This window comes from Nonomuraea sp. NPDC050227 (genome assembly GCF_044459705.1).
Taxonomy (GTDB): domain Bacteria; phylum Actinomycetota; class Actinomycetes; order Streptosporangiales; family Streptosporangiaceae; genus Nonomuraea.
Genome location: NZ_JBITJF010000021.1, coordinates 1 through 57,671, shown reverse-complemented (window position 1 = coordinate 57,671; position 57,671 = coordinate 1). Strand labels below are relative to the sequence as shown.

37 protein-coding genes (1 of these 37 running past the window's edge) are annotated in these 57,671 nt (G+C 73.9%); 21 read left to right on the top strand and 16 right to left on the bottom strand.

Annotated elements, in window-relative coordinates; all coding sequences use genetic code 11:
* Positions 1–72: the 5' portion of an ATP-grasp domain-containing protein gene (locus ACIBK9_RS50870; protein ID WP_397166585.1), read on the bottom strand. Its footprint begins 1,131 nt before the window's first position; only the first 72 of its 1,203 coding nucleotides appear in the window; the start codon lies at positions 70–72; its stop codon lies beyond the left edge, outside the window.
* Complete coding sequence (locus ACIBK9_RS50865) at positions 69–1,010, bottom strand: glycosyltransferase family 2 protein (protein WP_397166583.1); 942 nt, start codon at positions 1,008–1,010, stop codon at positions 69–71. Before ACIBK9_RS50865 ends, ACIBK9_RS50870 begins: the two co-directional genes overlap by 4 nt.
* Before the next feature lie 198 nt (positions 1,011–1,208).
* Between ACIBK9_RS50865 and ACIBK9_RS50860 the strand changes: the two genes are divergently transcribed.
* The 3 genes from ACIBK9_RS50860 to glf are packed head-to-tail and all read left to right on the top strand — an operon-like array spanning position 1,209 to position 4,785.
* On the top strand, positions 1,209–3,005 hold the full coding sequence (locus tag ACIBK9_RS50860) for a carbamoyltransferase (RefSeq protein WP_387665423.1): 1,797 nt from the start codon (positions 1,209–1,211) through the stop codon (positions 3,003–3,005).
* Positions 3,002–3,640 carry a hypothetical protein gene (locus ACIBK9_RS50855; protein ID WP_387665420.1) on the top strand — a complete coding sequence of 213 codons (639 nt, stop codon included), beginning with the start codon at positions 3,002–3,004 and terminating at the stop codon, positions 3,638–3,640. The genes ACIBK9_RS50860 and ACIBK9_RS50855 overlap by 4 nt, the downstream gene beginning before the upstream one ends.
* Positions 3,637–4,785, top strand: a complete 1,149-nt coding sequence (gene glf / locus ACIBK9_RS50850; RefSeq protein WP_397166581.1) for a UDP-galactopyranose mutase — start codon at positions 3,637–3,639, stop codon at positions 4,783–4,785. Before ACIBK9_RS50855 ends, glf begins: the two co-directional genes overlap by 4 nt.
* Positions 4,786–4,971: 186 nt before the next feature.
* On the opposite strand, the gene ACIBK9_RS50845 is transcribed toward glf, so the two are convergent.
* From ACIBK9_RS50845 to ACIBK9_RS50825, 5 genes are read right to left on the bottom strand one after another with little or no spacing between them, the layout of a single operon-like run.
* Positions 4,972–7,038, bottom strand: a complete 2,067-nt coding sequence (locus tag ACIBK9_RS50845; RefSeq protein WP_397166580.1) for a hypothetical protein — start codon at positions 7,036–7,038, stop codon at positions 4,972–4,974.
* Entirely contained in the window at positions 7,035–10,706 is a 3,672-nt protein-coding gene (locus tag ACIBK9_RS50840) for a DUF5682 family protein (RefSeq protein ID WP_397166578.1), read from the bottom strand. Before ACIBK9_RS50840 ends, ACIBK9_RS50845 begins: the two co-directional genes overlap by 4 nt.
* The gene (locus ACIBK9_RS50835; RefSeq protein WP_397166577.1) at positions 10,703–11,854 is read right to left on the bottom strand and encodes an AAA family ATPase; all 1,152 of its coding nucleotides are present in this window, start codon (positions 11,852–11,854) and stop codon (positions 10,703–10,705) included. Before ACIBK9_RS50835 ends, ACIBK9_RS50840 begins: the two co-directional genes overlap by 4 nt.
* Positions 11,855–11,888: 34 nt before the next feature.
* Positions 11,889–16,745 carry a DNA-binding protein gene (locus tag ACIBK9_RS50830; RefSeq protein ID WP_397166576.1) on the bottom strand — a complete coding sequence of 1,619 codons (4,857 nt, stop codon included), beginning with the start codon at positions 16,743–16,745 and terminating at the stop codon, positions 11,889–11,891.
* Complete coding sequence (locus ACIBK9_RS50825; RefSeq protein ID WP_397166574.1) at positions 16,742–17,608, bottom strand: DUF4132 domain-containing protein; 867 nt, start codon at positions 17,606–17,608, stop codon at positions 16,742–16,744. The genes ACIBK9_RS50830 and ACIBK9_RS50825 overlap by 4 nt, the downstream gene beginning before the upstream one ends.
* A 342-nt stretch (positions 17,609–17,950) precedes the next feature.
* On the opposite strand from ACIBK9_RS50825, the gene ACIBK9_RS50820 reads away from it, so the two are divergent.
* The 5 genes from ACIBK9_RS50820 (at position 17,951) to ACIBK9_RS50800 (ending at position 28,137) form a co-directional block, all read left to right on the top strand.
* Positions 17,951–19,546: an FAD-dependent oxidoreductase gene (locus ACIBK9_RS50820; RefSeq protein WP_397166572.1), complete on the top strand. Its 1,596-nt coding sequence runs from the start codon at positions 17,951–17,953 to the stop codon at positions 19,544–19,546.
* A gap of 33 nt (positions 19,547–19,579) precedes the next feature.
* Positions 19,580–20,791: a cytochrome P450 gene (locus tag ACIBK9_RS50815; RefSeq protein ID WP_358298301.1), complete on the top strand. Its 1,212-nt coding sequence runs from the start codon at positions 19,580–19,582 to the stop codon at positions 20,789–20,791.
* A gap of 137 nt (positions 20,792–20,928) precedes the next feature.
* Complete coding sequence (locus tag ACIBK9_RS50810; protein WP_397166570.1) at positions 20,929–23,757, top strand: ATP-binding protein; 2,829 nt, start codon at positions 20,929–20,931, stop codon at positions 23,755–23,757.
* A gap of 72 nt (positions 23,758–23,829) precedes the next feature.
* Positions 23,830–23,952 carry a hypothetical protein gene (locus tag ACIBK9_RS50805; protein WP_397166568.1) on the top strand — a complete coding sequence of 41 codons (123 nt, stop codon included), beginning with the start codon at positions 23,830–23,832 and terminating at the stop codon, positions 23,950–23,952.
* A gap of 135 nt (positions 23,953–24,087) precedes the next feature.
* Positions 24,088–28,137 carry a S8 family peptidase gene (locus ACIBK9_RS50800; protein ID WP_397166566.1) on the top strand — a complete coding sequence of 1,350 codons (4,050 nt, stop codon included), beginning with the start codon at positions 24,088–24,090 and terminating at the stop codon, positions 28,135–28,137.
* Between the two features lie 36 nt (positions 28,138–28,173).
* Here ACIBK9_RS50800 and ACIBK9_RS50795 read toward each other — a convergent pair whose 3' ends face one another.
* Positions 28,174–28,458, bottom strand: coding sequence for a hypothetical protein (locus tag ACIBK9_RS50795; protein ID WP_397166565.1), 285 nt, complete (start codon positions 28,456–28,458; stop codon positions 28,174–28,176).
* Here ACIBK9_RS50795 and ACIBK9_RS50790 point away from each other — a divergent pair.
* Together ACIBK9_RS50790 and kstD are read left to right on the top strand one after the other, a co-directional pair.
* Complete coding sequence (locus ACIBK9_RS50790; protein ID WP_397166563.1) at positions 28,457–29,347, top strand: YihY/virulence factor BrkB family protein; 891 nt, start codon at positions 28,457–28,459, stop codon at positions 29,345–29,347. The two genes, ACIBK9_RS50795 and ACIBK9_RS50790, sit on opposite strands and share 2 nt — an antisense overlap.
* Positions 29,348–29,421: 74 nt before the next feature.
* Entirely contained in the window at positions 29,422–31,179 is a 1,758-nt protein-coding gene (gene kstD, locus ACIBK9_RS50785; RefSeq protein WP_397166561.1) for a 3-oxosteroid 1-dehydrogenase, read from the top strand.
* A gap of 3 nt (positions 31,180–31,182) precedes the next feature.
* Here kstD and ACIBK9_RS50780 read toward each other — a convergent pair whose 3' ends face one another.
* Entirely contained in the window at positions 31,183–31,848 is a 666-nt protein-coding gene (locus ACIBK9_RS50780) for a hypothetical protein (protein WP_397166560.1), read from the bottom strand.
* 256 nt (positions 31,849–32,104) lie between these two features.
* On the opposite strand from ACIBK9_RS50780, the gene ACIBK9_RS50775 reads away from it, so the two are divergent.
* Both ACIBK9_RS50775 and ACIBK9_RS50770 read left to right on the top strand, forming a co-directional pair.
* Entirely contained in the window at positions 32,105–33,505 is a 1,401-nt protein-coding gene (locus ACIBK9_RS50775; protein WP_397166559.1) for an APC family permease, read from the top strand.
* Positions 33,506–33,597: 92 nt separating this feature from the next.
* A complete protein-coding gene (locus ACIBK9_RS50770; protein WP_397166557.1) occupies positions 33,598–34,161 on the top strand; it encodes a dihydrofolate reductase family protein in 564 nt (187 codons plus the stop codon).
* 164 nt (positions 34,162–34,325) lie between these two features.
* Here the strand turns inward: ACIBK9_RS50770 and ACIBK9_RS50765 are convergent, their stop codons facing one another.
* From ACIBK9_RS50765 to ACIBK9_RS50745, 5 genes are all read right to left on the bottom strand, one after another.
* Positions 34,326–36,278: an ABC transporter ATP-binding protein gene (locus tag ACIBK9_RS50765; protein WP_397166555.1), complete on the bottom strand. Its 1,953-nt coding sequence runs from the start codon at positions 36,276–36,278 to the stop codon at positions 34,326–34,328.
* The gene (locus ACIBK9_RS50760) at positions 36,275–38,011 is read right to left on the bottom strand and encodes an ABC transporter ATP-binding protein (protein WP_397166553.1); all 1,737 of its coding nucleotides are present in this window, start codon (positions 38,009–38,011) and stop codon (positions 36,275–36,277) included. Before ACIBK9_RS50760 ends, ACIBK9_RS50765 begins: the two co-directional genes overlap by 4 nt.
* On the bottom strand, positions 38,011–38,634 hold the full coding sequence (locus tag ACIBK9_RS50755) for a TetR/AcrR family transcriptional regulator (protein ID WP_397166552.1): 624 nt from the start codon (positions 38,632–38,634) through the stop codon (positions 38,011–38,013). Before ACIBK9_RS50755 ends, ACIBK9_RS50760 begins: the two co-directional genes overlap by 1 nt.
* 69 nt (positions 38,635–38,703) lie before the next feature.
* Positions 38,704–40,431 (bottom strand): MFS transporter, encoded by a 1,728-nt coding sequence (locus ACIBK9_RS50750; protein ID WP_397166550.1) that lies wholly within the window; start codon positions 40,429–40,431, stop codon positions 38,704–38,706.
* A 110-nt stretch (positions 40,432–40,541) separates the two neighbouring features.
* Complete coding sequence (locus tag ACIBK9_RS50745; RefSeq protein WP_358298325.1) at positions 40,542–40,844, bottom strand: 4a-hydroxytetrahydrobiopterin dehydratase; 303 nt, start codon at positions 40,842–40,844, stop codon at positions 40,542–40,544.
* A 488-nt stretch (positions 40,845–41,332) separates the two neighbouring features.
* On the opposite strand from ACIBK9_RS50745, the gene ACIBK9_RS50740 reads away from it, so the two are divergent.
* The 7 genes from ACIBK9_RS50740 to ACIBK9_RS50710 all read left to right on the top strand — a co-directional run bounded on the left by ACIBK9_RS50740 (position 41,333) and on the right by ACIBK9_RS50710 (position 51,187).
* Positions 41,333–42,463: an NAD(P)/FAD-dependent oxidoreductase gene (locus ACIBK9_RS50740; RefSeq protein WP_397166548.1), complete on the top strand. Its 1,131-nt coding sequence runs from the start codon at positions 41,333–41,335 to the stop codon at positions 42,461–42,463.
* A gap of 70 nt (positions 42,464–42,533) precedes the next feature.
* The gene (locus ACIBK9_RS50735) at positions 42,534–45,572 is read left to right on the top strand and encodes an amino acid adenylation domain-containing protein (protein ID WP_397166547.1); all 3,039 of its coding nucleotides are present in this window, start codon (positions 42,534–42,536) and stop codon (positions 45,570–45,572) included.
* Between the two features lie 16 nt (positions 45,573–45,588).
* On the top strand, positions 45,589–46,572 hold the full coding sequence (locus ACIBK9_RS50730) for an aldo/keto reductase (protein WP_397166545.1): 984 nt from the start codon (positions 45,589–45,591) through the stop codon (positions 46,570–46,572).
* Positions 46,569–47,291, top strand: a complete 723-nt coding sequence (locus ACIBK9_RS50725) for a sulfotransferase family protein (protein ID WP_358298333.1) — start codon at positions 46,569–46,571, stop codon at positions 47,289–47,291. Before ACIBK9_RS50730 ends, ACIBK9_RS50725 begins: the two co-directional genes overlap by 4 nt.
* A gap of 9 nt (positions 47,292–47,300) precedes the next feature.
* A complete protein-coding gene (locus tag ACIBK9_RS50720; RefSeq protein ID WP_358298335.1) occupies positions 47,301–48,140 on the top strand; it encodes a family 3 encapsulin nanocompartment shell protein in 840 nt (279 codons plus the stop codon).
* 37 nt (positions 48,141–48,177) lie between these two features.
* Positions 48,178–49,803 (top strand): AMP-binding protein, encoded by a 1,626-nt coding sequence (locus ACIBK9_RS50715; protein WP_397166543.1) that lies wholly within the window; start codon positions 48,178–48,180, stop codon positions 49,801–49,803.
* 1 nt (position 49,804) lies between these two features.
* On the top strand, positions 49,805–51,187 hold the full coding sequence (locus ACIBK9_RS50710) for a DHA2 family efflux MFS transporter permease subunit (protein ID WP_397166541.1): 1,383 nt from the start codon (positions 49,805–49,807) through the stop codon (positions 51,185–51,187).
* 34 nt (positions 51,188–51,221) lie between these two features.
* Here ACIBK9_RS50710 and ACIBK9_RS50705 read toward each other — a convergent pair whose 3' ends face one another.
* Positions 51,222–51,860 (bottom strand): GntR family transcriptional regulator, encoded by a 639-nt coding sequence (locus ACIBK9_RS50705; RefSeq protein ID WP_397166540.1) that lies wholly within the window; start codon positions 51,858–51,860, stop codon positions 51,222–51,224.
* A gap of 18 nt (positions 51,861–51,878) precedes the next feature.
* Here ACIBK9_RS50705 and aceE point away from each other — a divergent pair, with 18 nt between their 5' ends.
* Complete coding sequence (gene aceE / locus ACIBK9_RS50700) at positions 51,879–54,326, top strand: pyruvate dehydrogenase (acetyl-transferring), homodimeric type (RefSeq protein ID WP_397166538.1); 2,448 nt, start codon at positions 51,879–51,881, stop codon at positions 54,324–54,326.
* Positions 54,327–54,429: 103 nt separating this feature from the next.
* Positions 54,430–55,785: a sensor histidine kinase gene (locus ACIBK9_RS50695; RefSeq protein ID WP_397166536.1), complete on the top strand. Its 1,356-nt coding sequence runs from the start codon at positions 54,430–54,432 to the stop codon at positions 55,783–55,785.
* A gap of 73 nt (positions 55,786–55,858) precedes the next feature.
* Here the strand turns inward: ACIBK9_RS50695 and ACIBK9_RS50690 are convergent, their stop codons facing one another.
* Positions 55,859–57,457 carry a protein kinase gene (locus ACIBK9_RS50690; RefSeq protein WP_397166535.1) on the bottom strand — a complete coding sequence of 533 codons (1,599 nt, stop codon included), beginning with the start codon at positions 57,455–57,457 and terminating at the stop codon, positions 55,859–55,861.
* Positions 57,458–57,671: the final 214 nt, after the last annotated feature.

The following is a 57,671-nucleotide window of genomic DNA, read 5'->3' as shown; positions in this document are numbered from 1 at the left end:
CGCGGCGCGGATGGTGCTGATGGCGCCGTCCGCGCCGCCGAGGACCGCGATGGTGCGGCCGGCGCCGGTCACGTGAGCCTCCCGGCGAGCAGGTCAGCGGAATCGACCGGCACGTTGGCCTCCCGTACGAGGAACAGCGGCGGACGGGCCTGACCGCGAGAGATGTGCAGAAGCGTGCGGGCCATCATGCTCAGCCCGAACAGGGCGGCGGCCAGCGCCAGCCCGAACAGCAGCGCGCTGCCGGTGATCCCGGCCAGCAGCGCCACGGGCAGGCCGATCAGGCCCGCCCACACCGCGGCCGAGATGGGCCGCGACGAGAAGCCGAAGAACAGGTCCAGCGAGTGCCTGGCCAGCCCGCGCACGGTCACCTTGGACGAGCCGTGCACCCGCGGCCGGTGCGCGGTCGGCACGGTCGTCCAGGCGCGCGTCAGGCGCGGCAGCGTGGCCAGGAAGTACGGCGTGCCGAGCCGCAGGTCCACGATCCGGCGCGCGATCTCCGTGCGGACCAGGCGGAACGTCGTGGCGCGCGGCGGGATCTCGATGCCCAGCAGCCACCGCGCCAGCCAGTCGTGCACGATCGACGCGGTCCGCCGCGGCCAGGGATCCTTGCGGTCCACCCGGATGCCGAACACCGCGTCGTACCCGTCGGCCGCCCGCTCGATCAGCCGCTTGGCCTCGGTGGGCGGGAACTGCAGGTCGGCGTCCAGGTGCAGCACCCAAGGGTTCCGGGCGTACCGATAACCGGCCGAGAAGGCGGCCTCCACGCCGAAATTCTTGGACAACGATATGAACGACACACGATTGTCACTCTCGGCGATCGTGCGAATGCGCGCGAGCGTGTCGTCCGTACTGCCGTCGTCGACGAAGAGAATTTCGAGTTCGCCCTGGTCACCCAGCGCGTCTGCGATTTCGCGATAGGTGTCAGGGATGTTGTCGGCCTCGTTCAGGCACGGAACGACCACGGTGAGTGCCAGGCCGTCCGGCGGAACCGGAAGCGGATGCTCATTCATGGAACGGTCTTCACCACGTGTATCAACCCCGGTTCACCCTGTGACAGGGCCCGGGCATTCCCACCCGGCTCGACCCCGGTTGCGGAATATATCCATACGCGTCAGACAAAAGATAGGTATTGATTTCTTTCCGGACGGTTTGTTAGGAAGATCTCCGACGCGGGGCCGCTGGGTCATGCGCATTGTCAGGGGGCATTCATGTATGTGCTCGGCATCAGCCAGGTCCACGACTCGGCGGCGGCCCTGGTGGCCGACGGGAAGATCGTGGCCTTCGCCGAGGAGGAGCGGTTCACCAGGGTCAAGCACGACGGCCGGTTTCCCGCGCAGGCCGTGCGCTACTGCCTGGAGGAGGCCGGCATCACGCTGGCCGACGTCGACCACGTCGCCTACTACTGGCAGGCGCCCCGCGAGACGTTGCACGCGCTCGGCCACTTCGCCCGGCACCTGCCCCACACGCTGGCCGTCTTCCGCAACGACGCCGGCGACTACGGCGACAAGGCCAGCGGCCTGCTGGAGACGCTGTCCGACCAGAAGGGCCAGGCCCACCCGGACGACTACAACGTGGGCGGCGCGCTGCTGCTGCACCTGCGGCGCGGGTTCACGCTGGAGAAGATCCTGCGCGAGTCGCAGAACTTCCGGGGCCGGACGAAGTTCAAGGTCCACCTGATGGACCACCACCGCGCCCACGCCGCCAGCGCGTTCTTCATCTCGCCGTACCAGGAGTCGGCGATCATCACCTGGGACGGCATCGGCAGCGACGGCACCTCCACCTACCTCGGGCTGGGCAAGGGCGGCCGGATCCACGACATCCGCCGGGTCAAGTTCCCGCACTCGCTGGGCGCCATGTACGCCGGCGTCACCGGCTACCTCGGCTTCAACCCCACCCGGGACGAGGGCAAGGTCATGGGCCTGGCCGCGTACGGCACCGACCGCTACGTGGACGACTTCGCCGACCTGGTCCGCCTGGGCCCCGACGGCCACTTCGAGCTGGACCTGAGCTGGTTCCGGCACCACGCCACCGGCAAGCACCAGATGTCGGCCAAGTTCCTGGAGCGCTTCGGCCCGGCCAGGCCGCGCGAGCGCGCCATCCCCAACCAGCACTACGCCGACGTCGCGTACGCGCTGCAGGCCACGCTGGAGCGCACCGGCCTGCACGTGGCGCGCTGGCTGCAGGCCAAGACCGGGCAGACCCGCCTGGTCACCGCCGGCGGCGTCGCGCTGAACAGCGTCATGAACGGCCGCATCCTGCTGGAGACGCCGTTCGAGGACTTCTTCGCCCAGCCCGCCGCCGCCGACGACGGCTCGGCGCTGGGTGCGGCGCTGCTGCTGGGCGTGGAGAAGTACGGCATGCGCCGCCCGCGCGACGAGGAGTACATCTTCCTCGGCCCGCAGTTCGGCGAGGAGGAGATGGAGCGGGCGCTCCAGGACGCCGGCCTCGACTACCGGCGCACCGACGACATCAACGACACGACGGCGCAGGCGCTGGCCGACGGCAAGATCGTCGGCTGGTTCCAGGGCCGCATGGAGTGCGGGCCGCGCGCGCTCGGCAACCGCTCGATCCTGGCCGACCCGCGCCGCGCCGACGCCAAGGACCGGCTCAACGAGAAGGTCAAGCACCGCGAGCCGTTCCGCCCCTTCGCGCCCTCCTGCCTGGCCGAGCACGCCGGCGAGTACTTCGCCAGCGGCTACCCCTCACCCGTCATGCTGCTCGTGTTCGACGTGCTGGAGCACCAGCGGGACAAGGTGCCGGCGATCACGCACGAGGACGGCACCGCCCGCGTCCAGACGGTCTCGGCGGCCGACAACCCGCGCTACCACGCGATGATCTCCCGCTTCGCGGAGCTGACCGGCGTGCCCATGGTGGTCAACACCTCGTTCAACGACAACGAGGAGCCCATCGTGTGCACCCCCGAGGACGCCGTGCGCTGCTACCTCAAGACCGACATGGACGCCCTGGCCCTGGGACCGTTCTTCACCGAGAAGGTCGTTCATTGAGGCGTTGGTTGTGGCTGGCGCCCGCCGTTCTGGGCGCCGGGGCGGCCACCCTGATCATGGTGATCCTGCCGCCCGACCGTACTCTGGACAACCCGCTCGAAGCGCTGTGGAAGGTCAGCCCGCTGGTGTTCGCGGTGCTGGCCGTGGCCGGGTTCCCCCGGCGTCCGGGGCTGGGCATGGCGCTGATGTGCGCGCTGGTCGTCGGCTACATGGGCGTGCTCGACACGGTCAACGTGCTGCACATCTTCTCCTACGCCGAGTCCGCCGACCAGAAGGCCGCCTTCCCCGAGCTCTACCAGTTCATGCTCTTCATGAACTCCTTCACCGTGCTGGCCGTGCTGTTCGCCTACCGGCTGGGCGGGGCGCGCTCCGACCGCGTGCTGAAGGTCGGGCTCGCCAGTGTCCTGGTGGTGATCTCCGGGCTGAACGACCTGTCGATGTGGCTGCTCGGCGACTGGCCGCAGGGCCGGCCCGGCACGCTGACGTGGGCCTCGCACATCGCGGTGTTCGTCGGCGGGCCGCCGAGCGTCGCCGTGGCAGTGATCTTCTTCCTCGTCCACCTCGTCCTGGCCGGGGTCGTGCTGGCGCTGCCCGTGCGGCGGTGGCTGGACCGGCTCGTCCCCGCAGCCGCATGAACGCCGACTTAGTCGTCGTCGGCTCCGGTCTGTTCGGGCTGACCGTGGCCGAGCGGTGCGCGTCCGAGCTGGGGATGCGCGTGCTGGTGCTGGAGCGCAGGGACCACGTCGGCGGCAACTCCTACAGCGAACGCGAGCCGCAGACCGGCATCGAGGTCCACCGGTACGGGTCGCACCTGTTCCACACGTCCAACGCGCGCGTGTGGGAGTACGCCCAGAGGTTCACGTCGTTCACGCCGTACGAACACCGGGTCTATTCGGTGCACAAGGGGCAGGTCTACCCGATGCCCATCAACCTGGGCACGATCTGCGCCTTCTTCGGCCGCCACCTCAGCCCCGACGAGGCCCGCGACCTGGTCGCCCGGCAGGCCGCCGAGGTGACCAGCGCCGGCAACCTGGAGGAGAAGGCGATCTCGCTGATCGGCCGGCCGCTGTACGAGGCGTTCATCCGGGGCTACACCGCCAAGCAGTGGCAGACGGCCCCGGCCGAGCTGCCCGCCGAGATCATCGGCCGGCTGCCGGTGCGCTACACCTTCGACGGGCGCTACTTCGACGACCTCTACCAGGGCCTGCCCACGGACGGGTACGCCGCCTGGCTGGAACGCATGGCCGACCATCCCAACATCGAGATCCGGCTCGGCGCCGACTTCTTCGACCTGCGGGAGAGCCTGGCCGGCGCGGTGCCCGTCGTCTACACCGGGCCGCTGGACCGCTACTTCGGCTACGCCGAGGGCGAGCTGGGCTGGCGGACGCTCGACTTCGAGACGTCCGTGCTGCCGACCGGCGACTTCCAGGGCACGTCTGTGATCAACTACGCCGACGAGGACCTGCCGTGGACGCGCGTCCACGAGTTCCGCCACCTGCATCCCGAACGCACCTGGTACCCGTCCGACGCCACCGTGATCATGCGGGAGTACTCGCGCTTCGCCGGCCGGGCCGACGAGCCGTACTACCCGATCAACACGCCGCAGGACCGCGCCCGGCTGCGCCGGTACCGCGACCTGACCAAGGGCGAGCGGGACGTCTGGTTCGGCGGACGCCTGGGCACCTACCAGTACCTCGACATGCACATGGCCATCGCCGCCGCCCTCACCCTGTACGAAAACCGCCTCCGCCCCCGTTTCACCGCCCACACCTCCGAATAGGACGGCCCCTCCCACACCCGGCCTCGGGGCCGTCTCCCCCATGCCTTCTGGTAGGGCGGCCGGCTCTCGCGCGCGGGACCGTCGCCGCGCGCGGCTGCCCGTTCGCCCTCTTCACGCCCCCACCGCACGCTTTCGCCTCCCCCGGGAGCGGGCCGCCCGTGGGGCGGGCGGCCCGGTCGCCGGGTTTCAGGGAGTGGCCTGCCAGGAGGTGCGGACGAGGGCGCGTTCGGTGGCGGCCAGATGGGTCGCTGCCGCGAGCCAGGCCCGCGCGTACCCGTCCGGTTCGGCCTCGGCCAGCCTGCCGAACACGTCACGTTCACGCCGGTCGGCCTCGTCGGCGAGCGCGACGGCCAGGTCGGCGGCCGTGCGGAACCCGGCGCGGCGCAGGGACGCGGCCTGCCCGCGGGCGTCGCCGCCGCGCGCGGACTCGGCGACCGCCCTGCGTCCGCCGGAGACGGCCAGCTCGACCAGCCGGCGCACCCGCCACAGCGGCGCGCCGTCCAGCGGGTCCACCTCGGCGTACGCGTCCCGGCCGGGCGAGGGGTCGGCAGCGGGCGAGGGGCTGGCGTCGGCGGGTGGCAGGTGCGAGCCCTGGAGGCGGTCGTAGCCGAGGTCGGCCCGGCCCTGCCACTCGGGGGGCAGCCTGAGCGTCGCCTCCTCCCCCGCGACCGGCCCCACGGCAAGCGGGACGAGCGTCGCCGCCCGGCCGGGCTCGACCCTGGCCACCACGCGCACCCGCAGGCCGGGCCGCGAGGCGAGCCGCCGCAGGTTCTCGACGTACGCGAGATCGGGATGACGGTTCGCCGGAACCAGCCGGACCACCGGCCCCTCACCGCCGACCACCGCTCCCCCGGCTTCGGCCGGTTGTGGCGGGGCGGTGGGTGGGAGGTGGCGGGCCAGGACGTGGTCGCCCGCCGCGCCGACGATCACCAGGTCGCAGCCGACCGGCTCCCGTACCTGCTCGGCGGACTCCTCCTCGCTCCACGCCCCCGCCGACAGCCGGGCCCCCACCGCTTCGGACAGCGGCCGGGCGAACAGCGCGCCGAGCGGCCCGTCCGTCCAGGCCAGGCCGGCGACCGGGGTGGCCCGTACGCCCTTGCCCGCGCCGAGGCGGCCGTCCGGGGAGACGGTGGCCCCGGCGATCAGCAGTCCGCCGCGGGCCAGTTGCGCGTGGCTCATCATGGCCGCCCCGATGGCGACGGTCGCGGTCGCCGCGCCACGGGCACGGGCCGGGCCGCCGGGCTTGACGTCGGCCACCGAGAACCAGCGTCCGTCGTCGGTGACGAGGTGGGTGACCACCCCGCCGTAACCGGTGCTGCTGATCACGGGCTCGCGGAAGACGCCGTACACCTTCAGGCCGCCGTTCGGACGGTAGCCGCGCCGTACGGTGCCGACCAGCGCCGGGTCGGGATCGGACGCGGCCAGCCGGCCCACGGTGAGCAGCAGCTCCCGCAGGGCGGAGACCAGGTCGGCGAGGCGGTGGCTGTCGTAGCGGGCGCGGGCGGCGCGCAGCCCGCGCACCACCCGCAGCGTGGCGGCCTCGGCCCTGGGCAGCCCGGCCAGGCGGGCGGTGTGGGCGGCTCTGAGCAGCTCAGCCTGCGGCACCGCGCCCGCGCCCGGCACACCCGCCGACAGCACGGCGGCCGCCGCCCGCCACAACCCCGCGGCCGCCGCCACCTGCGCCGCCCCGGGCGCAGCCGGAACGACCGCCTCCCCCGAGCCCGACCCGGACGCGGCACCCACCTGCCCGGACCGTGGACCCGACGTGGAGTCGCCACCCGCCTGGCCGGCTTCTGGGCCGGGCCCCGGCTCGGCGCCCGCCTGGTCGGTGTCCGGTCGCCGGCCGGGTTCGGTGGCCGGCTCGGCGGGACGTCCGTCGGTGGAGGGCGTGTCCGGTTGCCCGGAAGGGGACGGGGATGTGTCCGTCTCCACGTCCAAGGGCAGGGTGTCGGCCGGGTCGGCCAGGGGGCAGGCGGTGAGGAGGGCGGCGCGGTGGAGGCAGCGGGGGGCGAGGAGGCAGGAGCAGCGGGCCTGCCCCTCCTCCGCGATCACCCCCGACGGCCCCGGCGACAGCGTGACCACCGCGTCCTCGCCGCACGTGACCACCACGTCGGCGCCGTCGGCCACCCGGTCGAGGGCGGCGTACTGGTCGACGGCCGCGTCCAGCTTCTTGCGCAACCTGCTGGTCAGGCCGTCGACGGCGGCGGCCACCACGTGCGGCGCGGCGGGCGGGAGCGTTGCAGAGGTGTTCACCGGACTTCTCCCCGGAGGCGGTCCCCCACCCAGCGGGCGAGGGCGAGCGGGCTGAGCGCGGCGACCGGCATGCCGGCCGCGACGAGCTGCTGGGCGATGGGCAGCGAGTAACGGGGCACGCCCTGGTCGTCGAGCGCCGCGCAGCCCATCAGGTGGACGCCGGACCCGGCCAGCGAGCGCACCTCCGCGAGCAGGCCGCCCACCGGGTAGCCCTCCTCGAAGTCGCTGACGACGACCACGAGCGTACGGCTCGGCACGGTGACCAGCGTCCGGGCGTGCGCGAGCCCGGCGGCGATGTGCGTGCCGCCGCCGACCCGCACTTCGAGCAGCAGGGACAGCGGGTCCTCCACCCGGTCGGTCAGGTCGATCACCTGGGTGGAGAACGCCAGGAAGTGCGTCGAGAGCGTCGGCACGCCCGCGAGGACGGCCGCCGTCAGCGCGGACCACACGACCGACGCCTCCATCGACCCCGACACGTCGACCACGAGGATCAGCCGCCAGTCGGCCTCCTTCCTGGCCCGCGTGCTGAACACCGGCCGTTCCGGCACCACCACGAGCCGCCCGTCGTCGAGGCGGCGGGTGTGGGCCAGGTTGGCGCGCAGGGTGCGCGGCAGGTCGAGCCGGCCGCCGGGCCTTCTGGTCGGACGCGGGTTGGCCAGGCCGGTCAGCGCGGGTCTCAGCCGGGTCGCCAGCTCGCGGGTCAGCTCGGCGACCAGGCGGCGGACGAGCGGCCTGAGCTTGGCGACCTGCTGCTCGGGCAGCCCGCCGGCCAGCGACAGCACGGACGTCAGCAGCTCGACGGACGGCCGCACGGCGGCGGGGTCCAGCTCGGCGAGCACGTCGTGCCGTCCGGCGTCGGCGGCCCTGGCCAGCACTTCCTCGCGTACGTCGCCGCCGAACAGGGACTCCAGCTCGTCGGCCCATTCGCGGGCCGTGGGGAACGGGTCGCCCTGGCCTCCGGTGTCGCCCTGCTGCCCGAAGTCGTCGGCGCCCTCGCCGCGGCCGGCGCCGTAGAGCTCGTCCAGGGCGCGGGCGTACGGGCGGGCGCCGGCGGGCAGCCGTTCGCGCTCCCGCCCGAGCAGCAACCGCCACCGGTCGGCGGGGCCGATCCGCGCCCCGCCCGCCACCCGCCGCCCGGAGACCGGCTCCCCGCCCTCCACCGGCGGGACCGGGCCGTCATACGACGCCGGGGCGTCCTGCGAGGCAGGGGCGTCGTGCGGGGTGAGGAGGCCGAGGGTGTGCAGGGCCGTCAGGCCGGCCAGGTCGGCGGCGGTCCAGGTGGCCAGCAGGCCGGGCGGCGCGTCCAGCGTCAGGTCCGGACGGTCCCCGAGCCGCTCGGACACCGCCGCCAGCAGCCGGCCGCGCGCCGCCGGGGCGAGCGTGTCGAACCCACCGCGCAGGGCGGGCAGCCGGTCGAGGAACTCCTTGTCCGCCAGCTCGTCCACCCGGTCCATCAGCGGGCCGAGCGCGGCGGGCGCCGCCTGGAGCAGCGGTCCGGCGGCCGTGAGCACGCCGGTCAGCAGCAGGCTCAGCCGGCGGCGGCCGTCCGGGGTGGTGGCGGTGTCGATCCAGCCGGCGGCCCGCGCGCCCAGGAGCTCGGGGCCGTCCAGGTCGAGCAGCACGCGGGCGGCCAGCGCGGCCCCCTGGACCAGCGGCGCCCCCGTGCTCGCGAGCGCGCCCAGCGCGTCGTCCAGCCGCAGGCCCAGCCGGTCCTCCCCGGCCCGCGTGGCGAGCGCGACCAGCGCGACCGCGTCCTCGGGCCGGTCGCTGCCGGCGAGTCCGGGCAGCGACCGGACCGCGGCCTCCAGCAGCGTGACGGCCAGCTCGCCCGCCTGCTCGCGTCCTTCCGGCGTGGTGCCGGGAAGGTGCTCGCGGCGCAGCGCCTCCAGCAGGTCGAGGGCGTCGAGCAGCTCGGGGAGGGTGGCCGTGGCGGGCAGCGTGCCGGCGGCGTCGGCCAGCCGCTGCCCGACCAGCTCCGGCAGGTCGCAGCGGGCGGCGGCGCGCAGCCCGTCGAGGATGGTGCGGCAGGTGGGGCCGCCGTCCGCGGACTCGCGCCGGTAGGTCTCCCGCAAGGTGCCCGCCGCGGCCTGCGCCGGGGTCACGCCCCGGACGCCGGCCAGGTCGAGCAGCGCCGGGGCGGCGGGCGTCCAGGACAGGCGCCATTTGGTGGTGAGCGCGCCGGCGTCGCCGGTGCCCGCGACCTGGATCGGCTCGCCGTAGCCGATGCCGCACACGTGCAGCCGGCGCAGCAGCACCTCCCGGCGCGCGTCCAGGTCGGAGCGGAGCGGGTCGAGGCGCACCTCGCGCGGGTCGGGGTCGTCCGGGCAGGGCAGCCTGAGCGCGGCCAGCTCCTCCTCGACGGCGGGGCCGAGCCCTGAGCGGGGGGTGCCGGGGGCGGTGCGGCCCCTGGCCGTCCCGACGAGCACCGTGTCGAGCGCCTTGGCCAGCGCGCGTCCGCGGCCCAGGGGTTCGCCCTGGCCGAGGACGGTCGTCACCGCCTCCAGCAGCTCGCCGCGGCCGGGGGCGGGCAGGCCGCGCAGGCGCGCGAGGTCGCACGCCAGGCGCAGCGTCTCGACGGCCTCGCCGGTGCCCGCCGTGTGCCCGGCGGCCCGCAGCTCCCTGCACAGGTCGGTGATCGCGCGGGCGGCGCCGTCCCTGACCCGGTCCGGTACGCCGTCCGCCTCGAACACCTCCTGCTGCCAGCGCGGGTCGCGGATCCCGGCCGGGTAGCCCGACCGGGAGTCGAGCAGATCGAAGGCGTACGGGACCAGCGAGGTGACGGCCCGCGCCCCGCCGGGCGCAGACCCGACGGGCGCAGACCCGGCGGGCGCAGACCCGGCGGAGGCGGCCCCGACGGAGGCGGTGGGAGCGGGGTCGGCGGGGGCGGGGGCGGGGGTCTCGTCGGTGGTGAGCAGGGCGGGGGCGTGGAAGGCGCCCACGACCGCGGCGACCCGGCGTCCACCGGCCGCGGCGGCGGACACCACGCGCCGCATGTACGCCTCCCGCGCCAGATCCCTGGCCTCGACGCCGCCGCCCGCAGCCGCGTCGCGCCGCAGCGCCCAGCCCACGCCGAGCGCGGCCCGGCGGACGGCCTCCGGCTCGCAGCCCGGCGCCAGGACCTCGACGGCCCGGTCCCACATGTCGTCGCCCGCCCGCCCGGTGCCCGCGGCGGCCAGCGCGTCGGCGAAGCGCGGCACGCCGGCGGCTTCAGCCTCAGGCCCGGCGGCCTGCCGGCCCTCGGCGGCCTCGGCTTCGGGTCCGGCGGCCTGCCGGCCCGGGTCCGACAGCGGGAGGTCGCAGCACAGCACCTCCACGCCGCGCTTGACCGCCCACCGGATCGCCACCAGCTCAGGGGAGAAGTCGGCGAACGGGTAGAAGCCGAGCCCGTCCGCGCCGTTCCCGGCCAGGGCGACCGGGGCGATGGTGGCCGGGTCGGCCAGGTGGGGCAGCCACTGCTGGAAGTCGGCGGGCAGCTCGACGCACACCGTCTCCGGGTCGGCCGCCTCCAGCAGCTCGGGCAGCACGACGGCCAGGGCCGGACTGTGGTGCCGCACCCCCACCAGGTACGGCCGGGTCGCGGCGGCCAGCCCGGCCACCACCACCCGCGGATCCGCCGGGTCGAGCGGCGCGGCCGGGGTGGCCGGGTCGGTCGGGGTGTGGGGGGTCAACGGAGGTTCTCCCGCAGGTCCCAGAGGCGGCGCCACATGGCCGAGCCGTCCTCGGCGCGCCGCCGCACCGGCCCGTCCCAGTAGCCGAGCAGCCGTCCATGATCGGCGGGGTCGTCCTTGCGCACGACGCCCAGCAGGTGGCCGGGCACCAGGTCGAGGACGTCGCCACCCGGCAGGTACGCGGCCGCGACGCCGAGCGAGGCCGCCACCTGCACCGCCTCGGCGGTCGACATCACGGTGCCCGGCCGCTCGACGTCCCAGCCCTCGCCGGACCGTCCGGTGCGCAGGTCGCGGAAGACCGTGACCAGCGCCTCCAGCACCGCGTCGTCCACGGCGAACCCGGCGCCGGCGCGCTGGACGACCGCCGTGGCCTGCCGCCGCACCAGGGACGTCTCGGCCGCGGCGTCGGAGATGGGATCGACGGTCTCGAAGTTGAAGCGCCGCTTGAGCGCGGCCGACATCTCCGACACGCCGCGGTCGCGGAGGTTGGCCGTGGCGATCACCGTGAACCCGGGGACGGCGGCCACCTGCGCGTCGTCGGTCCCGGCCAGCTCGGGGACGCTGACCCGCCGGTCGGACAGGATGGACACCAGCGCGTCCTGCACCTCGGGCAGGCAGCGGGTGATCTCCTCGACCCTGGCCACCCGCCCCGATCGCATTGCGGTCAGCACCGGGGAGTCCACCAGCGCGCCCCGGCTCGGCCCCTGGGCCAGCAGCAGCGCGTAGTTCCAGCCGTAGCGGAAGGCGTCCTCGGTGGTGCCGGCGGTGCCCTGGACGGTGAGCGCGCTGGTGCCGCAGACCGCCGCGGCCAGCAGCTCGGACAACATCGACTTGGCCGTGCCGGGCTCGCCGACCAGCAGCAGGCCGCGCTCGCCGGCCAGCGTCACGACGCAGCGCTCGACCAGCGCGCGTTCGCCGACGAACTTGGGCGCCACCTTGAGCTTGGACGGCAGGCCGTCCCGGGCGGGCAGGGAGAGGGTCTCCTCTCCGCTGCCGCAGATGAAGGTCACGACGGCGCGCGGCGTCAGCCGCCAGCCGGGCGGGCGGGGGCCGTCGTCGTGGGCGGCGAGGAAGGCCAGTTCGGTGGCGTACCGCTGCTCGGCGGAGACCACCTGCGTGGCGGGGGTCGCCTCGTCGGTGAGGGTCATGGGGTTTCGTGTCCTTCGTGTGGTGATGACAGGGTCAGCGGCGGCGGCCGCGTTTGACGGCGAGCTGCTCGAACCGGGGCACGTCGCCGTCCTGGACGCGCCGCCAGGCCCTGGCGTACAGGTCGGCCACGGGCTCGCCGGGCACGAGGAGGCCGCCGAGGCCCGCGTTCGGGCTGAACATCGGGAGCTTCCACTGCTCCAGCGGGAGCCGCGGCGTGCGCTCCTCCGACCAGCCGCCGGTCAGGAACAACGAGCGTCCGGCGCGGGCGCGCACGGCCTGGACGACCAGGTCGGTGCGGGCCAGCTCGGCCCGCGCGGCCTTGAGCCGGGCCGGCTTCCAGCCGGTCCACCGGGCGGTGTTGCGGTCGGTGGGGTCGGGCATGGCCAGCAGCATCAGGTAGACGGCGGCGGCGTCCTCGCCGAGGCCGTGCGCCTTGGCGACGTCCACCACCAGGTCGGGCACCGAGCGGGTGGGGTCCTGCGGCCACCAGGCGCCGTCGGCGTCCCGGTCGCCCTGGGCGGGGTCGCCGGGGTCGGCCAGCAGCGCCGCGAAGCGCGGGTCGAGGGCGGTGCGCAGCGCGGACACGGCGGGGAACGAGCCGTTGAGCCCGATCAGGGCCCGCAGGTAGGGGTCCTCGCCGGCCGGGTCGAGCAGGTGCGGGCGGAGCGCGGGCGAGGGCTGGCTGTCGTAGGTGGCCATGACGACCGCGCCGTACCGCTCGTAGCCGTCGCCGACCTCGGTCGGCGTGCCCGCGACCTTCTTGAACGCGGGCAGGCCCACGTACTCGTCGAGGTCGATCAGCAGCCCGGGGTGGGCGAGCCGGTCGCGGACCGCCGACAGGACGGCGGGCAGCCCGGCGCGCAGCGGATCCCCGGCCGGCAGCCGGTGGGCCAGCCAGGCGGCCGTGGCGACGGCCGTGACCAGCGACCGCCCGCCGAACCCGGTGTCCTTGCCGACGGGGTGGACGCGGTCGCCGCGCACCTCCCACTCCAGGTCCACGCTCAGCTCGGGAGCGGCGGCGGGGTCGAGCACCGCGCGCAGGGCGTGCGCCGGGTCGCCCTCGACGGTGCGCAGCGCGCGGGCGGCCTCGCCGAGCAGCCATTCGGGCAGGGCGAGCCGCTGCCCGACGCGCTCGTTCCACACCCGCGCGGCGGCGGCCGCGTCGGGGCCGTCGGTCCACAGGCGGGCCGGGTCGGCGGGCAGCAGCGCCGCTGTGACGGCCCGCCGCACGCCGGCGCCCAGGGCGCGCAGCTCGTCCTTGGCGACGGCGGCCTCGGCCACCTTCACGCCGATCGTCGCGCGGGCCTCCTTGTCGAGGAAGGTCCGCGCGTAGGTGTCCACCTGCGGGAACCCGGCCACGACCAGCCGCGCGGCGGTCCATGAGACCCCGGTGAGCCGGGCGAACTCCTCGGCGGCGGCGGCGTGCCAGGGGGCCGGGCCGCGCGCGGCCAGCTCGGTGAGGAACGCCGCGAGCCAACTCGCCTCCCGGTCCCCGCCGACGGGCGAGGAGTCGCGGACGGTGTAGGGCGCGGGCACCTCGAACACCCCGGCGGGGTCGTGGCACAGCGCCGTCCATTCGAGCCCGTCGACGTCCGTCTCGCGCAGGTCGAGGAAGGCGACGAACGCGCCGCCGCCCAGCGGCAGCACGCCCGAGAGCGAGCCGTCCGCCGGGGCGCCGTCCGCGCCGACCATGTGCTCGCGCCTGAGCGTGACCGTCATGCGGCGCCAGCGGGACGAGCCGGCCGCGACCGGCAGGCCGCCGTCGCGCAGCTCGCCGAGCAGCACGCCCAGCGCGTCCCGGTGCTCGGCCGGGGTGGTCGGCGCCGCGCACCGGTACGCCACGGCGGCGCAGTGGTCGAGCAGGCGCTCCCACCGCAGGCCGGAGGCCGGCATTCCGGGCAGGCGGAGGTGGTTGGCCACCTGCGGGCGGTCCTGCCCGGCGGTCACGGCCCCGCCCACCGCGCGGATCTGCTGGAAGGCGGCGTCGGCGTTGTGGCGGTGGTAGCCGCGGCCGTCGCCGATGCCGTTGAGCGCCTCGTCCAGCAGCAGGTCGGTGGGCCCGGACGGGCCCCGCTCGGCGGCCGGGTCGCCGGCCAGCGCGCGGTTGAGGTTGGCCACGACGGCGCGCACCGCGTTCTGCTGGGTGGCGGCGAAGCCGACGATCCCGGCCACGCCCTTGACCAGCGCCTCGTGGGTGATGCCCGGCAGCAGCGCGCGGACGGCCGCCGCCAGGTCGGCGCCCTGCGGCGTGGCCGCTTCGAGCAGGGCCGCGGCGGTCTCGCGGTCCGCGCGGCGCAGCGCCGCCGAGCCCTCGAGGTCGCGGGGGCGCAGGCAGTACCAGTAGCGCTCGGGCGGCAGGATGGGCGTGCCCGCGCCGAAGGCGCCCGGCTTGGCGTCGGTCCGGTACTCGGCCAGGACGACGCCGTCGGCGTCCACGAGTCTGATCCGGTAGCTGCCGCGCACGACGGCGCAGGCCCGCTCCGCGCCCGGGAACGTCAGCACCCGCACCGGCACTCCGGCGTCCGGCGGCAGCGTCACCGAGATGCCGGACAGGTCCTCGGCGCGGTGGGAGCCGTCGGGCAGCTCGACCACGCGCAGGCCGTACAGGCCGTCCACGGGGGCGCCGACCGGGGTGGGCTCGTCGGAGGGCGCGGGCAGCAGCCAGCCCTCGCCGGGCCGGGCGTCCGGGGTGCCGGCGAGGAAGCCGGGCAGCGACTTCCTGCCGACGCCGCCGCCGGCGGGGTCGAACTCGTACCAGCCGCTGTCGTGTTCCGCCCAGATCCACGTCCAGAACGACGTGCCGTCGGTGAGCAGGTGCCGCTCGTCGGGGACGGCCGTGTCACCGGCGTGCAGCACGCCGTGGCCGGTGGTGCGTCCGCCGCCGGGCACGGCCAGGCTGACCGGGTCGTCGCCCTGGTAGTAGTCCAGCCGCGTGCCCCGGCTCCGGTCCGTCCCGTCCAGGTCGCGCACCCGGTCGGCGGAGGTGTGCCAGTAGCCGCGCAGGCCGTTGGCGCGGTCGCGGGAGTCCCAGTAGACGAGCAGCTCGCCGTCCACGTAGTGGAAGCCGGGATCGCTCCAGGTGTCGTCCCTGGGGACGCGCAGGTCGTGGGTGAGCAGGACGCCGTCGGCCGAGAGCACCCGGGCCTGCGCGGTGCCCGCGACGACCAGGTTCGGCCAGGCGTCGCAGACGACGAGGTCGTCGATGTCCTTCTCCGGCACGAGCTGGGTGGCGGCCTGCTCGAAGGCGGGCCAGCCCAGCTCGTCGATGACGCCGGAGCGCAGGGCGCGGGCCAGCACCCCGGCCACGTCGGCGTCGGTCACCGCCTGGCGCACCTCGTTCTCGGCCAGGGCCAGGGCCTCGCCGGGCAGCCAGGACAGGCAGCACAGGGCGTCGGGCAGGTTGGACAGGCCGGCGGCGGCCGATCGGCGGGCGACCAGGCGTACCCACTCGGCCAGCAGCGGACGCCCGCCCGGCGCGGCGGCCAGCGCGCGGACGGTGGCCCTGCCCTCGTCGTCGGCGTCGAGGTAGTCGGCGCCGCGCCGGAAGGCGGTGTGGAAGCGGCCGTCGGCGGCCAGGGCGAGCAGGTCGCGGCGGTCGTCGTGCCCCGCCCAGTGCGTCAGCCGGAGCCGGGCGCCGTCGCCGGGGTCGGCCAGGGGGATGCCGAGGGCCAGCAGCAGGTCGATCAGGTCGGCCTCGTCGTCGACGGCGATCGTCGAGCCGGTCGCGGCCAGCTCGGCGCGCAGCCGGTCGGCCATGCGCTCGATCAGGGCGTGCAGGGCGGGCAGGTGCGGCGCGACGCCCCAGGCCCGCTGCCGCGCGGCGAGGAACCTGCGCAGCCAGCCGGCGGCCCCGTCGGCCGGGCGTTCGGCCTCGGGCACGTCGGTGTGCAGGCCGGCGGTCGCGCCCGCGCTCTCCAGGATGCCGAGCCAGATGCCCGGCAGCTCCCGGTCGTGGCTGTCGGGGATGACGTTCAGCAGCGTGCCGCGCAGCTCCGGCCGCTGCCTGGCCAGCGCCGCGACGGCCTGGGCGTGGGACTTCCACCAGCCGGTCGGGGCCTGCATGGCGGCCGGCAGCGCCAGCACCTCGGCCAGGTAGTCCTGCTCGGCCGCCTCGGCGTCCACGCCGGCGGCCTTGGCGAGCCTGCGGATGTCGGCAGCCATCTGCGCCGAGGGGGCGAGGCCGCCGGCGGTCCTGCGCACGCACAGCCGCGCGTACCTGTTCAGCGCCTCCGCGGCGGGCAGGCGGGCGGTCAGCTCCTTGGCGTACCCGGACAGCGCCTTGACCGGCAGCGCCCCGGCCAGCGCGAACTCCAGGAACACCGCGTCGAGGCGGTCGTCGTCCACGGGGAGGCCGTGCTGGGCCTCGGCCCGGCGGGCGGCGGAGAAGAGCTGCCCGGCGTACTGGGCGTTGTCGGCCGCGGCGAACACGCGGGCGGCCTGCTCGTAGAAGGTCGGCAGGAAGTGCGGGACGGACGCGGCGAGCTGCCCGGCCAGGCGCTGGTAGGCGTCGAGCGCCGTCTTGGGCTTGGTCCTGGCCTGCCGGGCGACGCGCTCCAGCTCCGGCACGACGGCCAGGGCGTGGTGCCCGTCCTGCGGGTGGTGGACCAGCACCCATTCGGGGAAGCCGAGCGAGCGCCGCAGGCCCAGGCCGACCACCGCGGCCTCGCCCTCGGGCACCAGGCCGAGGAAGCCGCCCACCGCGTCCTCGGCGCCGCTCAGCTCCTCGGTGACCAGGCGCACGATCACCCGGTCGTCGAGGCCGGGGTGCCGGTAGGCGCGGGCGACCAGCGGCACGGCCCGCTCCCCCGCGCCCTCGGTGCCGGCCGGCAGCACCGCGCCGGCGTCGAGCAGCTCCCGCGCCTCGGCGTTCTGCGAGATGTCCCCGGTCATGCGCTCTTCCCCTCTTCGACCTGCCGGCCGGCGTGCAGCGCGGCGGCCATCCTCATGCCTTCCGACCAGGCGACCGGGCCGACCTCGCGCAGCGTGAGCGTCCTGCCGTCCTGGTCGCGCCAGGTGAGATCGCCCGTGGACGTCTCGCTGTCCCAGTAGGGCTCGCCGATCCAGACGGCGGCCTCGGTGAGCCGGCCGGCGTCGCGCACCTGGCAGGTGGCGTAGCCGCCGGAGACGCGGTAGCCGAGCTGGGTGGCGCGGGCCGCTACACCGAACCGGGAGGCGTACGTGCCGCCCGCGAAGTCCTTCACCTGGCGCACCCCTTCGCCCTGGTCGGCGGGCTTGCGCCAGATGGCCCGGTGGATCTGCTCGACCTTCTGCGTGATGCCCAGCTCGGCGGCGAACTCGCGCAGGTCGTCGAGGTCGGGCAGGAGCACCGGGTGCGGCAGCCTCACCGTGCGCGCGGCCAGCCTGACGGTCTCGCCGTCGAGGTTCACCATGCGCAGCTCGCCGGAGGAGGTCGCGTCGCGCAGGAAGCCCACCTCGTCGGGGTCGTCGCCGACGACCGCCACGTCACGCAGCGCCGTCTGCCACGCCTCGTCCGGCCACACCCGGGCGATCAGCTCGGTCGGCACGGGCAGCGAGGACACCATCCAGGCGTCCACGTGCGCCACGCAGGACGCGGCGTGCCGGTCGAGCCATTCGGCGAAGCGGCGCAGCCGGTCCGCCTCGGGGTGCTCGCGCACCGCCTTCGGCAGCGTCTTCAGCTGCCGTCCGGCCGAGCGGCCGGACGTGGCCCTGGCCGTGACCCGGCCCTCTATCAGGGCGACCTCGTACGCGTCGCCCGCCGCCAGCCAACCCAATTGCCGCCGCCTCTCCTCGTGCAGGCATGACGTGAGGCCATGCCGTGAAGCCATGGGAATGTGTCGAGGCGCGGATCGATCTCCCGCCGCCACGTTGCGCGGAACGTTATCGGCGATCACTGACAAATGCCTACCGACTGCCCGACGAGCCGGTTACGGGGCCGGGTCACCCCGGCGAGCGGGGGCGCACGGGGATGGCGTGAATTCCCTCCGTACCGGCTAAAGAGCAGGGCAGGATCGGCGCGCGCAGGCTACGGGCGCGGGCGGCGGGGGTAGGCCAGTCCGGGCCGGGCGCGCCGACCGGGGAACGGGCGCGCGGCTCGCTCGACAGGGGGATGGCCGGTGAAAGTCGTCGTCGATCTGACGCGTTGCCAGGGGTACGGGCAGTGTGCCTTCCTCGCGCCCGACGTCTTCACCATGCGCGAGGAGTCCCTCCTGTACGACCTCGACCCCGGCGACGAGCGGCGCGAGCACGTGCTGCGCGCGGCGGCGGCCTGCCCCGTCCAGGCCATCCACCTCGACTGGACGGCCACCCGGCTGACGCCCGAGCCGCCCGGCCCGCCGGCGCGCGGGATGACCGACGGGCGCATCGTCATCGTCGGCGCGTCCCTGGCCGGGGCGCGGGCCGCCGGCGTCCTCAGGCGGGAGGGCTTCACCGGGTCGCTGACCGTGATCGGCGACGAGCCCGCCGAGCCGTACGACCGGCCGCCGCTGTCCAAGCAGGTGCTCATGGGGCAGGTCGCGCCCGACCACGTCATGCTGCCCCATCTGCGCGAGGTCGAGGCCGACTGGTTGTGGGGCACCCGGGCGACGGGCCTGGACGTGGCCGGCAAGCGCGTCCTGCTGGCCGACGGCCGCGAGGTCGGCTTCGACCGGGTGCTGCTGGCCACCGGCACCCGCGCCCGGCCCTGGCCGCACGAGGAGCAGGCCCGGCTGACGGGCGTGCACACGCTGCGCTCGATGCGGGACGCCGCCGGCCTGCGGGAGGCGCTGGCCGCCCGCCCCAACCGGGTGCTCATCCTGGGCGCCGGGTTCACCGGCAGCGAGATCGCCTCGGTCTGCCGCGAGCTGGACCTGCCCGTGACGGTCGTCGAACGCGGCCCGGCCCCGCTCGTCAACGCCCTCGGCGGCGTGATCGGCGACGTCGCCGCCCAGCTCCACCGCGAGCACGGCGTGGACCTGCGGTGCGGCACCACGGTCACCGCGCTGGAGGGCGACGGGCAGGGGCGGCTGCGCGGCGCCCGTCTGTCGGACGGCAGCACGGTCGAGGCCGAGGTCGCCGTCGTCGCGCTCGGCTCGGTGCGCAACGTCGAGTGGCTGCTGGACTCGGGGCTGGCCGCCGGTGTGTGGGGCGTGGCCTGCGACGCCGGCTGCCGCGCTGTGGACACCAACGGCCTGGTGACCGACGACGTCTTCGTCGCCGGCGACATCGCCCGCTTCCCGCACCCGCTGTACCAGTACCAGTTCATGACGCTGGAGCACTGGGGGAACGCCGTCACCCAGGCCGAGATCGCGGCCCACAACATGGTCAGCGACCAGACCCACCGCTGGCCGCACCTGTCGGTGCCGGTGTTCTGGTCCAGCCAGTTCGGGGTCAACATCAAGTCGGTGGGCGTGCCCACCTTCGCCGACGAGCTCGTCGTCACCCAGGGCTCGACGGACGAGCGCCGCTTCGTCGCCGTCTACGGCTACCAGGGCCGGATCACCGCCGCGGTCACCTTCGACCAGGGCATGTGGCTGGAGTTCTACCAGCGGCTGATCGAGCGGGCCACGCCCTTCCCGCCCGCCTTCCGGCACGTGGACATGCGGGGGGAGGCGCGACCCGTGCCGGCCCGGGTGCCCGAGCGGCTGGTCGCGGCCGAGGGGGCGACGGTCGTGGTGACCGGCCACGACCCGGCCGAGCGGCGCGCCTCGCTGCTGCACGCGCCGCAGGGCTGACCCGGCAGGAATTCAAGGACAGGAGTGCAGGACATGACCTCGGACGCCGCCATGCAGCGCATCCTCGACCCGGCCGGCCGCGCCGACCCCTACCCGTTCCTCGGGGAGCTGCGCCGCAACCCGGTGACGCGCCTGGCGGACGGCTCGTACGTCGTCAGCACGTACCGGGAGATCGTCGAGCTGCTGCACGACCCGCGGGTCAGCTCCGACCGGCGCAACCTGGCGAACGCGCCGGAGGAGCCGGAGCACGCGCCCGCCTTCATCAGGCTCGACCCGCCGGAGCACGACCGGCTGCGCCGGCTGACCATGCGTCACTTCGGCCCGCCGCACTCGCCGGGCGTGGTGGACGGGCTGCGCCCGATGATGCTGGCCACCACCACCGAGCTGATCGACGCCCTGGCCGGCAAGAACCGGGCCGACGTCGTGGACGAGGTCGCCTACCCGCTGCCGATCGCCGTCATCTGCCGGCTGCTCGGCGTGCCGGCCGAGGACGAGCAGCAGTTCCACGCCTGGGCCGACCAGATCGTCGAGACGCTCGGTCCGGGCGAGGAGGACCGCGCCGAGCGGGCCCGCGAGCGCCAGGCGGTGTCGCAGAACCTGGAACGCTACCTCGCCGGGCTGGCCGAGGCGCGGCGGCGGGAGCCGGGCGACGACATGTTGTCCGGGTTCGTCACCTACGAGGGCCCGGACGGCCGCATGACGCCGGAGGAGGTCGTCGCCACCTCCCTGCTGCTCCTCATCGCCGGGCACGAGACCACGATCAACCTCATCGCCAACGGCATGCTCACCGTGCTGCGCGACCCCATGCTGCTGGAACGCCTGCGCGCCGACCCCGACCTGGTCATCACCACGGTCGAGGAGCTGCTGCGCTTCGAGCCGCCCGTGCAGCTCGTCTCCTCGCGGGTCACCCTCGACGACGTGGTGGTCGGCGGCGTGACCATCCCGGCCGGCTCGCCCGTCGTGCTGGCGCTGGCGGCGGGCAGCCGGGACCCGGCCCACGTGCGCGAGCCCGACCGGTTCGACCCGTGCCGCCGGCCGAACGAGCACCTGGGGTTCGGGGGCGGCGTCCACTACTGCTTCGGCGCGCCGCTGGCCCGGCTGGAGGCGCAGATCGTGCTGGGTGAGCTGGTGCGCCGGGTGCGCAATCCGCGGCTGGTCGCCGACCCGCCGCCGTACCGCCCCAGCCCGGTGCTCCGCGGCCCCCGCCACCTCCTGATCGACTACGACGGCATCGCCCCCGCCTGACCCGCCCACGGCGCCCCCGCTGGGCCGGAAGCCGGGGGCTGCCGTCGCTTCCTCCCGGTTCGGGCGTTTCGCGGGGTTGTGACGTTGATCTGTGACTTCGGGTGCAGTTGAATGAGCGGGTGCGTGCTGGGCGGGTGGTGTCTCCTGTTCTGGTTGGGCGGGAGAAGGAGCTCGCCCGGCTCGTCGCGCTGGTCGCCGGGGCGCCCGCCGTGGCCGTCGTCGAGGGCGAGGCCGGCATCGGCAAGTCCAGGCTGACGGCCGAGCTGCTCGGCGGTCCCGCGGTGGCGGGCCTGCGGGTGCTGAGCGGGGCCTGCGTGCAGATCAGGGAGCCGTTCCCGCTGGGCCCCGTCGTCGAGGCGTTACGCGGACGAGCGTCCGAGCTGGCCGGCGCGGCGCTGTCACCGGTCGCCGGGGCGCTGCGCGAGCTGCTGCCCGAGCTGGCCGGGGTGCTGCCGGAGACGCCGCCGCCGCTCGACGACCGGGCGGCCGAGCGGCATCGCGTCTTCCGCGGGCTCGCCGAGGTGCTGACCGCGCTCGGCCCCGCCGTCCTGGCTGTGGAGGACCTGCACTGGGCCGACGGGCAGACGGTCGAGTTCCTGACGTACCTGATGTCCGTGCTGCCCGGCACGCTGCGGGTGGTGCTGACGTACCGGAGCGAGGAGGCGTCCGGGGCGGTGCGGGCGATCACGGCCCGCGCCCCCGACACGATCACGGCCGAGCACCTGGTGCTGCCGCCGCTCGACGCCGCCCAGACCCGGGTGATGGCCTCGGCGATCCTCGGGGCCGAGGAGGTGACGGCCGAGTTCGCCGAGCACCTGTGCGGGCGGGCCTCCGGCCTGCCGCTGGCCGTGCAGGAGCTGCTGGCGCTGCTGCGCGACCGCGGCACGCTGATCCGGTGGGAGGGCGGCTGGGCGCGGCGGGCCCTGGAGGAGCTCGACGTGCCGAGCGGCGTGCGCGCCTCGGTGCAGGAACGGGTGGCCCGGCTCTCCCCGGGCGCCAAGGAGGTGGCCGAGCGCGCCGCCGTGCTGCAGCTCCCGGTGCCCGTCGCGCTGCTGTCGGGGCCCGACGTCGGGGCGATCGACGAGGTACTGGGCTCCGGGCTGTTCGCCGACACCGGCGGCCTGGTCGGGTTCCGTCACGTGCTGGCGGCGCAGGCGGTCTACGAGGCGATCCCGCTCGGCCGCCGGCAGGCCCTGCACGCCGCCGCCGCCGACACCGTACGCGAGCTGCGCCCGGTGCCGCTGGGCCGGCTGGCCCACCACCTGCGCCAGGCCGGCCGGGCCGGGCAGTGGGTGGCGGCCGCGATCGAGGCGGCCGAGCAGGCGTCCCGGCTCGGTGACGACGCCGAGGCCGCCCGCCTGCTGGAGGACGTCCTGCGCGGCGCCGACCTGCCCGCCGCCCGGCGGGCCGAGCTGACGGTGAAGCTGGGCTGGGCCGCCTTGGAGCTGCTGCGCCCGCCGCCGGTCGCCGACCTGGTCACCGGCGCGCTGGAGCAGGACGTGCCGCCCCCGGTGCGCGGCCACCTGCGCCTGCTGCTCGCGCTGCACCTGGAGCGCACCCGCACCGACGGCGCCCGCATCGGCGAGGCCTTCGCGCGGGCCGCCGACGACCTGGCCGGCGAGCCGGGGCTGGCGGCGTGGGCCATGGCCGGGGTCGGCCGCCCGCCCAGCGGCCTGCCGCCGGAGGAGAGCAGGTCGTGGCTGGAGCGGGCGCTGGCGACCCTGCCCGCGGTCGCCGACCCGGCCATGCGGATGCTGGTGCTCGGCAAGATCGCGATGATCTTCGTGGTGATGGGCGACCCGCGCTGGGCCGCGCTCGCCGACGACCTGCTGCGCGAGACCGGCGGACGGCGGCTGCTGCGCCGCGAGGTCAACGCCTACCGCTCCATCGGGGGCGCGGCCCTGTTCAGCGGGCACCACCGGCGGGGCCGCCGCCTGCTGACCGCGGCGGTCGAGGAGGGCGCCGAGCCCGACCTGCGCGAGCGGCTGGAACTGCGCTGCCTGGTGAACCTGGCCGCGGCCGACTACTTCGAGGGCTCCTGGCAGGGCCTGCCGGCCAGGCTCCAGGAGCTGCGCGACCAGTTCGGCGACGAGCCGCACGAGCGCATCCTCCTCGACATCGTGACCGCCTGCCTGGCCGTGGTGCAGGGCCGTCAGGAGGCCGCGCTGCCGTCGTTGCTCGACGCCGCCGCCGAGGCCCGCACCCGGGGGCAGTACGACGACCTGGTGCTGCCGCTGGCGATGTCGCTCCGGCTGAGCGCCGCGCGGGGCGAGCCGGAGGCGGCGATCGAGGCGGCCGTCGAGGCGGGCCGCCACTGGGAGGCGAGCGAGCTGTGGCCGGTGGCGGTCCGCGCGCTGCCCGCGCTGACCGAGGCGCTGCTCGTGGCGGGCCGTCCCGAGGAGGCCGCCGACGTCGTCGCACGGCACGCCGCCCGGCTGGCCGGGCGCGACGCGCCGCTGGCCGGGCCCGCGCTCGCGCAGGCCCGCGGCCTGCTGGCGGCCGCCGGGGAGCAGTGGGCGCGGGCCGCGACCGAGTTCACCGCCGCCGCCGACGCCTTCGAGACGGTCCCGGCGCGGTACGAGGCGGCGCAGGCGAGCGAGCAGGCCGCCGCCTGCCTGTTCGCCTCCGACGACCCCGAGGCCGCCGTCCGGCTCGGCCGGGCCGTCGCGGTGTACGCCGAGCTCGGGGCGCGCTGGGACCTCGACCGCGCGACCGGGCTGGGCCGCAGGTGGGGCGTCCGCCCGGCGGCGCAGAGCGCGCCCGCGCAGGCGGGGAACGACCACGCCCTGTCGGCCCGGCAGGAGCAGGTGGCCCGGCTGGCGGCCGAGGGGCTGACCAACCAGGAGATCGCCAGGGAGCTGTTCCTGTCGCCGAAGACGGTGGACAAGCACGTCAGCGCGGCCATGCGCAAGGTGGGGGCGCGGTCGCGGACGGAGCTGGCCCGCCACCTCCTCCCCAGCGACTAACCCCAAAATGGGGATTTTTCCCCATAGGGCACCCCATACCCCACCCCATACGTCTGCCGCGACACTTTCGGCATGTCCGACACCATCCAAGACCCCGACCGGCCGGACCCGGACGACCCGGCCCCCGACGTCCCCTCCCCGCACGAGGAGGCCCCGGAGCCCCCCCGCCCACCGGACGGCTTCGAACCCGTCTGACCCTTCCGGACGGTCATGGAACCCCGCCCTTCCCGGACGGCCATGCCCCGGTCCACACCCTCACGGACGGTTCCTCCCTCCGGGCCGTGGGCCCGCCGCCGCCGTCCGAACCCCTCCCCCGCCAGAAAGGCCACCATGGCACTGCCCCGCCCCCCGCTGGCGCGCCGGACAGGCGTCCTGCTGACCGCGGTCACCGCGCTCGCCGGCGTGCTGACCGCCGGACCGGCGACCGCCGCGACACCGGACACCCCCGCACCCGGCGCCCCCGCCGCTCCCGCAGCGCCCACAACGCCCACAACGTCCGCGCAGCCCGCCAAAGACGTCGCCCTGTCCGGGGTGCGCGCCCAGAAGGTCGTCGTCACGCTGATCACGGGTGACAAGGTCCAGCTCACCCGGTCCGCCACCGGCCGGTACCGCGTCGAGCCGGCCCCCGGCACCCGCCAGGACGGCCGCCGCATCAACCTGTTCACCCAGTTCACCCCGGACGGCGTCTTCGTGCTGCCGGACGACGCGGTCTCCGCCGTCCAGGCGGGCCTGGTGGACCGGCGGCTGTTCGACGTCAAGTACCTGGCCGAGAACGGCTACTCCGACGAGGTGGCCAAGCGGCTGCCGGTCATCGTGCAGTACCCGGGCGACCAGCCGGAGGCCGCGGTCAAGCGCTCGGCCGCCGCCGTCCCCGCCAGCGAGCCCACCCGGACGCTGGAGAGCATCCACGCCTCCGCCCTCGACGTCACCAAGGCCGAGGCGGGCGCGTTCTGGGAGGCCGTGCGCGGCGGGCGGCCCGCCGGCGAGGGCCTGGCCAAGTCGCCCGGCACGCTGCGCGGCGGCATCGCCAAGCTGTGGCTGGACGCCAAGGTCAAGGCCGACCTGGACGTGAGCGTCCCGCAGATCGGCGCCCCCAAGGCATGGGAACGCGGCCAGGACGGGACCGGCGTGAAGATCGCCGTCCTGGACACCGGCGCCGACACCGGCCACCCCGACCTGGCCGGCCGGATCGCCGACAGCAAGTCGTTCGTCCCCGACCAGCCCGTCCAGGACGGGCACGGGCACGGCACCCACGTCGCCTCGACCATCGCCGGCACCGGCGCGGCCTCGGGCGGCAAGTTCAAGGGCGTCGCCCCGGGCGCGCAGCTCGTCGTCGGCAAGGTTCTCGACAACACCGGCTCCGGCCAGGAGTCGTGGATCATCGAGGGCATGGAGTGGGCCGCGCGCAGCGGCGCCAAGGCCGTCAGCATGAGCCTCGGCGGCCCGCCCAGCGACGGCACCGACCCGCTCAGCCAGGCCGTGAACGACCTGACCGCCGAGACCGGCACGCTGTTCGTGGTCGCCGCGGGCAACCTGTACGAGGCCGAGACGATCAGCATGCCCGGCGCGGCCGACGCCGCGCTGACCGTGGCCGCGGTGGACAAGAGCGACAAGCTCGCCGCGTTCTCCAGCCGCGGGCCGCGCCCCGGCGGCGGGCTCAAGCCCGACATCGCCGCGCCCGGCGTGGACATCGTGGCCGCGCGGGCGGCCGGCACCGCCATGGGCTCGCCGGTGGACGACCACTACACCGGCGCCTCCGGCACCTCCATGGCCACGCCGCACGTGGCCGGCGCGGTCGCGATCATGGCGCAGCGGCACCCGGACTGGACGGCCCAGCAGCTCAAGTCCGCCCTGATGTCCACCTCCACGGACGACGGCTTCACCGTCTACGAGCAGGGCGCCGGCCGGGTGGACCTGGACCGCGCGACCCGGCAGCAGGTGTTCGCGACGAGCGGCGGCGTGGACTTCGGCCTGCTGGAGCCCGGCAGCGCGACGAAGAGCGGCGAGATCTCCTACCGCAACCTGGGCGACCAGCCCGTCACGCTCACGCTGAAGGCGGCGATGGGCGCCGCCAGGCCGGTACTCGCCGACGCGACGCTGACCGTCCCCGCCGGCGGCACCGCCGCCACCACCGTCACCCTCGACCCGGCCGAGCTGCCCGTCGGCACCTACAGCGGGGCCGTGACGGCCGAGGCGGACGGCGTCCGGCTCAGCACGCCGCTCGGCGCTGTGCGGGACGCCCCCAAGTACGACCTGACCATCCGCACCATCGACCGGGACGGCAAGCCGCGCACCCCGTCGGCCATGAGCGTCCTGGACGTCGACGGCAACAAGGGCGAGCTCGGCCCCAACCGCATCGACGACGTGGGCCTGGTGGTGAGCCGCGTCCCGGCCGGCACCGTCAGCCTGCTGCAGGTGCTCGACTGGGTGGACGCCGACGACCGCGCCAACCGGGCCTGGCTGTTCGAGCCCGAGCTGACCGTCACCGGCGACATGGAGATCACCCTCGACGCCCGCAAGGCCACCGAGGTCAGCTTCCGCGCGCCGAAGACCGCCCAGCCGCTGAACAACACCTACGACGTCTTCTTCCAGCGCACCCTGCCCAACGGCAAGGTCTTCGGCGGCACGCTGCTCTCCAACCGCCCGCTCGGCGCCTGGGAGAAGGTGTGGGCGCTGCCGACCAAGAAGGTCACCAAGGGCGGCTTCCGCTTCGCCGGCCAGTGGGAGCTGGGCGTGCCCGAGGTCACCATGACCATGCGCACGCCGAGGCGCACGACCCTGCACCCGGTCACCCGCGTCCACACGATCGACGGCGGCGAGATCCACCCGGGCTATGTGCCGTTCGAGGGCGCCAAGGACCTGCGGGTGGTCGACGCCGGCAAGGGCCGTCCCGAGGACCTCGCGGGCAAGGACCTGCGCGGCGCACTCGTGCTGATCGACGCCGAGCCCGCCGAGGGCATCTTCGGGCCCGCGTGCGGCCTGCAGATCGAGCGGGTGGGCCCGATCAGGGACGCGGGCGCCGCCGGCGTCCTGGCCTTCAACGAGAAGGCCGCCACCTGCCCGATCCCGCTGCCCATCTCGCAGAAGCCGTTCAGCGGCCCGTTCCAGCCGGTCAACATCCCCGTCGCCTACGTCTCCAACGCCGAGGGCCGCAAGATCCGCGAGGAGGCCGGCCGGGGCGGGGTGACCGTCCGGGTCGAGGGCACGCCGAACACGCCGTACTCGTACGTGTTCCGCCCGACCGTGGACGGGCGCGTCCCCGACTCGATGCGGTACGAGGTGACCGAGCGCCAGCTCCACCAGGTCGACCTCGACGTGCACGCCGGGCCGTACACGAAGTACATGAACTGGCGGGCCTCGTGGCGGACCGACGACATCTCCTACACCACGACCAACACCAACATCCTGCAGTGGTCGGCCCCGCTGCCCGAGCGCAGGACGCAGTGGATCTGGCCGCTGGACCCCAAGCTCGTGAGCGAGGCGGGCCTGTCCGCGCTGGTCACGTCCGCGCCCGGCGAGGAGGTCCAGGAGTCCCGCTACCGGCACGAGGTGTTCGACCGGCCGGGCACCACCGTCCAGAAGTGGTTCGCCACCCCGAGCACGCCGGGCGCCTCGACGGCCTCCGACAAGCTGTACGCGCTCGGCGGCCCCGCGGACGCGCCCCCGCTCAGGCAGCTCGTGATCGGCGTGCCGTGCGCGATCTGCGTGCACGACGGCAACCTGTGGGTGACGCCGTCGATGGTCAACGGGGTCGGGGACCGGCGTGACGACGGCGTCGCGTTCGGCGACCTGGTGCCCCAGTACGAGCTGCACCTGTACCGCGACGGCAAGGAGCTGCCGAACGCCCCCCTGCCGGGCTTCGACACGCTGCCACGCTACCCGCTGCCCAAGGAGCCGGGCACCTACCGGCTGACGGCCAGGAACGCCCTGTCGGACATCGAGTGGACGTTCACCGCGCCGCCGGCCAAGGAGCAGCTGCGGCCGGGCGCCAACTGCTACGCCTGGTTCGTCGACGGGCTGGTCGAGCAGTGCCGCACCACCCCCGCGGTCTACGTCAGCTACGACCTCGGTGACACCCTGTCCGCCGGCAACACGGTGGCGGCCGGGCGCAGGCACACGTTCGAGCTGGAGGCCTACCACGGGCCGTCGGCGGCGAAGATGCCGGCGATCGCGGGCGTCAAGCTGTGGACCAGCACCGACGACGGCGCCACCTGGCAGCCCGCCGACCTCAGGCGGGGCCGGGACGGCGTCTACACCGCCGGCGCGAAGTACCCGGCCTACCGCGCCACCAAGGGCGCGGTGAGCCTGAAGGTGGAGGCGTGGGACGCGGCGGGCAACCGCCTCAGGCAGACCACCCTGCGCGCCTTCGACCTCCGCTGACCCGCCGACCGCGGCCGCCCACCCCGGCGGCCGCGGTCACCCGCCGAACAGGACCCGCTCGGCGGTGCGGCCGAGCTCGCCCGCGCTCCACCAGCGATGCCCGAGCCCGTCGTCGGCGGGCTCGGGCAGCTCCATGCCGGGGACCCGGGCGAAGAAGTACGTGTGCACGGTGTGGAACCGGTGTCCCCGCACCGACCACTCCCCCGCGTTGACGGCCACCGGCCCGCCCAGGTCCGCCCTGCCGATCCGCTCATGGCGGTACGGTGAGCACCCGGCGGCGTACGGCCACCGGGACGGAAAGCGAAGGGACCCGCGCACCATGAACGCCACCGGACCGGACAAGGGCCCGGCGGCGGCCTGGCGGCGGGCCCGCGCCCGGCACGGCTGGCTCGACCACCTGTCCCGCGCCGTGCTGCGCTACGACAAGGCCGACGGCGGCCGGTTGTCGGCGGCCCTCACCTACTACTCCTTCTTCGCCACCTTCGCCCTGGCCCTGCTGGCGTTCGGCATCCTCGGCCACGTCATGGACGACCCGACGGTCCTCGCCACGGTCCAGCACTACCTGAGCGAGAACTTCCCGCGCCTCGACGTCCAGGCGTTACGGGAGGCCGGGGGCACGGCCGGCGCGGTGGCCTTCGTCGCGCTGCCGATGACCGGGCTGTTCTGGATGGACACCCTTCGCTCGGCCACCCGGGCGATCTGGGGGCTGGAGGAGTATCCGGGGCGTTTCCTCCTGCGCCAGCTCATCGACCTGGGCGTGATGGCCGGGCTCGGGATGCTGCTCGCCCTGTCGCTCGCCGTCGCCTTCGCCGCCGAACGGCTGCTGACCTGGCTGGCCGTGCTCACCGTGGGCGTCGAGGCCCTTCCGGCCCAGTGGGTGCTCACCGCGGCCGGGATCGTGCTCGGCCTCGGCGTGAACACGCTGCTGGCCATGGCGCTGCTGACCGCGCCGCCGCGGCTGCGGGTGCCGCTGCGCCGCGTGATCGGCCCGGCGCTGGTGATCACCGCCGGGCTGGAGATCCTCAAGACGATCGGCCAGGTCTACGTCAACCTCACCGCGGCCAATCCCGCCTACCGGGTGGTCGCCGGCGCGGCGGGCATGCTGCTGTTCCTGAAGGTGCTCAACCAGCTCATCCTGTTCGCCACCGCCCTGACGGCGACCGCCACGTCGGGCCACGTCAAGGATCTGGCCGTGCGGCGGGCCCGTTGACAGGGTAACCAACCAAGCGCATGCTCGTTTCGGCGAGGGGGCCGACCGGCTCTCCCCTGTCGAAGGGATCATCGATGCGACCAGCCTCACCGGCCTCCGACGACCTCACCCCCCGCGGGCGCAGCCGCCGCACCCTGCTCGTCGCGGGCGGGATCCTGGTCACCGGCGCGGCGCTCGGCCAGGATCCGGCCTACGCCGAGGCCGACTACGACGTGGTGGTGGTCGGCTCCGGGGCCGCCGGGATGACCGCCGCCCTCACCGCCGCCAAGCGCGGCCTGAGCACCGTCGTGCTGGAGAAGGCGCCGACGTTCGGCGGGTCGGCGGCGCGGTCGGGCGCGGGCATCTGGATCCCGTGCAACGAGGTGATCCTGGCCGCCGGGGTGCCGGACACGCCCGCCAAGGCCGCCGCGTACCTGGCCCGCGTGGTGGGCGACACCGTCCCGGCCGCGCGGCAGCAGGCGTTCCTGGACGCGGGGCCGCAGATGATCTCGTTCGTGACGCGCAACAGCCCGCTGCGCTTCCGGTTCATGGAGGGGTACTCCGACTACTACCCGGAGTTCCCCGGCGGGATGCCGGGCGGGCGTTCCATCGAGCCCGACCAGTTCGACGGCAACCTCCTCGGCCCGGAGCTGGCCCGGCTCAACCCGCCGTACATGGCGACCCCGGCGGGCATGGTCGTCTTCAGCGCCGACTACAAGTGGCTGACGCTCGCCCTGGTCAACCCGAAGGGCGCGGAGGTGTCGGCGGCGTGCCTGCTGCGCGGCACGCAGGCGGCGTTGCGCGGCGAGAAGCCGCTGACGATGGGCCAGGCGCTGGCCGCCGGGCTGCGCGCCGGGCTGCTGGCCGCCGGGGTGCCGGTGTGGCTGAACACCCCGCTGCTCGGCCTGCACGTCGAGGGCGGCCGGGCCGCGGGCGTGGTCACCCCGGCCGGGGTGGTCAGGGGCAGGCGCGGGGTGATCGTCGCATCGGGCGGGTTCGAGCACAGCGCGGCGATGCGGGCCGAGTTCCAGCGCCAGCCCATCGGGACGAGCTGGACCGTCGGCGCCAAGGAGAACACCGGCGACGGCATCGAGGCCGGCGAGCAGGCCGGCGGCGCGCTGGACCTGATGGACGACGCCTGGTGGGGGCCGGTGATCCCGCTGCCCGGCGAGCCGTACTTCTGCCTGGCCGAGCGGACCCTGCCGGGCTGCGTCATCGTCAACGGCGCCGGCCGGCGGTTCGTCAACGAGGCCGCGCCCTACAGCGACGTCGTGCACGTCATGTACGACCGCAACACCCCGTCCGACCCGCACATCCCCGCCTGGCTGATCATCGACCAGCAGTACCGCAACAAGTACCTGTTCAAGGACATCGCGCCGCTGCTGCCCTTCCCCGACTCCTGGTACGACAGCGGCGCCCTGTTCAGAGCCCCGACGATCGAGCAGCTCGCCCGCAGGATCGGGGTGCCGGAGGCCGCCCTGCGCGCCACGGTCACCCGCTTCAACGGCTTCGCCCTGGCCGGGCGGGACGCCGACTTCCACCGCGGCGACAGCGCCTACGACCACTACTACGCCGACCCGTACGTCCGGCCGAACCCGTGCCTGGCGCCGCTCTGGCTGCCGCCGTTCTACGCATTCAAGATCGTCCCTGGTGACCTGGGCACCAAGGGCGGGCTGCGCACCGACGCGCGCGCCCGCGTCCTGCGCGCCGACGGCTCGGTGATCCCCGGCCTGTACGCCGCCGGGAACGCCAGCGGCGCCGTCATGGGCCACAGCTACGCGGGCTCGGGCTCGACCATCGGACCGGCCATGACCTTCGGCTACGTGGCCGCGAACGACCTGGCCGGCGGCTGACCGTCAGTCGGCCGTGTACGTGATCGACCGGACGTCGTAGCCCCTCGCCGTGGAGCCGCGGACGTGCATGAACATCGCGCCGCCCTCGTAGGACCAGGCGCACGCGTAGCCCTTCGGCTCCTTGGCGCAGCCCTGGAAGTGGTGGGTGACGCCGCGCGGGTCGTACCTGACCCGGAACAGCGTCCGCACCGCGTCCTCGGCGCCGACCTCCAGGGCGGCGTACCGGTCGCCGCGCTTCCAGGCGGCGAACAGGTGCCCGGCCGCGGCGGACGGCCGCACGACGTGCCGGGACAGGTAGACCTTGGTGACCTTGGAGCCGGTCACGGCCATCGCGATGCCGTTGAGGCCGCCGGGCACGCGCACGCTGGTGTGCACGTACCGGCACACGCCGCGCGAGCAGCCGTCGAAGCGGTCGGGCGCGCGGTAGGCGTAACCGAAGATCGTGCGCACCGCGGCGGGGGTGGCGACCCCGGCCGCGGCGGCGCGGTCGCCGGCCAGCCACGCGCGGAACAGCTCGCCCGCCACCTTGCCGGGTGCGGGCGCCGCGGCGAGCGCAGGGGCGGCGGCGAGCGCGGGCGCGGTGGCGAGCGCGGGGGCGGCGGGAAGGCCGAGCGTCAGCGTGGCGGTCGCCGCGAGGGCGGCGCCGCCGAGAACCAGTCGTCTGGACACGCCCCGACGTTAGGACCCGCCCCTTGCGCAGGGATTGCTCCCGACTTGCAACCCTTGCCCCCGCCCCCGGTTCCCCCGTACCGGGGCGGATGCTCAGCGTGACGGCCTGTTCACGGATGACAAGCCGGGATCGTACAGTGTCAGGATGACGGTCGAGATCACGTGGTCGCGGCGGCGCGCGGCGACCGGCCGGGGCTCGCCGTCGCCCGCGCACCTGACGTAGCCGTCATCCTCACGGACGAGAAGGACCACCCCCATGGCTCAGATCAGTCCCCCCAGCCCGCCCGAGGCCGGCAGCGGCCAGCCCAGCCTGAAGCGGGTGATGGGCCCCGGCCTGTTGCTGCTGTTCATCGTCGGCGACATCCTCGGCACCGGCATCTACGCCCTGACCGGCCAGGTCGCCGGCGAGGTGGGCGGCGCGGCCTGGCTGCCCTTCACGATCGCCTTCGTCGTCGCGCTGATCACCGCCTGCTCCTACCTGGAGCTGGTGACCAAGTATCCGGAGGCCGCGGGCGCCGCCCTCTACGTGCACAAGGCGTTCGGCAAGCACGCGCTGACGTTCCTGGTGTGCTTCGCGGTGATGTGCTCGGGCATCACGTCGGCGTCGGCGGCCTCGCGGGCCTTCGCCGCCAACCTCGCCACCGGGTTCGGCCTCGACGCGGACAACGGCGTCATCCTGCTGATCGCCGTGGGGTTCATGCTGCTGATCCTGGCCGTCAACCTGCGCGGCGTCGGCGAGAGCGTCAAGCTCAACGTCGTGCTCACCGCGGTCGAGCTGTCGGGGCTGCTGATGGTCATCGTGCTCAGCGGGTACTTCATCTCCGGCGGCCACGCCGACTTCTCCCGCGTCGTCGCCTTCGAGACGCCCGCCGACAAGGGCGTGTTCCTGGCCGTCAGCGCCGCGACGTCGCTGGCCTTCTTCGCCATGGTCGGGTTCGAGGACTCCGTCAACATGGCCGAGGAGACCAAGAACCCGACCCGGATCTTCCCGCGCATGATGTTCGCCGGCATCGGCATCACCGGGGTGATCTACGTGCTCGTGTCGATCTGCGCGGTCGCCGTCGTCCCGGTCGGTCAGCTCGCCGCCAGCGAGACGCCGCTGGTCACGGTGGTGCAGACGGCGGCTCCCGGCGTGCCGATCGCCTCGCTGCTGCCGTTCATCTCGATGTTCGCCGTCGCGAACTCGGCGCTGATCAACATGCTGATGGCCAGCCGGCTGCTGTACGGCATGAGCAAGCAGGGCGTGCTGCCGCCGTTCCTGTCGGCGGTCCACGCCACCCGGCGCACGCCGCACGCGGCGATCCTGTTCACCACGGTGATCGCCATCGGCCTCATCACGTTCGTCTCGCTGGTCCCCGACAGCCCCGTCGTGGCGCTGCTGGGCGGCACGACCTCGCTGCTGCTGCTGGCCGTCTTCGCGGCGGTCAACGTGGCGGTCCTCGTCCTGCGCCGCGACGTCACCGGCGCCGAGCACTTCAACGCGGGCCGGGTGCTCCCCGTGGTGGGCACGGTCACCTGCCTCTACCTGGTGCTGCCGTGGTCCTCCGGGCGTCCGGCGGGCCAGTACGAGATCGCCGGGATCCTGCTGGTGATCGGCGTGATCCTGTGGGCGGCGTCCTGGTCGTCGGCCAGGCGCCGGGCCGCCCGGCGACCATAAGACCGGCGACCTTAAGCCCGGCGGAAGCAGACCGTAAGCAGGCTCCGGCAAGCTGGGAACCACACAGAGCGAAACCGGAAGGGACATATCAGATGCGCAAGGTCAAGCTGCAGCTCCAGATCACCACGGACGGCTTCGTGGGCGGCCCCGCCGGCGAGATGGACTGGGTCACGTTCCCCTGGACCGACGACATCAACGCCCACGTCGCGGCGCTCTGGGAGCCGGTCGACACCATCGTGCTGGGCCGCAAGCTGGCCGAGGGCTTCATCCCGGCCTGGGAGTCGCGGCCGGCGGGCGAGACCGAGGAGGGCATCGACAAGATGATCAACACTCCGAAGGTCGTCATCTCCCGCAGCCTCACCGAGTCGCCCTGGAAGAACGCCGTCGTGGCGGGCGGCGACCCGGCCGAGACCATCGAGGAGCTGAAGGCGAAGCCCGGCGGCGACGTGATGGTGGCCGGCGGCGCCTCGATCGGCCGGCAGCTGATCTCGCGGGGGCTGATCGACGAGCTGCACCTGTTCGTCAACCCGGTCGCGATCGGGGCCGGGCTGCCGCTGTTCCCGGCGGGCGAGGGTTACCACCGGCTGCGCCTGGTCGGCGCGCGCGCTTTCGACTGCGGCGTGGTGGGCCTGCACTACGAGCCGGAACGGTCCTGAGAGGTCCGCCCTCCACCGTGGCGGACCGTGAACCGCGGAAGGCGAAAGAGAGCACGTGCCCGGGAATGGCCTCCCGGGCACTTCGCTTTTTGGTCAGAACGTCGCTGACCAGGAGATAGTCCGGCCGTCAATGACGTCAAAGCGAAGGCCCGGGAGAATGGCGGTCAGTCCACCTCGACGGCGGCCTGGGCGAACTGGGCGGAGTAGAGGCGGGCGTAGGCGCCGTCCGCCGCCAGGAGGGCCTCGTGGGTGCCCTGCTCGACGATTCGGCCCTCCTCCATGACCAGAATGAGGCTGGCGTCGCGGATCGTGGACAGACGGTGGGCGATCACGAAGCTGGTCCGGCCCTCGCGCAGCGAGCTCATCGCCCGCTGGATGAGCACCTCGGTACGGGTGTCGACCGAGCTGGTGGCCTCGTCCAGGATGAGGATCGCCGGCTCGGACAGGAACGCGCGGGCGATCGTGATGAGCTGCTTCTCACCCGCGCTGACCGTGGCGCCCTCCTCGTCGATCACCGTGTCGTACCCGTCGGGCAGCGTGTGGGCGATGCGGTCGACGTGGGCGGCGCGGGCGGCGGCCTCGATGCGCTCGCGGGTGGCGCCCTCGGCCCCGTAGCCGATGTTCTCGGCGATCGTGCCGCCGAACAGCCAGGTGTCCTGGAGCACCATGCCGATGTCGGCGCGCAGCTCCTCCCTGGACATCTCGGCCGTGTCGACGCCGTCGAGGGTGATGCGGCCGCCGGTCACCTCGTAGAACCGCATGATGAGGTTGACCAGGGTCGTCTTGCCCGCTCCCGTGGGGCCGACGATGGCCACGGTCTGGCCGGGCTCCACGGTCAGCGACAGGTTCTCGATCAGCGGCCGGTCGGGGGCGTAGCGGAAGGAGACGTTCTCGAACGCCACGCGCCCCCGCAGCTCGGCGGGACGGGCGGGCTCGGCCGGCTCGGCCGACTGCTCGGGGGCCTCCAGCAGCTCGAAGACCCGCTCGGCCGAGGCGACGCCCGACTGGACGAGGTTCGCCATGCCGGCCACCTGGGTCAGCGGCTGGCTGAACTGCCGGGAGTACTGGATGAACGCCTGCACGTCGCCCAGCGAGATCGCGCCCGAGGCCACCTTGAACCCGCCCACGACGGCGACCAGCACGTAGTTGACGTTGCCGATGAACATCATCGCCGGCTGGATGAGGCCGGAGATGAACTGGGCGCGGAAGCTGGAGGCGTACAGGGCCTGGTTGTGCTCCTCGAAGGTGGCGACGGCCTCCTGCTGGCGGCCGAAGATCTTGACCAGGGTGTGGCCGCCGTACATCTCCTCGATGTGGCCGTTGAGCTTGCCGGTGGACGACCACTGCTTGACGAACTGCGGCTGCGACCGCTTGCCGACGACGGTGGTGACGTAGACCGACACGGGCACCGTGACCAGGGCGATGAGCGCCAGGATCGGCGAGATCCAGAACATCACCACCAGCACGCCCACGACGGTCAGCACCGAGGAGATGAGCTGGCTCATGGTCTGCTGGAGGGTCTGGGCGATGTTGTCGGTGTCGTTGGTGGCGCGGCTGAGGATCTCGCCGCGCGGCTGGCCGTCGAAGTAGCTGAGCGGCAGCCGCCCCAGCTTGGCCTCGATCCGCTCGCGCAGCCGGGACGCCGCCCGCTGGACGATGGTCGTCGTGAGCCGGAACTGCGCGATGCCGAGCAGCGCCGCCACCACGTAGATGGCCAGCACCCAGCCCAGGACGTGGGCCAGGGCGGTGAAGTCGATGCCCTGGCCGGGCACGACGTTCATCGAGGCGACCATGTCGGCGAAGTTGTCCTCGCCCTTGGCGCGCAGGCCCGCCACGGCCTGCTCCTTGGTGAGCCCGGGGGTCAGCCGGGCGCCGATGATGCCGGAGAAGATCAGGTCGGTGGCGTGGCCGAGGATCTTGGGCCCGGTGACGGTGAGCGCGACGCTGGCCGTGCCGAGCGCCAGCACGACGCCGAGCATCGCGCGTTCGGGCCGCAGCAGGCGCAGCAGCTTGCGCAGCGTGCCGCCGAAGTCGAGCGCCTTCTCGGCCGGGCCGGCCATCATCCTGCCCGGCCCGAAGGCGGGCTGCGGGCGGCGCGCGGGAGCCTGGGCGGTCATGCCGCGGCCTCCTGTTCGGTGAGCTGGGACAGCACGATCTCGCGGTAGGTCGGGCAGGTCTCCATGAGCTCGGCGTGGTCGCCGCTGCCCACCACCCGCCCCTCGTCGAGCACGAGGATGAGGTCGGCGTCGCGGATCGTGTTCACCCGCTGGGCGACGATGACGATCGTGGCGTCGGCGATCTCCTCGGCCAGGGCGGCCCGCAGGCGGGCGTCGGTGGCGTAGTCGAGGGCGGAGAAGGAGTCGTCGAACAGGTAGATCCCGGGCCGGTGGACGAGGGTCCTGGCGATGGCCAGGCGCTGGCGCTGGCCGCCGGAGACGTTCGTGCCGCCCTGGGAGATCGGCTCGTCCAGGCCGCCGGGCATCGCCTCGACGAACTCGCGGGCCTGGGCGATCTCCAGGGCCCGCCACAGCTCCTCGTCGGTGGCGCCGGGCCGGCCGTAGCGCAGGTTGGAGGCCACGGTGCCGGAGAACAGGTAGGGCGACTGCGGGACCAGGCCGACCGCGCGGGACAGCGCCGCCGGGTCGAGGTCGCGGACGTTGACGCCGTCCACCAGCACGTCGCCGGCGGTCGCGTCGAACAGCCGCGGGACGAGGTTGAGCAGCGTGGTCTTGCCGCTGCCGGTGCTGCCGATGATCGCGGTGGTCCGGCCCGGCCGCGCGGCGAAGCTCACCCCGCACAACACCGGGTCCTCGGCGCCCGGGTAGCGGAAGTCGACCGACCGCAGCTCCAGCTCGCCCCGGTGGCCGTCGGGCGTGACGGGGTTCGCGGGCGGGTGGACGGTCGGGTCGGTGCCGAGCACGTCCTCGATGCGCTCGGCGCAGACCTCGGCGCGCGGGATCATCATGAACATGAACATGGCCATCATCACCGACATCAGGATCTGCATCAGATAGGAGATGACCGCGGTCAGCGCGCCGACCTGCATGGCGCCGTCGGCGATGCGGTGGCCGCCGAACCAGATGACGGCGACGCTGGAGACGTTCACGACCAGCATGACCGAGGGGAACATCAGCGCCATCAGCCGGCCGACCCGCAACGAGACGTCGGTGAGCCGGTCGTTGGCCACGCCGAAGCGCTCGCGCTCGTGCCGGTCGCGGACGAACGCCCGGATGACCCGGATGCCGGTGATCTGCTCGCGCAGCACCTGGTTGATCCGGTCGATGCGCTCCTGCATGGTGCGGAACAGCGGCCGCATCCGCCAGACGACCAGGCCGACGATGACGATCATCACCGGCAGCACGACGAGCAGCAGCGACGACAGCGCGGTGTCCTGGCGCAGCGCCAGCACGATGCCGCCGACGCACATGATCGGCGCGGCCACCATCATCGTGAACGTCATCAGCACGAGCAGCTGCACCTGCTGCACGTCGTTGGTGGTCCGGGTGATCAGCGACGGCGCCCCGAACCTGTTCACCTCCTGCGCCGAGAAGCCCTGCACGCGGTGGAAGATCGCGGCGCGCAGGTCGCGGCCCAGGGCCATCGACGTCCTGGCGCCGTAGTAGACCGCCACGATCGAGCAGACGATCTGGACGAGCGTCACGCCGAGCATCACCAGCCCGACGCGCATGATGTAACCGGTGTCGCCGGTGATGACGCCGTGGTCGATGATGTCGGCGTTGAGTGTGGGGAGATAGAGCGTGGCCAGTGTCTGCACGAACTGGAAGAGGACCACGAGGGTGATCTCCTTCCCGTACGGCCTGAGCTGGACCCGCAGCAGGCGCAGCAGCATCAACGGACGCTTTCTGTGATGGGGGTGCGGTAGGAGGGCAGCAGCAGCCCGTCGAGCAGGACGGAGACGAGCTCCTCGTCGTCCATGTCGCCGAAGTCGTCGGACAGGCCGAAACCGCGGTGGACGCTCACCGAGACGAGCATGAGCAGCAGTTGCGCCGTGGCCATGGGCGAGCGGCGCAGATGGTCGCGGTCGGGCTCGACGAGGGCGGCGATCGCGGCGGTGATGCGGGCCCGGCTGTCCAGCATGTGCTCGCGGAACTCGGCGTCCTCGGCCATGAGCTCGCGGGGCACGGCGAAGATGTTGACGTTGGCCTTCATGCCGGCCCGCAGCAGCGCCGCCACCTCACGCAGCCGGGCGCGCAGCCCGGCGGTGGCGCCGATGGCGGCGAGGGCTTCCTCGGCCGGACGGGGGTCGAACGCGCTCATCAAAGCCGCGCGCAGCAGCGTGGCCTTGTCGGGGAAGACGCCGAAGATCGTGCCCTCGGCCACGCCCGCGGCCTCGGCGATCTGGCGGGTGCTGACGGCGGTGCCGTGCGCGCGCAGCAGGGGGACGGTGGCCTCGATGAGGGCGGCACGGCGGTCTTCGGGCGCCATCGCGGGCACCCGTCGCCTCTTGGTCATGCGGACGAGCGTAATGAGTGAGTACTCGCTCGTTCAAATCATTATTTGCCGGACATGTGGATCGGCAGGTCAGCCCGCCGGCTTGTCGTCGGCCAGGTTCTTGAGCCACACGCCGGCGCCCCGCATGAGCACGTCCAGCTCACGGCGCAGTTCGGCGTTCTCGCGGCGCAGCCAGAGCAGCTCGTCCCGCTCCTCCAGGGAGAGCACGCCCGTTTCCGCCGGCTGGACCGGCCGCGGGTGGTGGCGGCCCTCGGGGGCCGGGTCGTGCGTGCGGAACGCGTCCTCCCAGGGGCCGAGGACGTCGGCGGCGGCCGGGGCGGGCCCGGCCACCGGGGCCGGGGCGGGGCTCGTGGCGGCGGTCGTGGCGGGGGGCGCGGCGGCGACAGGGGCCGGGGCGTCGGCGGTCCTGGTCTTCGGCAGCGTGAGGGTGACCAGCGCGGCGACCACCGCGACGCCGCAGCCGATCAGCAGGGCGGTGCGGAAGCCGGTCTCCGAGGGCAGCGTGTGGCCGCCGACCGTCACGGTGAGCTGGGCCAGGACGACGCCGATCACGGCGGCGCAGACCGAGGTGCCGATGGAGCGCATCAGGGTGTTGAAGCTGTTGGCGGAGGCGGTCTCGCTCCTCGGGACCGCGCCCATGATGAGGGCGGGCATCGCGCCGTACGCCAGGCCGACCCCGGCGCTGCCGACGCAACCGGCGATCATCAGGCCCCAGCTCCAGCCCATCAGGCCGAGCGCGGTGCCGTAGCCGGCCGCGATGACCAGCGCGCCGACGAACAGGCTGGTCTTGGGCCCGCGGGCGGCCGACAGCCGGGCGCCGAGCGAGGAGACCGCCATCATCATCAGCCCGGACGGCGCCATCCAGAGCCCGGCGGCCAGCATCGACTGTCCCAGGCCGTAGCCGAGCGCCGCGGGCAGCTGCAGGATCTGGATGAGGACCAGCGACTGGGCGTACATGGCGAAGCCGACGAGGATCGAGGCCACGTTGGTGAGCAGCACCTGGGGGCGGGCGGTGGTGCGCAGGTCCACGAGGGGGTCGCGGACGCGCAGCTCCCACAGCCCCCACAGCAGGGCGAGCAGCACCGCGCCGCCGAGCAGCCCGAGGGTGGCGCCGCTCGACCAGCCCCAGTCGCCGCCCTTCGACACGCCGAGCAGCAGGCAGACCAGCGCCGCGCCCAGGCCGAACGCGCCGACCAGGTCGAGCCGGCCCCGGACGGCGGCGGCGGGCGTGGCCGGGACCAGCAGCCAGATCAGCACCCCGACCAGCACGCTCAGCGCGGCCGAGCCCCAGAACAGCACCCGCCAGTCGGCGTACTCGGCGACCGCGGCCGAGATCGGCAGCCCGAGCGCGCCGCCGATGCCCATGGACGAGCTCATCAGCGCGATGGCCGGACCGACCCGCTGGGGCGGCAGCAGGTCGCGCAGCGCGCTGACGCCGAGCGGGATCATGCCGACGCCCAGCCCCTGGAGGCCGCGTCCGGCGATCATGGGGATCAGGGAGCCGGACAGCGCGCACACCACCGACCCGGCAACGAGCGGCACCGAGCAGACGAGCATCATGGTGCGCTTGCCGTAGAGGTCGCCGAGCTTGCCGATGACGGGGGTGGCGACCGCGCCGACCAGCAGCGTCACGGTGATCACCCAGGACGTGTCGGCGGCGCTCGCGTGCAGCAGCCGCGGCAGCCGGCCGATGAGCGGCACCACCAGCGTCTGCATGAGCGAGCCGACGATGCCGGCGACCGCGAGCACGCTGACGATCCCGCCGCCGGAGCGCGGACTGGGCGCGGAATGCACCATTAATCCCCCTATTGTCCGAATGCACCCTACACAGGATGTGCCCCCTGCACAACCTGTGCGCCCTGCACATCGACCTGGCCGCGAAACGGGCCCTGCGCCGAAAGGGCAGGTCAGCCGCGGTCGCGGGCGCCGCCGTCGAGGACCTGGTCGATGTGGGCGGCGAGCTCGACGTCGCGCTCGGTGACCCCGCCGGCCTCGCCCGTCGAGAGCCGGAAGCGGATGCCCTCCGCCGTACGCTCGATCTCGGCCTGGTGCCCCAGCGTGGCGCCCTCGTTGTGCACCGCCTCGCTCAGCCAGCCGTAGCTGTCGGGCGTGATCGGCACGTCCTTGACCAGGGCGTCGCCGTCCCGCCGCCAGCCCTCCAGCGCCGCCAGGGCGGTGTCGATGTCCTCGTCGGTCAGGCGCTCGGCCATGTTCCCCCCAAAGTCGTCGGCTTCCCGACGCTCGGCTACCACCGATGGCCCGCTTCACACCCGTCATTTCCCTCTATAGCGTGTAGTACTACGATTCGTAGAGGGGGCTGTCGCATGCGGGTGCTGCTGGCGAGGGCGGGCGGCCCGCGCCTCGGCTCGCGCTGTCGGGCCCGCGGACGCTCATGCAGAGCGAGCCCCTGATGCGGCTGATGGCCGCCGTCCCGCCGCGCCTGGCGGCGCCGGGTTTCGGACGTCTGCTGCGCGCGCTCAGCGATCGGATCTGACACTCGGAGCGCACGCCTGCGCCGTTTCTGACATAGGGGTTGACGCCGCCGGAACGCCCGGCCACCGCCGCCGAGGCCCTGACAGGCCGGTAATCACAAGATCGTTTATATAAATGCTTGAATTACAGCATTTTCGACCTGACTTACCGCGCATTTCGGGCAAGTCATTTCTGTCAGGACGTACAAACTGTTTGCCGAAACACGGTGAAATGTGATCAGTTTACGGACGTGAGAGATTTTCTCATTGTCGGGGGCGGCGTCGCGGGCGCCTGTGCGGGGTTCTTCCTCGCCAGGTCAGGCACCGTGACCCTGCTCGAAGCCGAGCAGGTCACCGGCCACCACTCGACCGGACGGTCGGCGGCGCTCTTCTCGGAGTACTTCGGCAACCGGGCCGTCCGGGCTCTCACGGCGGCGAGCAGGGACTTCCTCGCCGCGCCTCCACCGGGTTTCGCCGACGTCCCGCTGCTGAGCCCGCGCGGCGTGCTCGCGCTGTGCCCGCACGGCGGCGAGAAGCTGTTCGACGAGGTGCTGGCCGAAGGGCGGCGGGCCCCGACGCCGGCGGTGGAGATCGACCCCGCCGAGGCTGCGGAGCACTGCCCGATCCTGCGTCCTGGCCGGTTCAGCAGGGCGATGCTCAAGCCCGGCGCGATGGACATCGACGTGGACGCCCTCCACCAGGGCTTCCTGCGCGGCATCAGGGTGCGCGGCGGCCAGGTGGTCACCTCCGCCCGGGTCCGGGCGCTGTCGCGCACGGGCGGCGTCTGGCGGGCGGTCACCGACGCGGGCGAGCACGCCGCGCCGATCCTGGTCAACGCGGCCGGGGCGTGGGCCGACGAGGTCGCCGGGCTGGCCGGGGTGCGGCCGGTGGGCCTGCGCCCGCTGCGCAGGACCGCGTTCCTGGTGGACCTGCCCGAGGGGACGGACGCCCGGTCCTGGCCGATGGTCACCGACGTGGCGGACACGTTCTACGTCAAGCCCGAGTCCGGGCGGCTGCTGGTCTCCCCCGCCGACGCCACGCCCGTCCCGCCCTGCGACGCCCGCCCCGACGACCTGGACGTCGCCGTCGGCGTGCGGCGCGTCCAGGAGGCCACGACGCTGGAGATCCGCAGCGTCCGGCACGCCTGGGCGGGGCTGCGCAGCGAGGTGGCCGACGGGACGCCGGTGATCGGGCCGGAGCCCGGCGCGCCGGGGTTCGTCTGGCTGGCCGCCCTGGGCGGCTACGGGGTGCAGACGTCGCCCGCGGCGGGCCGGATCGCCGCCGCCGCGGCGACGGACGGAGCCGCCGAACCGGCGTACGCGCCGGGCCGGCTCCGGAACGACTTGGAACGCCTATGAGGAAGGCGACGGGGGCGTGTGAGGCAAAGGGGCCGGTCGCCGTTCGTACATTCCTGACAGAGAGGTGGAGATGACCGGCAACACCCGCGGCTTCACCGGCCGGGCGGTCGACTTCGGCCCGTTCCGTCCCGTCCCGGCGTTGATCGAGGAGCAGACCGACCGGTGCCCGGAGCGGCCGGCGGTCACCTACGACGGCAGGACCCTCACCTACAGGCAACTGGACGACCTGGTCAACGGCCTGGCGGCGACGCTGGCCGGGCACGGCGTGGGCAAGGGCGACGTGGTCGCCGCCCTGCTGGTCAACTCGCTGGAACTGCCGGTCGCGTACCTGGCGCTGATGAAGCTGGGGGCGGCGTTCGTGCCGCTCGACCCGTCGTGGCCGGTCGAGCGCGTGCGCGACACGCTGGACGTGCTGCCGGACGGGCCGATCCTGTGCGCGGGCGGCGAGCCGCTGCCGCCGGGCGCGGCCGAGCGGGCGGTGATCGTCGGGATCGACACGATCGTCCCGACCGCCGAACGCCCGGCGGTCGAGCTGGGCCCGGACGACCTGGCGTACGGCTACTTCACCTCCGGCACCACCGGCACCCCCAAGTGCGCGATGAACCGGCACGGCGGCCTGGCCAACCGGCTGCGCTTCATGACCCGCTACTTCGCCGCCACCGGCGACGACGTCGTGCTGCAGAACAGCAGGCACACCTCCGACTCCGCGCTGTGGCAGCTGTTCTGGCCGCTGACCACGGGCGGGCGCACGGTGCTGCCCGTGCAGGGCGACTTCCTCAACCTCCGGCACACCATCGACCTGATCGCCCGGTACGGCATCACCACCGCCGACTTCGTCTCCAGCGTCTTCAACGCCCTGGTCGCCATCGTGGACGGCGACGCCGCCGCCCTGCGCGCGCTGTCGTCCCTGCGCCGGCTCGTCGTCGGCAGCGAGGCGGTCAGCCCGCGCGCGGTGCACCGCCTGATGGCCCTGCTGCCCGGCCTCGACCTGACCAACGGCTACGGCCCCACCGAGGCGTCGATCGGGATGGTCTTCCACCGGGTGTCGGCGGTCGACGGCGACGCGGTCCCGCTGGGCCGCCCGATCGACAACTGCTACGCGGTCGTGGTGGACGACGACCTGCGCCCGGTCCCGCCCGGCACGACCGGCGAGATCGCGATCGGCGGCGCCTGCCTGGGCGCGGGCTACCTGGGCGACCCGGCCGCGACGGCCAGGGCGTTCGTCGGCAACCCGTTTCCGGACGAGATCCCGGGCGAGCGCCTCTACCTCACGGGCGACCTCGGCCACCTGGACGACGACGGCCGCCTGTTCTTCGCCGGCCGCAAGGACTTCCAGGTCAAGATCCACGGCGTCCGCATCGAGCTGGGCGAGATCGCCGCGGCGGCCCAGCGCTGCCCCGGCGTGCTGCAGGCCGAGGTGCTGGTGGCCGAGCAGGCGGGCGTCAAGGCGCTGGCGCTGTTCGCCTCCGGAAGGGGCCTGACCGAGGCCGCGCTGGCCGCCGAGCTGCGCCGCACGCTGCCGCGGACCAGCGTCCCCCGCTACTTCTTCCCGCTGGTCGAGATGCCGCTGCACGACAACGGCAAGGTGGACCGCGGCCGGCTCCAGGAGATCCTCGACGGCCGGCTGGCCGAGGACACCGCGCTGCTGGCCGAGAGCGCGCCGACCGCGTGCCTGGGCGACCAGGTGCTGCGGGCGATGCGCTCGGCGCTGGGCTGGCCCGGCCTGACCGCCGAGACGCACTTCGCCGAGTCGGGCGGCGACTCCATCCAGGCCCTGTCCGTCGTCCACATGATCACCGCCGAGACCGGCGTGCGCGTGGACGTCAAGGACCTGTACGACCACCCGACGGCCGGCGCGCTGGCCCGGCTGATCGAGCGGCGGCGGCAGGACCACGAGGCCATCGAGGAGGAGTCGGTGCTGATGGCGCGCGACTCCGTGGTGCCCGACGGGGAGCCCATCCGGCGGGCGTCCAGGCCGGAGCGGCTGCGCACGGTGCTGGTCACCGGGGGCACCGGGTTCGTCGGCAGCCGCCTGGTGCACGAGCTGCTGAGCCGCGGCGGGCTGCGGGTGTGCTGCCTGGCGCGGGCGGCCGACGACGAGGCGGCCACGGCCCGGGTCGTCGCGGCGCTCGCCGAGCGGGGGTTGTGGGAGCCGCGCTTCGCCGACCGGCTGGAGGGCTACGCGGGCGACCTGTCCTTACCCGGCCTCGGGCTGGACGGCTCCACCTGGGAGCATCTGGCCCGAGCCTGCGACCTGGTGCTGCACAACGGCGCGATGGTGAACTTCCTGTTCGACTACCGCGCCCACCGTCAGGCCAACGTGCGCGGCACGATCGAGCTGGTGCGGCTGGCGATGGCCCACCACCCGGTGCCGCTGCACTACGTCTCGACGCTGGGCGCCTTGCAGACGGAGGCGCTCCACAGGGGCGAGCGCGTCCCGGAGGACTGCGACCCGGCGCTGGCCAGGCCGCCGGGCGGCGGCTACAGCCGGTCGAAGTGGATCGCCGAGCGCTACCTGGCCGAGGCCCGGCGCCGGGGCGCGCTGGTGACCGTGCTGCGGCTGGGCGAGATCATGCCGAGCGCCGACAACGGCTATCCGAACCCGGTCGCCTTCACCCACCTGCTGCTGTCGGCGTTCATGCGGCTCGGCGTGCGTCCGGACGTCGCCACGCGCACCGACTACACCCCGGTCGACTACGTCGCCGCGCGGGTCGGGGCGGCCGTGGCCGACCCCGAGGTCTGGGGCCGTACGCTGCACGTCTTCCGCGCCGAGAGCGTCCGCATCGACGACGTGCCGGCGCGGGCGGGCGTGCCGGTCACGCCGATCCCGTGCGGCGACTTCGCGCGGCTCGTGCGCGAGACCGGCCGGGCGAGCGGGGACCGCGAGCTGATCACGCTCGCCTCCCTGCTGCCCGCCGCGGCGGACGAGGAGGAGCTGCGCCGGGCGTTCGGCGGGCTGCTCACCGACAACCCCGCGCTGTTCCGCAAGGACGAGTGCCACAGGCTCGAACAGCGATGGCGGCTCGGCGAGGGCACCCTCGACGGCCCGATCGCCGCCTACCACGCCCGCCTGGCGGGCACGGCCGGGCAGCGGGTGCCCACCGGTTGATCAGGAAAGGTCAGGAATGCGCTACCGCAAGATGGGAAACCTCGGCTGGGAGGTCAGCGAGGTCGGATACGGCATGTGGGGCATCGGCGGCGGCCCCGGCGGCTTCACCGGCTGGGACTACGACGTCGCCCCCCGCTGCCTCGACGAGGCCGTCGAACTGGGCTGCACCTTCTTCGACACCGCCTGGGTCTACGGCCGCGGCGTCAGCGAGCAGCTGCTCGGCGCGCTGCTGCGCCGCCACTCCGGCCACCGGCTGTACGTGGCCACGAAGATCCCGCCGAAGAACCGCGAATGGCCGCCGAAACCGGACGACACCCTCGACGACGCCTACCCCGCCGAGCACATCCGCGAGTACACCCACCGCAGCCTGGACAACCTGGGCGTCTCGCGCATCGACCTCATGCAGTTCCACACCTGGGAGGACCGCTGGGCCCGTGACGAGCGGTGGCAGGAGGCGATCAGGGACCTCAAGAGCGAGGGCCTGATCGACGCGGTCGGCATCAGCGTCAACCGGTGGGAGCCGGCCAACTGCCTCGCCGCGCTCGACACCGGCCTGATCGACGTCATCCAGGTGATCTACAACATCTTCGACCAGGCGCCCGAGGACGAGCTGTTCGACCGGGCGCTGCGCGACGGCGTGGGCATCATCGCCCGGGTGCCGTTCGACGAGGGCACCCTCACGGGCACCCTGACCGCGGACAGCACGTGGCCGGAGGAGGACTGGCGCAGCACGTACTTCGGGCCGGAGAACCTGGGGCCGAGCGTCGAGCGGGCCGAACGGCTCAAGGCGGCGCTCCCGGAGGGGATGTCACTGCCGGAGGTCGCGCTGCGGTTCGTGCTGCACCACCCGGCGGTCAGCACGGTGATCCCGGGGATGCGCAGGCCGGCGCACGTGCGGGCCAACCTCGGCGTCTCCGACGGGCGGCCGCTCGACCCTGACCTGCTGAGCGAGCTGCGGCGGCACCGCTGGGACCGGGTGCCGGCCTGGTGGTCGGGGTGAGCGGGCCGCTGGTCGCCATGTGGGCGCACTCGCGCTCGGCCTCGACGGCGTTCCTGCGCATGATGATCGAGCGGGGCGACGTGGCCGTCCTGCACGAGCCGTTCCTGGCACTGACCGAGGAGGGCTCGCTGACGCTGCCCGCGCCGGACGGCGGCGAGGTGACGGCCCGGTCGGAGAAGGACCTGCTGGTCCGGCTGGCCGAGCTGGCGCGGGCGCGGCCGGTGTTCGTCAAGGAGGTGCTCGACTACGAGTACCCGCACCTGTTCAAGCATCCGGAAGACCTGGCGGGGATCGTCCACACGTTCATCGTGCGCGACCCGCGGCCGACCATCGCCTCGCACTACGCGATCAAACCGGCGGTGACCTGCGACGAGATCGGCTACGAGCGGCTGTTCCTGCTGCACGAGCTGGTCCGGGAGGCGACCGGCCGGCGGCCGCTGGTGATCCGCACCGAACGGCTGATCCGCGAGCCGGCGGCGGTCGTCGAGGAGTTCTGCGCCTACACCGGCCTGCCCTTCCTGCCCGGCTCGCTCAGCTGGGCCGCCGGCGACCGCCCGGAGTGGGGGCGGACCCGCCGCTGGCACCTGGACGCGAGCGGCAGCGCCGGGTTCGAGGACCGCGGCAACGTCTACGCCGCGACCGTGGACAACCATCCGGCCCTGCGGGCCTTCTACGACCACCACCTCCCCTTCTACCAGCGCCTCGTCCAGGACGAATAGGGAGTATCCATGTCAGAGTCACCGGGCCGGCTGTTCGCGCGGGCCTACGCCGAGGACCCCGGCCACGCGGAAGTGACCTTCGACTACACCATCACCGAGGCGCACGAGCCGACCAAGGACCGCCCCCGCCTGACCGTGCGCAACCTGCTCAAGGTCGTCCCCGTCGAGGGCGACACGGCCCGGTTCTGGACGGAGTCGCCGCCCGGCGAGGAGGAGCGGCGGTCGGTACGCGACTCGGACGTGCGCCGCGAGGCGGCCTTCAGGTTCGGCATGTCGGAGGCCAAGGTGCATCCGATCCGGGCGTGGGTGCAGATCCCCGACGGCCTGGCCGCCGACCCGGACGCCCTGGCCACCTTCCTCGACTACCGCCTGCTGGTCCGGCTGGCCACGGCCGAGAACCTGGCCCTGACCACCGCCCTGCTCGGCCATCCGGAGATCGCCCGCCTGCCGTACGACGACTACGTCCACGGCGTGCTGTCGGCCTGCGACGAGGTCGAGCAGTCGGGCGCGACCCCGCACGCGATGATCGTCAACCCGCGCGACTACTACCACCGGCTGATCGGCCGCGGCGGGCTGCTGGCCGAGCTGGCCGAGGGCAACGGCATGAAGGTCAGCCGCAACCGGTGGGTCGCCCCCGGTGACGCCCTGGTCGGCGACATCTCCGTGGCGGCCAGGCTGCTGGACGCGGGCCGCTCGGTGATCCGGGTGGCCGAGCCGCCGCCCGGCACGTTCGCCCGGCCGGGCGTGGCCGTCTGCGCGGAGGTGTACGAGGGCGTTGCGGTGCATCTGCCGGGGTTGTTCTACCTGGTCACCCCAGCCGGGGAAAACACCGTATTTCCCACTTCATAGCAATCGAGTAGAACGAGAACGACGAAAGGCGGTGACCGTGTCGGACACGAGCCAGGAATACCGGCGCAATGGTTGGTGGCGCGACGAGACCTTTCTGGACGACTTACGCCGCAACATGGCCACGTCCCCCGACAAGGCGGCACTGATCAGCCGGCGCGTCGCCGACGGTGTCACCGACGTCGTCACGTACGCCGAGCTGGGCGCGATGACCGACCGCATCGCGCACGGCCTGGTCCGGCTGGGCGTGCGGCCGGGCGACTTCGTCGCCATCCAGCTCCCCAACCGCAGGGAGACGCTGCCCCTCGCGCTGGCGTGCATGAAGGTCGGCGCGCGCATCGCCCCGCAGATGCCCATCTACCGGCACCGCGAGCTGGACTTCATGATCCGGCTGACCGAGGCGAAGCTGTTCGTCACCACGAGCCGGATCGGCCACCTGGACACGGCCGAGACGGGGATGACCCTGGCCCGGGAGATCCCGAGCCTGGAGCACGTGATCGTCGTCGGCGGCGACGGCCCGCCCGGCTCGCTCGACTTCGACGAGCTCCTGCTCAACCCCGAACCGGGCGACCCGGCCGACATCGAGGGCCGCGAGCTGGGCCCCGACGACCCGTTCCTCATCCTGTTCACCTCGGGCACGACCGGCGAGCCCAAGGGCGCCCTGCACAGCCAGAACACCCTGTACGCCGACATCAAGGGCTACGCGGAGGCGTTCGGGCTGGACCCGAGCCTGGTCATCATGACGGCCCAGACGTCGATGCACTACGTCGGCCTGGTGATGGCGTACCTGACGGCGCTGACGCTGGGCGGCACCGCGGTCACGGCCGACGCCTGGGATCCAGGCGTCTACCTCGACCTGATGGCCGACCACGACGTCACCATGTACTACGGCTCGCCGCCGTTCGCCCGGGAGATCAGCGAGGAGCAGGCGGCCCGGCCGCGCGAGCTGCCCAGCCTGAGCGTCTTCGTCTCCGGCTCGGCCCCCGTCCCGCCGCACCTGGTGGAACGGGTCACCGAGACGCTGGGCGTGCGCGTGTACGCGCTGTGGGGCATGACCGAGAACGGCGGCGTCACCATGACCAGGCCCGAGGACCCGCCCGAGCGGGCCGGCGAGAGCGACGGCACGGTCATCTCCGGCATGGAGGTGCGCATCGTCGACGAGGAGAACAAGCCGGTCGAGAAGGGCGAGATCGGCGCGCTCCAGGTCCGCGGCGCGGCCCAGTGCCTCGGCTACTACCTGCGCGACGAGATCTACGCCAAGTCGATCACCCCGGACGGCTGGTTCGACACCGGCGACCTGGCCCGCGACGACGGCTACGGCGGCGTGCGCATCTCCGGCAGGACCAAGGACGTGATCATCGCCAACATGTGCCTCAAGCTGCCGGTCAGCGACATCGAGGCGCTGCTCGGGCGGCATCCGGCGATCCGCGACATCGCCCTCATCGGCATCCCGGACCCGGCGCTGGTCGAGCAGGTGTGCGCCGTCGTCACGCCGTCGGGCGAGCCGCCCACGCTGGAGGAGTTGCGCGCCTACCTCAAGGAGGCCGGCGTGAACGACTGGTTCTGGCCCGAGCGCCTGGAGATCGTCGAGGAGATGCCGCGGACCGTCACCGGCAAGATCCGCAAGGTCGAGCTGCGGGAGCGGTTCGGCGCGGCGTCGGACTGAGGTGGCCGGCTCACGGGCGCTCCCGCTGGCCGTCCTGTGCGGGAGCGCCTTCCTCGGCGCGATCGACGTGCAGCTCGCGAACATCGCCTTCCCCGACATCCTGCGCAGCTTCCCGCGCAGCAGCCTGCCGGAGCTGTCGTGGGTGTTCAACGGCTACGCGATCGTGTTCACCGCGGCGCTGCTGCCGGCCGGCGGCCTGGCCGACCGGTTCGGCGCGCGGCGGGTGTTCCTGACCGGCCTCGCGGTGTTCGTGGCCGGCGCCGCTCTGTGCGCGGTCGCGCCGTCGGCCGGCGCGCTGATCGCCGCCCGGGTCGTGCAGGGCGTGGGCGGCGGGGTGATCACGCCGCTGACGCTCGCGCTGATCCTGCCGTACTACCCGCCGGAACGCCGGGGCACGGCGATCGGGCTGTGGAGCGCGGCGCAGTCGGTGGCGACGGCGTCGGGGCCGTCGCTGGGCGGCATGCTGGTCGGCGTCTGGGACTGGCGGACGGTGTTCTTCCTGCACCTGCCGGTCGGGGCGGCCGTGCTGGCGGGCGCCTGGCGGATCGTGCCCAAGGGGGCGGGCGAGGCGGCCACGTCCCGGCTGCCGGACATCGCCGGGCTGCTGCTGCTGGTGGGGGCCATCGGGCTGCCCTCGCTGGCGATCGTGCAGAGCGACGCGTGGGGGCCGGGCAGCCCCGGCACGATCGCGGCGCTGGTCGCGGGCGTCGTCGTGGCCGTGCTGTTCGTCCGGCGGGCGCGCACGCATCCCGCGCCGATCGTGGACCTGGGCGCGCTGCGGGCGCGCGGCACGCAGCGGGCCAACCTCGCGATGTTCCTGGTCGGGCTGGTGATGTTCGCGCTGCCGCTGGCCAACATCCTGTTCCTGACCGGGATCTGGGGGTACTCCGTGGCCGCCGCGGGGCTCGCCGTCACGCCGGGGGCGCTCGTCCAGGTGCTGACCGCGCCGCTCGCCGGGCGGCTGGCCGCCAGGACCGGCCATCGCCCGCTCGCCCTGTGCGGGGTGGCGCTGCTGGCCCTGTCCACGGCGTACCTGGCGTTCGCGACGGGGGACGCCCCGGCGTACCTGACGGTGGTGCTGCCCGCGGTGGTGCTGTCGGGCGTCGCGGTGGCCGTGCTGATCACGTCGCTGAGCGGCGCGGCGGTGGCCGAGATCCCGCCCGCGCGGCTGGCCACCGGCACCGCCCTGTCGGTGACCTCGCGGGCCGTCGGGGCCGTCATCGGCGTCTCGGCGCTGGTGCTGGTGCTGTCGGGCGACCGGCTCGGGGCGATCGGGGCGTACCAGGGGGTGTGGCTGACGATGCTCGGCCTGTGCGCGCTGGTCGCCGTCGCCGCCGCCGGACTGCGCGCTCCGCGGGCCGAGCCCGCCGCGCAACGCGCCTGACCGGCGCACGGCTTCGAGGGACGGGCCCGTCGGGTCAGTCGGGGGCGTAGGCCAGGACGTGGTCGTGCAGCAGGCGGCCGGCCCGCGGGTCGTCCCGCTCGAACGCCTCCACCAGGGGTTCGTGGTCGGCCGCGTTCTCGTGCGGCCGCATCCGGAACAGCCGGATCGACACGTGCGTCCAGACCTCGACGCCGAGCGACTCCCACACCGACACCAGCAGCGCGTTGCCGGAGGCCGCGACGATCTCCCGGTGGAAGGCGACGCCGTGGCTGACCTGGTCGTCGAGGGAGCCGGCGGCCGCGGCGGCGTGCAGGCGGGCCACGTGGGCGCGCAGCGCGGCGACCGGCGGCCGGCCGAGGCGGGTGGCGGTCTCCTCCAGCCCGGCCCGGACCTGGTAGACCTCGCGCAGGTCGTCGAGGGTGAAGCCGCGTACCCGGGCGCCGCGGTTGGGCGCCGACTCGACCAGCCGGAGCGCCTCCAGCTCGCGCAGCGCCTCGCGTACGGGGGCCTGGCTGACCTGGAGCTCGGCGGCCAGGCGGCGCTCGACGATGCGCTCGCCGGGCTCCCAGCGGCCGCTGATCAGGCCGTCGAGCAGCACTTTCCTGATCTCCTCGCGCAACGGCGGCCGCACCACGGGCTCCACAGATAATCCTTTCATCGGATGATCGATCATATGGTGTTTAATGGAAGCATGGAGAAAGACCTGGATCCACAGGAGACCGCCGAATGGCTCGAATCGCTTGAGGCGGTCCGGCGGGCGGCCGGTCCCGATCGGGCCGATTACCTGCTGCGCAGGCTCGCCACGAGCACGCGCTATCTCAACACGGTGCCCACCGCCGAGGAGCCCGCGTACCCCGGCGACCTGGAGCTCGAAGAACGCGTCGCGGCCTACGACCGGTGGAACGCCGCCGTCATGGTCAGCCGGGGCAGCAAGCTCGGCCTGGGCGGCCACCTGGCCACCTACGCCTCGGCCGCCTGGCTGTACGAGGTCGGCTTCAACCACTTCTTCCACGGCACGGACGACCAGGTCTTCTTCCAGGGGCACGCCTCCCCCGGCGTCTACGCGCGGGCCTTCCTCGAAGGGCGCCTGAGCGAGGAGCAGCTCGACCTGTTCCGGCGCGAGACGCAGGGCGGGCTGCCGTCGTACCCGCACCCGAGGGCGATGTCGGGCTTCTGGCAGTTCCCGACCGTGTCGATGGGCATCGGCCCGCTCAACGCGGTCTACCAGGCACGCTTCAACCGCTACCTGCACAACCGCGGCATCAAGGACACCTCGCACAGCCATGTCTGGGCCTTCCTGGGTGACGGCGAGATGGACGAGCCGGAGTCCACCGCGGCGCTGACGCTGGCCGCCAGGGAGGGGCTGGACAACCTCACCTTCGTGATCAACTGTAACCTCCAGCGGCTCGACGGCCCGGTACGCGGCAACACCCGGATCGTGCAGGAGCTGGAGAGCGTCTTCCGGGGCGCGGGCTGGCACGTCGTCAAGGCGCTGTGGGGCGCCGAGTGGGACGGCCTGCTCGGCTCCGACGAGCTCGTGGCCAGGCTCGGCGAGGTGCCGGACGGCCAGTTCCAGACGTTCGCCGCCGCCGACGGCGCCTACATCAGGCAGCACCTGTTCCAGGGGCTCGACGTGCCGTACTCCGACGACGACCTGCGGCGCATCGTCGGCGGCTCGCGGGCCGGGCACGAGCCGCGCAAGGTGTACGCCGCCTACCACCGGGCGCTGCAGAACCGGGGCGCGCCCACGGTGGTCCTGGTCCAGACGGTCAAGGGCTGGACGCTGGGCGCGGGCGTCGAGGCGCGCAACGCCAACCACCAGATGAAGAAGCTCACCCTCGACGAGTTCCGCGTCATGCGCGACCGGCTCGGCCTGCCGGTCCCCGACTCGGCGCTGGCCGGGGAGCTGCCGCCGTACCTGCACCCGGGGCCCGGCTCGGCCGAGGCCGAGTACGTCGCCGAGCGCCGCCGGGAGCTGGGCGGCCCGATCCCCCGCCGCACGGTCGCCGACCGGCCGCTGCCGCAACCTGGCGAGCGGCCGTTCGCGGCCCTGGCCAAGGGCTCGACGCAGCCGATCGCCACCACGATGGCGTTCGTCCGGCTGGTCAAGGACCTGATGAAGGAGCCGGAGACCGGGCGGCGCTGGGTGCCGATCGTGCCCGACGAGGCCAGGACGTTCGGCATGGAGTCGCTGTTCCCCACGGCCAAGATCTACTCGCCGCTCGGCCAGCGCTACGAGTCCGTCGACCGGGAGCTGCTGCTGGCGTACAAGGAGGCGGTGGACGGGCAGATCCTCATCGAGGGCATCACCGAGGCCGGCTCGATGGCCTCCTTCACCGCGGCGGCCACCAGCTACGCCACCCACGGCGAGCCGATGGTGCCGTTCTACATCTTCTACTCGATGTTCGGCTGGCAGCGGACCGGCGACCAGATGTGGGCCCTGGCCGACCAGCTCGGCCGCGGCTTCCTGCTCGGCGCGACCGCCGGCCGCACCACCATGACGGGCGAGGGCCTGCAGCACGCCGACGGCCACTCCCAGCTCCTGGCCTCCGCCAACCCCGCCTGCCTGGCCTACGACCCGGCCTTCGCCTACGAGGTCGGCGTCATCGTCCGCGACGGGCTCAGGCGCATGTACGGCGAGGCCGCCGAGGACGTGTTCTACTACCTGACCCTCTACAACGAGCCGCTGCCCCAGCCCGCGATGCCCGAGGGCGTCGAGGAGGGCATCGTCAAGGGCATCTACCGCTACTCCGCGGGCGGCGGCGCCGCGCACCTGCTGGCCAGCGGCACCGCGATCCACTGGGCGCTGGAGGCCCAGCGGCTGCTGGCCGAGGAGTACGGGCTGGGCGTGGACGTCTGGTCGGTCACCTCGTGGAGCGAGCTGCGGCGCGAGGCCATGTCGGCGACCGGGGTGCCGTACCTGCGGCAGGCGCTGGCCGGGACCGAGGGGCCGGTGATCGCGGTCAGCGACTGGATGCGGGCCGTGCCCGACCAGATCAGGCCGTGGATCGACCGGCCGTGGACCTCGCTCGGCACCGACGGGTTCGGGCTCTCCGACACCCGGGAGGCCGTGCGCAGGCACTTCGGGGTCGATCCGCGGTCGATCGCGGACGCCGTGCTGAAGGCGGTGGAGGAGTAGCAGCGGGGGCGACTCGTCCCGGCGTAACCGTATTTATCGAGGAATCTCCCTAAGTTAGGGCCTGGTGCACCAACCGTGTTCTGCTGATCCCGGGGGGAGACGGGTGAGAACACGGTTGCGCCGGTCGCTGCGTACGCGGCTGGCACTGCTCGCCGGCATCGCCATGCTGCTGCTGAACGTCGTCGTCAGCGGCTTCGTCATGTTCGGCATCCACGACGACGTCGCCGACGTGCGCGCCAGCGACGTGTCCGGGCGGGCCCTGCGCGTGCTCCTCATGGTCAAGCGCAACCAGCTGCCCCAGGTGCTGGAACCCCTCGGCCTCGACGGCATCCAGGTCGTCGACCCGGCCGGGCGGGCCGTCGCCTGGACGCCCAACCTGGCCGACGCCCCCCGCCAGACGGCCCACATCCCCCGCGACCAGGCGAACTACGTCAGCAGGAGCTGCGACCTGCCGGCCTTCCCCGGCCGATGCGAGCTCGTGGTCGCCCTGCGCGCCTACCAGCCCGAGGGCACCTGGATCATCTATGCCTTCGATCCCGCGGTCCCCTGGTTCGTCAGCCCGCAGGTCGTGCTGTTCCAGATCGTGGTGTCGGCGCTGCTGGTCGGGCTGACCTTCTTCGGGGTGTCGCGGGTCGTGGCCAGGACGCTCGCCCCCGTCAGCAGCATCACCAAGAGGCTCGCCGAGATCACCGCGGACGGCGGCGGCCTGCGGGTGCCCGTCCCGGACACCGACGACGAGATCAGAGCCCTGGCCGAGACCGCCAACCAGACGCTGGAACGGCTGGAGACGGCGCGGGCCCGCCTGGAGGCCGCGATGGAGCAGCAGCGCAGGTTCGCCGGGGACGCCTCGCACGACCTGCGCAGCCCGATCACCGCCATGCGCGCGCAGGTCGAGGAGGCCATGCTGCATCCGGAGGAGACCGACTGGCGGGAGACCAGCACCCAGGTGCTGGCCAGCCTCGACCGGCTGCAGGCCATCGTCACCGACCTGCTCACGCTGACCAAGCTGGACGCCGGGGCGCCGAGCGACCACCAGCCGGTGGACCTGGGCGAGCTGGTCACCGCCGAGACCGCCAGGCCGCGGGCCAAGCGCGTGGTCACCGGCCCGGACGAGGGCGTGGTGGTCATGGGCGACCGGCTGCAGCTCACCCGGCTGCTGACGAACCTGCTGGACAACGCCGAGCGGCACGCCGAGGCGCAGATCACCGTGACGGTCCGGCAGGAGGGCGGCCGGGCCGTACTGGAGGTCCTGGACGACGGCGGAGGCATCGAACCGGGCCAGCGCGAGCTCGTCTTCCAGCGCTTCATCCGCCTGGACGACTCCCGCAACCGCGACGCCGGCGGCACCGGCCTCGGGCTGCCGATCGCCCGCGAGATCGCGACCGCGCACCACGGCACGCTGACCATCGAGGACTCCCCCAAGGGCGCCCGCTTCGTCCTCCGCCTCCCCCTCGCCTGACGGGGTGCGGGCCGCGGGGTTCTGGTGCTTGGCGGGGCCGCGGCGTCCTGGTGCTTGCCGTGGCCGCGGGGTTCTAGTGCTTGCCGTGGCCGCGGGCCAGGCCCTTGCCGTGCTTGGCCTTGGCGGACTGATGGCCGACCTTCCGCCCCTTGCCGGAGCCGGCGCCGGACGTGGCGCCGGACGTGGCGCCGGTCACGGCGGGCCGCTGGGCCGGCGGCTGGGCGACGGGCTGGGCGGGCGGACGGCGGCGGGAGCCGCTCTGCTCGGCCGCGCGGTCGGAGGCGCCCTCCGAAGAGCGGTCGCGCGCGATGGCCACGGCGTGCATGATGCCCTCGTGCTCGGTGGCCTGGTTCGGCGCCGGGTCGGCGTAGGAGGGCGTGCGGGTGGCGGCGGGCGGGCCGCCGTCGCCGTTCCAGGACGTCGTGAGGAGCACGCTGGTGACGAGCGCGGCCAGGGCGGTGAGCTGCCGCCAGCGCTGCGGCCTGCCCGGCTGCGGGATCGACACCGAGAACGGCAGCAGCTCGCGGTGCGCGCGAAGCCCGCGCGCGGCGTCGGGCATGGTCCGGCGCACGGCGTGGTTCCGCTCGCCGGTCCTGCGTACCGCGCGGTCCCAGCCCGGGATCCGCCGCCTGGCGTCCGGCCGCGTCCCGGCGACGGCCCCCACGTCCCGGACGCCCACCGAGACGGGGGCGGCCTCCGGGACGGGGGCGGGAACGGCTTCCGGGGCGGGGAGGGAGACCTCCGGGGCGGGGGCCGCGGGGAAGAGGGTGGGAGGAAGGAGGTCGCCGGTGTTGGGCAGGGAGTCGGCCAGGGGGATGGCGGCGGTGTCGTGGGGTTCCTCGTCGCCCAGCGCGGCCACCCGGGTCAGGCGCCGCCGGGCCTCCTCGCCGTCGATCCGGCGGGCGGGGTCCTTGGTCAGGAGACCGGCGATGACCGGCGCGAGCGGCCCGGCCAGGTGGAACGGCGCGGGCTCGGAGGTGAGCACCGCGGTCAGTGCGGCCAGGTGGCCGCTGTGCGGGAAGGGCGACTGGCCCTCGACGGCCGCGTACAGGGTGGCGCCGAGGGACCATAGGTCGGCCTGCGGGGTCGCGTGGCCGCCGCGCAGGCGTTCCGGGGCGATGTACGCGGGCGTGCCCACCACCATGCCCGACTGGGTGATGTTGGCCTGGTCGTCGAGGGTGGTGGCCAGGCCGAAGTCGGTGAGCAGGGCGTGCCGGTCGCCGTTCAGCAGGATGTTGCCGGGCTTGACGTCGCGGTGCACGATGCCGTCGGCGTGCGCCGCGCTCAGCGCCTCCAGCACCTGGAGCCCGAGGCGCGCGGCGTCGGGCGGGGACAGCGGCCCGCGTTCGGCGATCACGTCGGCGAGGCTGCGCGAGGGCACGAGCTGGAGCACGATCCACGGCCGTTCGTCGGCCACCACCACGTCGTAGACGGCGGCGATGTGCGGGTGGCTCAGCCGGGCGGCCAGCCGCGCCTCCCGCATCGTCCGGCCGAGCAGCCGCTCCCGCTCGGTCCCCAGCGCGTGCCCGAGGGTGACCTCCTTGACCGCGACCTGCCGGTCGAGCAGCTCGTCGTGGGCCCGCCAGACCCGGCCCATGCCACCGCGGCCCAGTTCGGACAGCAGCCGGTAGCGCCCGGCCAGCAACCAGCCCGCACAGTGCGAAAGTGACATGCCGCCCTGCCTACCCGATCATCCCGCCCTCATGCAACGGCCGCACAGGCTTCGAGTCGATCCTGTGAGAAGGGCGGGCGCGGGGTCACCCGTTGGTGGGGAAGCCGAGGTTCACGCCACCGTGGGACGGGTCCAGCCAACGCGAGGTCACCACCTTGCCCCGCGTGTAGAACTGCACCCCCTCGGTGCCGTGCACATGCGTGTCACCGAACAA

Coding starts and splice junctions, on each gene's coding strand:
- aceE (WP_397166538.1), top strand. CDS start 51,879: ATGGAGAAAGACCTGGATCCACAGGAGACCGCCGAATGGCTCGAATCG.
- ACIBK9_RS50790 (WP_397166563.1), top strand. CDS start 28,457: ATGAACGCCACCGGACCGGACAAGGGCCCGGCGGCGGCCTGGCGGCGG.
- ACIBK9_RS50830 (WP_397166576.1), bottom strand. CDS start 16,745: ATGACCGGGGACATCTCGCAGAACGCCGAGGCGCGGGAGCTGCTCGAC.
- ACIBK9_RS50800 (WP_397166566.1), top strand. CDS start 24,088: ATGGCACTGCCCCGCCCCCCGCTGGCGCGCCGGACAGGCGTCCTGCTG.
- ACIBK9_RS50860 (WP_387665423.1), top strand. CDS start 1,209: ATGTATGTGCTCGGCATCAGCCAGGTCCACGACTCGGCGGCGGCCCTG.
- ACIBK9_RS50735 (WP_397166547.1), top strand. CDS start 42,534: ATGACCGGCAACACCCGCGGCTTCACCGGCCGGGCGGTCGACTTCGGC.
- ACIBK9_RS50835 (WP_397166577.1), bottom strand. CDS start 11,854: ATGACCCTCACCGACGAGGCGACCCCCGCCACGCAGGTGGTCTCCGCC.
- ACIBK9_RS50730 (WP_397166545.1), top strand. CDS start 45,589: ATGCGCTACCGCAAGATGGGAAACCTCGGCTGGGAGGTCAGCGAGGTC.
- glf (WP_397166581.1), top strand. CDS start 3,637: ATGAACGCCGACTTAGTCGTCGTCGGCTCCGGTCTGTTCGGGCTGACC.
- ACIBK9_RS50755 (WP_397166552.1), bottom strand. CDS start 38,634: ATGACCAAGAGGCGACGGGTGCCCGCGATGGCGCCCGAAGACCGCCGT.
- ACIBK9_RS50745 (WP_358298325.1), bottom strand. CDS start 40,844: ATGGCCGAGCGCCTGACCGACGAGGACATCGACACCGCCCTGGCGGCG.
- ACIBK9_RS50805 (WP_397166568.1), top strand. CDS start 23,830: ATGTCCGACACCATCCAAGACCCCGACCGGCCGGACCCGGACGACCCG.
- ACIBK9_RS50705 (WP_397166540.1), bottom strand. CDS start 51,860: ATGATCGATCATCCGATGAAAGGATTATCTGTGGAGCCCGTGGTGCGG.
- ACIBK9_RS50795 (WP_397166565.1), bottom strand. CDS start 28,458: ATGGTGCGCGGGTCCCTTCGCTTTCCGTCCCGGTGGCCGTACGCCGCC.
- ACIBK9_RS50690 (WP_397166535.1), bottom strand. CDS start 57,457: ATGTCACTTTCGCACTGTGCGGGCTGGTTGCTGGCCGGGCGCTACCGG.
- ACIBK9_RS50865 (WP_397166583.1), bottom strand. CDS start 1,010: ATGAATGAGCATCCGCTTCCGGTTCCGCCGGACGGCCTGGCACTCACC.
- ACIBK9_RS50770 (WP_397166557.1), top strand. CDS start 33,598: ATGCGCAAGGTCAAGCTGCAGCTCCAGATCACCACGGACGGCTTCGTG.
- kstD (WP_397166561.1), top strand. CDS start 29,422: ATGCGACCAGCCTCACCGGCCTCCGACGACCTCACCCCCCGCGGGCGC.
- ACIBK9_RS50720 (WP_358298335.1), top strand. CDS start 47,301: ATGTCAGAGTCACCGGGCCGGCTGTTCGCGCGGGCCTACGCCGAGGAC.
- ACIBK9_RS50750 (WP_397166550.1), bottom strand. CDS start 40,431: ATGGTGCATTCCGCGCCCAGTCCGCGCTCCGGCGGCGGGATCGTCAGC.
- ACIBK9_RS50815 (WP_358298301.1), top strand. CDS start 19,580: ATGACCTCGGACGCCGCCATGCAGCGCATCCTCGACCCGGCCGGCCGC.
- ACIBK9_RS50760 (WP_397166553.1), bottom strand. CDS start 38,011: ATGCTGCTGCGCCTGCTGCGGGTCCAGCTCAGGCCGTACGGGAAGGAG.
- ACIBK9_RS50775 (WP_397166559.1), top strand. CDS start 32,105: ATGGCTCAGATCAGTCCCCCCAGCCCGCCCGAGGCCGGCAGCGGCCAG.
- ACIBK9_RS50765 (WP_397166555.1), bottom strand. CDS start 36,278: ATGACCGCCCAGGCTCCCGCGCGCCGCCCGCAGCCCGCCTTCGGGCCG.